Raw genomic sequence first — 57671 nt, 5'->3', positions numbered from 1 at the left:
GTTGTAGCCCAAGCATTCACTATAGGGAGGGAGGACTGTAGCGTGACGGATCTAACGAAGGGACTGCGCTTTGACGTATATGAGCGTATACATTTGCCTGATGAAGTTGCTGCCATTGACGAGCTTGAAGAGATTGAGCTTGTTCCCCGCATACAAGTCATCGAGCAAGGAGATCATGCTGTTCTTAAAGGACAGCTGCTCCTGAGCGGCGTATATCGCGCCCAGAATGATGCTGCTGTGCAGCAGACGCTGGAGCATTGGATTCCAGTAGAGATTACGTTGCCGCTGAATCGAATTTCACGACTGGACGATATCTCGGTGGAAATTGATAATTTCGACGTCGATTTGTTATCTTCACGTACACTTAACATCACGGGTGTGCTGTCGCTTAGGGGGATTCTTGTAGAGCCGCTTCCAGAGGCCGAAGAAGCATGGAGAGAAGAGCCGATTACCGCCGTTCATCAGCGGGAGACAGCCATCGAGAGCGATAATAGCGATAACATCGAAGAGCCCAGCGATTTCATCCCTCAGATTAACAGGCTGGCGGAACCGAGCCAGCCTTATTTTGCAGGGCATACAGGACAGCTGCCAAGCTATGAGCAATATGAGGACGAACCGTCGGCAGAGCCTCAGGAAGAAGAACAGCAGGATTCTGAACCAGAGGCAGCAGTGACCATATCGGCATCACCCCGGGACGGAGGATGGTCTGCATCGCAATGGTTTAACGAAAATACGCCTCTGCAGGAGCCTATACGGGAAGCTCCTGCACTTGAGAAGCAGGAGCCAATACGAGAAGCTCCCGCATTGGAGAAACAGGAGCCTGCCTATTTCTCGCAAGAGAGTATCGAGGACAGCTGGCTGCTATCCAAGGAGCAGTATGCGAAGCCTGCTGAGGCTGAGCGATACCCCGAGCCTACCGATGAGGAGATTGAAGCACTGACCTCGGCAGTGTGGCAGGAAGTGGAACAGCAGCGGCAGCAAGAACGTGAGCTGGAACTGGAGCAAGAGGCAGAGTGGCTTCTAGAATCGGAAGCTCAGGCCTCTGAAGTGGAGAAGCCGGAGCTGCGTATTGCACTCGGAAGCAAGCAGCCGGAGCCTGAGGGCACGCCAGCAGCCAATGTAGGCTTGCTCACCTTGCTCCAGACGAGCAAGCGTGAACAGGCAGCCCGTCATGCGGCTGAGCAGATTGCTGCGGAAGAAGCAGAGCAGCTGACGAAAGCCCAAGCTTCCTCAGGTGATGAGATCGAGTGGAGGAATCTATTTCTGGGCAAGCGTTCTGATGAGCAAGAGTTCCGCAAGATCCGGGTCTGCATTGTGCAGAGGGATGAGACGCTGGAGACGATTGCTGTCAGATACAGCTTGAACCCGCGTGAAATCTTGCTGTACAACAGCTTGAACGAATCTTCTGTAGCAGAAGGCCAACTGCTGTACATCCCTTAATAACAGAATAATACCCCGGTTGTCCGTACGCGGAAGCCGGGGTATTTCAATTGATTATGAATGACTGGGTAGGAATAAAGGAGTAATGAAGGTGTTGCAGTAATGATCGGCAATCTGCTCCATACTATAACCAAGCATTTGTTTAATATAAATATAGGACTCCGGCGGGAAACACGATATGAGCATATGTGCGGTAAGCTCCAGGTTAAGCTGAATAATGGCTTGGCACTCTGCAGCTTCGGCTAATAAGGAGTGATAGGTCTGGAATAGGAACTGATACGGAGGAGATTTGAAAAAAGCTGTTTTTTCGATTTCCACTGGTCTCTGCATCTGAATCACACTAATCCATTTGAATTGTTCATCAAGAAAACGGATGACGCTTCTGGCTACAGCAGATAATCTCTCCAGGACTGGCCGCTCATGCAATTCTTCAAGCAGCAGTATGATTTCATTGCTAAATATAGTAAAGCTGTCCTTCATCACATCCATGCATAGATCTGATTTATTCGCATATCGCCTATATAATGTGCCTTGACCGATTTGTGCGGATTTCGCCACCTGATGCATGCTTACTGTCTCAACACCGTGCTCGGCGAATAGTGTTTTTGCTGTTTGCAAGATGATCTTGCTCACCTCTTGCGGATCCTTCTTTTTGCTGCTTGAAGTCATGAGCGATCACTCCATTTCGTATTAAAAATTATTTAATCATTTCATGCTTGTCGGCATATTGACAACCGGACAATTGTCCGGTAATATTCGATCAGCGGACAATTGTCCGGTATGGATCTGGAGAAGCCTGTAACTCAATAGCTACATTGTATATCTGCATGAAATTGAGGTCAAGGCATTCGCCTACAAAGAGAAAGCTTTGCCCTTTCAGGGGCAAGGACAATAGGAGGAGTAGAGACGAATGACTGCAACAAACGCAAACGGAGAGGCTTCGATTAAATCGATTCTTGCGCCGCTTCTAGCTATTATCGTCGGTATGTTCATGGTAATTCTCGATGGTACAGCAATGAATGTCGCACTGCCTAAGCTTAGCGAAGACTTTGGCGGAGCATCCTTTACACTGGTTCAGTGGACGGTCACAGGCTACGCACTGGCTCAATCCGCGGTTATCCCGCTGGCTGGCTGGTTGTCTGACCGCTTCGGCGCCAAGCAAATCTTTCTGTTGTCTGTTATTTTGTTTACGATTGGTTCTGCATTGTGCGCGCTTGCCACAACGGCTGAGCAGCTCATCGTGTACCGTATCATCCAAGGACTTGGCGGCGGTATGGTAGCACCGATTGCAATGGCCTTTACTTACAAGCTTAGCCCTCCGGGCAAGCAGGGCGCTGTGATGGGTATGATCGGCATACCGATGCTGCTTGCTCCTGCACTTGGACCTGTTCTATCCGGTTGGTTAGTTGAATATGTCAGCTGGCACTGGATCTTCTTGATCAATCTGCCGATTGGCGTTATCGCCGTTATTATTGGTATTCGCACACTTCCCGTTATTAAGCGTCAATCCGTACCTCAGCTTGATATTCTGGGCATGATTTTTGCGCCTCTTGCTTTTGCCGGCCTAGCCTATGGGGTAAGTGAAGGCGGTACAGACTGGGGCTCTGCTAAGACTATTACTGGCCTCGTTGTCGGTGGCATCTCCTTAATCATTTTCATTATTGTTGAACTTAATCGCAAGCAGCCGCTGCTGGAGCTTCGTGTATTCAAGTCGTCGAACTTCACACGTGGGGTTATCGTACAATGGATTTCTCAAATCGCTCTATTCGGCACACTGTTCTTGTTCCCGCTGTTCTTGCAGACAGCTAAGGGATACTCGGCTCTTGAGACAGGTTTAATCCTTCTGCCACAGGCGCTTGCAGCAGGTATATTTATGCCGATTGGCGGTAAGCTCTTCGATAAGATTGGTGCGAGGCCACTCGTTATTACGGGTCTTGCTTTTGTAACAGTCGGAGCATTCCTGCTGTCTTCGATTTCGGCGGAAGCTGGAATTGGATCCTATATGGTGCCACTCATTCTTCTGGGTGCAGGTATGGGTCTCTCGATGATGCCGCTCAACACCCATATTATTCAGTCCGCACCAGTTGAGCTCGTTAGCCGTGTAACTTCACTTACAAGTGCAGCACAGCAGGTCATGACTTCATTCGCTGTTGCCGGTCTAGCAACGATTCTGGCTAGACGTACGGAGCATCATCTGTCCACGAGCACCAACCCAGTAGAAGCGATCTCAGCTTCCTATGGAGACACTTTCCTAATCCTGACCTGCATCGGAGTTGCAGGCGTGCTTGTTGGCTTCCTGTTAACGAAACCGAAACGCCAGGAAGGCGAAGGGGCAGATAAGCCGGAAGTACAAATGATGATGGGTGGACATTAACCAATAGCCGCCTGAGAAAGAAGAGGCAGAATCGACGTGAATGGTGAGCGAAGCCAAGCGTTGTTTCTGCCTTTTTTTGTGGCTAAAAGTTGACTTTCTTCGACATGTTGGATAATATATTTTATATCTGTGTTTAGATGTTAGGATGGATGTATAAGCTGTATTGTACAAGGCTTATTCCTTCATAGGAGACGATTGTTTCTATTTCTTACAAGTCAACTATGAGTTGTTACTGCTGTAAATAATGACGTTGAAGGGGAAGAGTACGCAGCCAAGCCTTCAGAGAGTGGAGCCGTTACGCTGAGAGGTTCCGCAGGAAATTACTGCTACAAGTCGCCCTGGAGTTGCTTGAATGAATCGGGATGCTCCCGATAATTTGAGCCGGCCACAGCCGTTATCTGTTTGAGTGCCGTGCCTATTTGTGCGCGGAACAAAGGTGGTACCACGGAAGCTAACCTTTCGTCCTTTGCTATAAGGGCGGAAGGTTTTTTTGTATGGACTAGAAGGCTTATGAAGTAGTCAAAAAGATGCTTGCGTGAGCTAGTGCAAAAATTTAAAGCGGATGCTTACGAAGTTATTTTTGCTAGCGCAAAAATTTGAGGAGGATGTACAATGTCTGATAATCAATCGACGACCGCAATGCCGACGACTTATGATCCAAGTGCCGCCGAGCAGAAGTGGTATGACTTCTGGACGAAGGGGCAGTTTTTCGAAGCGGGCAAACGCGCAGACGCACCAGCCTATACCATCGTTATTCCCCCTCCGAACGTAACAGGAATGCTGCATATCGGCCATGCGCTTGATTTTACATTGCAGGATATTCTGATTCGTACGAAACGGATGCAGGGCTATGATGCGCTATGGCTGCCAGGTACGGACCATGCTGGTATTGCTACGCAAACCAAAGTCGAGCAAAAGCTGCGTGAGCAAGGAATCTCGAGATATGATCTGGGAAGAGAAGCGTTTCTCGAGAAAGTATGGAAATGGAAGGATCAATATGCGAGTACGATTCACGACCAATGGGCCAAAATGGGCTTGTCCCTCGATTACTCGCGCGAGCGGTTTACACTCGACGAAGGCCTGTCTCAAGCTGTCCGTGAAGTATTCGTTCGTCTCTATGAAAAGGGACTGATCTATCGCGGCAAAAAAATCATTAACTGGGACCCTGCTGCCCGTACAGCGCTGTCTGATATAGAAGTAGAATACAAAGAGCTGAACGGCCATTTGTACCATCTGCAATATCCGCTCAAAGACGGCAGTGGCTTCATTACGGTTGCAACTACACGTCCAGAGACGATGCTGGGTGATTCGGCTGTTGCTGTACATCCAGAAGATGATCGCTACAAGCATCTGATTGGACAGTCGATTATTCTTCCAATTGTTGGGCGCGAAATTCCGATTATTGCTGATGAATATGTAGAGAAGGATTTCGGTTCTGGCGCTGTGAAGATTACGCCTGCGCATGATCCGAATGACTTCGAGGTTGGTCTGCGTCATGATCTGCCACAGATTATCGTGATGGATGAGACTGGCACGATGAATGACAGCGCAGGACCCTATGAAGGCTTGGACCGTGCGGAATGCCGCAAGCAGCTTGTGAAAGACTTGCAGGAGCAGGGCGTATGCATCAACATTGAGGATCACGTTCATCAAGTTGGCCATAGCGAGCGAAGCGGCGCTGTAGTTGAGCCTTATTTGTCTACACAATGGTTCGTAGATATGAAGCCGCTCGCTGAACGTGCTATTGATGCTCAGAAATCGGGTACAGGCGTCAACTTCGTACCTGATCGTTTCGAGAAGACTTATCTGCATTGGATTGAGAATGTTCGCGATTGGTGTATTTCCCGTCAGCTCTGGTGGGGTCACCGAATTCCAGCGTGGTATTGCGAATCCTGCGGCGAGATGCATGTTGCTCGTGAAGACGTAACAGCATGTCCAGCATGCGGCAGCGCATCACTGAGCCAAGATAATGATGTGCTTGATACGTGGTTCAGCGCGGCACTATGGCCGTTCTCCACACTCGGCTGGCCGGAAGAAACGAATGATTTCAAACGCTATTTCCCTACGGATGTACTCGTAACGGGCTATGACATCATTTATTTCTGGGTAGCGCGGATGATCTTCACGTCTCTTGAATTTACCGATCAAATTCCGTTCAAGGATGTTCTTATGCACGGACTTGTACGTGATTCGGAAGGGCGCAAGATGTCCAAGTCGCTCGGCAACGGTGTTGATCCGCTTGAAGTTATCGAGAAGTATGGCGCTGATGCGATGCGCTACATGATCTCGACAAGCAGCACGCCGGGTCAGGATCTTCGTTTCCGTTGGGAGAAGGTAGAGCAGGCTCGTAATTTCGCGAACAAAATATGGAATGCATCACGGTTCGCCTTGATGAATCTCGAGGGCGTATCTGCCTCTGATATCGATATTAGCGGTAAGCTTGGTACTGCTGATCGCTGGATTCTGCATCGCTTGAATGAAACGGTTCGTGATGTAACGAGACTGATTGACGGATATGAGTTCGGTGAGACGGGCCGCCATTTGTATAACTTCATTTGGGATGATCTGTGTGACTGGTACATTGAATTCGCGAAGCTTAATCTATATGGTACAGATGAGCAAACGAAGCGTTCTACACAGTCGGTAATCGCTTATGTACTCGATCGCACGCAGCGCCTTATCCATCCGTTCATGCCGTTCATTAGTGAAGAAATATGGCAGCATTTGCCGCATGAAGGAGAATCCATCACACTGGCTGCATGGCCGGTTTATGATGAAGCTCTTGAAGCTCCTGACGCAGTTAAGGAAATGGAGCTGCTGATGGACATTATTCGCTCGGTTCGTAACGTTCGTGCCGAAGTGAATGTACCTATGAGCAAGAAGATTGAGCTGATGATCAAGCCTTCCAGTGAAGCGGAGGAAGCGATCCTCACCCGTAACGAAGAATTTGTTAGACGCTTCTGTGGCACTTCTAAGCTTGAGACGGGACTTGGTCTAACAGCCCCTGATAAGGCAATGACGACGATTGTTACCGGTGCTGATCTGTATTTGCCATTAGCGGGTCTCATTGATATTTCGCAGGAAATCGGACGCTTGGAGAAGGAGCTGGCTACACTTAACGGTGAAGTTGAGCGAGTGGAGAAGAAGCTTGGGAATGAAGGCTTCGTAGCTAAGGCACCAGCCAAGGTCATTGATGAAGAACGTGCGAAGATGAAGGATTACGCAGACAAAAGAGATAAAGTGCTGGCAAGAATCGCGGAATTACGCGGATAACTCCTATGGAAGAAGGAAGTCTGGCATGAACGATAACTTTATTGAAGCAGAGCAGACTAGCGAGCTCAGCTCGTATGCAGAGGCAGTTGATTGGATTAACGGACTGATTCCATTCGGGATCCGTCCAGGCCTTGCTCGTATTGAACGTTTGCTCGAGCTGTTGAATAATCCACATAGAAGGCTTAAATTCATTCATATTGCTGGCACGAACGGCAAAGGCTCGACCTGCGCCTATCTGACAAGCGTACTGATCAAAAGCGGTTATGATGTCGGGACATTCACGTCTCCATATATTACGAAGTTCACGAACCGCTTCCAATATAATGGTCAAGATATTGAAGAGGAGACCTTGCTCCGTCTATCGAACATTCTTAAGCCTCATGTAGAGGCTATTGCAGCGACTGAGCTTGGTTCACCTACTGTATTTGAGGTATCAACGGCGCTAGCGATTCTCTATTATGCAACAGAAACTTATCCGGACTATGTCGTCTGGGAGACCGGGCTTGGCGGAAGACTTGATGTGACGAATATCGTCACACCTGTTGTCTCCGTGATCACTAATGTTGGCCATGATCATATGGACAGGCTTGGTAACACGCTGACGGATGTTGCTAGAGAAAAAGCTGGCATTATTAAGCCGGGTGTCCCGGTTATTAGTGCCGTTACACAGCCAGAAGTCGTTGAGGTTATTAAGCAGACGGCTGCTGAGAAGAAAAGCTCTCTCTACCTGCTAGGAGAGCAGTTCAATGAAGTGGAGCTGTCAGCCAAAGAGGATGAACAGACTTTCCGTCTGGAAGGCTTGTTCCGCAATATCGAGCCTCTGACGATAACGCTTAATGGCGCTCATCAGCGCAAGAATGCAGCTGTTGCCGTTATGACGCTTGAAGTTCTGCGTCAATATTATGCATTAATCGTGGAGGACGACGCTCTGCTTGAAGGTCTGCGGCTTACCGCTTGGCCTGGTCGCCTTGAGATGGTGTCTCATTCCCCTCGCATTCTCTTAGATGGGGCTCATAATCCGGAAGGCGCGGAGACACTCGCGGCTTCCTTGCAAACGACATACCGTTATGATCGAATACATCTCATGATGGGTATGCTGGAGAATAAGAATCATCAGGATGTCCTTAAGCATATACTACCAATAGTGGATACGCTTATCGTGACCGAGCCTGACTTCCGCAATAAACTGGAGGCAGAAGCATTAGCCGAAATCGTTCGCAGAGAGAAGTCAGAGGAGCAATCCTTCGAACTCATTGTTGAGCCTGATTGGCAGGCGGCTCTCCGCAAATTACAGCAAATTACCGGGGAAACAGACCTTGGGGTTGTGACTGGAACGCTTTATTTAATAGCTGACGTTCGCTCCCGCTTATTGTACAACTCGGATTCTGAAAAAGGTTGGTGAACCGTCTTTGAATACGGCAGAACACGTTCATTTCATCGGAATCGGCGGTTACGGGATGAGTGCTATTGCCCGCGTCATGCTGGAAATGGGATACACAGTAACCGGCTCCGATGTAGCCCGTCAGGAATTGACGGAGAAGCTCGCAGCAAAAGGAGCACAAATATTTATCGGGCATGAGCCTGAGCATGTTAAGGGAGCCGATCTTGTTGTATACTCGACGGCCTTGTCCCTAGACAATGTAGAACGCAAAGCAGCTGAAGCACTCAATATTCCGGTATTGCACCGTGCGCAGATGCTGGCAAGATTGATGAATGCAGGTAAGGGTGTGGCTGTAGCTGGAGCCCATGGCAAGACGACAACGTCTTCTATGATTGCACTGGTTATGGAGTTGTGCGATGCTGACCCGACTTATATTATCGGTGGTGAAATCGTCAACGTAGGAACCAATGCCAAGGCTGGCAAAGGGGAGTACGTCGTGGCTGAAGCCGATGAGAGCGACGGCTCATTCCTTCAATACCATCCTACACTTGCAGTAGTGACGAATATCGAACCGGATCATCTTGAGAATTATGATGGTGATTTCGGCAAGCTGAAGAATGCTTATGTTCAATTCCTGTCTCAGGTGAAGTCAGATGGCAAAGCGATCGTGTGTGCAGATGACGAAACGATTAATGAGCTTATTCCACGTCTGGACAGTGAGTCTGCAGCTAAGCTGATCACTTACGGAATCGATCAGCCTGCGGATTATACGGCAAGCAACATTGAGCTCGGAGACCGCAAGTTATCGTTCCAGATGAAGCATGGGGATAAGCTGCTTGGTACGGTGCATTTGTCCGTTCCTGGCAAGCATAATCTGTATAATGCGATGGCGACGGTCATCACATGTCTGGAATCTGGATTGTCCTTCGATGCCATAGCCAAGGCGATACAAGAATTCAGGGGTGCTAAGCGCCGCTTCCAAGTGCTTGGTGAAGTGAATGATATTCTTGTTATTGACGATTATGCGCATCATCCGACTGAGATCCAGGCAACGATCAGTGCAGCCAAAGCAACAGGTAAACGGATTATTGCGGTATTCCAGCCACAGCGATATACGCGTACGTTCTTCCTGCTGGAGCAATTCAGCCGGGCATTCCCGGAGGCGGATGAGGTTATTATTACCGATATTTATTCGCCTGCAGGCGAGCTGCAGATCGAGGGAGTCCATTCCCAGAAGCTTGTAGATATGATTAAAAGCAACAGCAATGCCAACACCGCTTATATTCCTACTAAGGAAGAGGTGCTTGTTCAGCTGACTGAACGGGTTGCACCAGGCGATCTCGTCATCACGATGGGTGCAGGGGATATATGGAAAGTGGCAGATTCACTGGCTAAGACTTTAAAAGCTAGAGGTTAGACAACAGCATGGATCGATAGACGTGGCGGTGCAACAGTTATTGTTGCTCTGCCACGTTTTTTTGTTTGGTTTGTAGGTAACCGATGAATGGTGAAGGTAATAAGGCAGTTTTCCGGCTTATAGGCGCTCGAGAAGCAGCTGAATGGGTGTATAAAGCTGAAAATCGTCTTATTGAGGGATCGTGTAGGGGGGTGAGGGTTAAAAGTGGAGGTTTTAAGGCTGTTTTTCGTCTTATAGGCGGTCGAGGAGCAGCTGAATGGGTGTATAAGGCTGAATTTCAGCTTATAGTGGTTTTTATTTGCGGGGAAGATTTCTGGTTTAGATGCCTGGGTTGTAATCGTCATTCATTGTAGACATATTCTCGTACCATTCATAATTCTCTCAACGGTTTCATAGAGTAATATAGAGATGAATGGGACAAGGAGAGAATACAATGAACTCAAAAAACCGTATCACTTACCGTTTTGACCGTACGGGACAGACTGTGGGCGAAAATATTGACGAAGTGGAGAAGCAGCAGACAGCTCCATCGGTTCTGTCCTCGCAACAATCGGATCAAATGTCTAATAGACAGGCGAAGACAAATATAGTGCCGCTCTTTAATCATAATGACTCTCATGCCCTTAGTGAGTATAGCCCTTGGAACAGTCCGTTCCAAGAGGATATTGGGGCATTGGAGCAGCTTATACGCAATACCGACCCAAAGCCTGCTCCAATGCCGAAAGCTATAGCAGCAGAGGCTTCCCCTGTTACTAAGACAGCTGATAGAAGACAGGAGCAGCCTCTGCCAGTCGAGGCTGAGTCTTCTAAGGAGGAGCAAGAGGAAGAAGGGCTCTATATTATGCCAGAGCTTGAGAGTCAGTGGTCGATGCCAACACGACGGTATACGACTCCTCCGTCATGGATGAAGGTATTCCTCTCAGTGGCCGGTGCACTTGCGACTGGAGCTGTATTCGGCTATTTGCTGCTCTCTCTCTTCACAGGGACAGCAATTTGGCCTAAAGACAGCGATACACCAGTCGATACAACTCCGCAAGGGACGGTGAGTGAAACAAACAACGATCCTGCAGGAGGGAGTACAGGAGAAGACCCTGCTCCAACAACGAAGGATGGGACGGGAGCTTCTATTCCAATGGTTGACCTTGCAATTCCAGCACAATCCTATTACCTGTTGCAATATGGCGTATTCAGCAATATAGAGGGCATGAATGCGGCTATTGCTGAATTGACAGGCAAGGGATTAGCGGCGGCTGGTCTGACAACTGCGGCTGATTATCGGGTATTCGCGGGCATGGCAGGTGAGCGGAGTCAGGCTGTGGCTATAAGTGAGCAATTGTCTGATATGGAAGTATACGTGAAGCAGATCGACATTCAAGTTCCGGCGAAATTCCCATTTGGCGGGGATGCAGATGCTGCGGCTTCCTTTTTCACTCGAACGAGTGCCCTTACTCGCATGCTGGATGAGCTGGCGTTAACCCAGCTGGAGCAGCCAACTCTCTCGCCGCTTGGAAGCGCAGCTGCCAATGCTTGGAGCCTGGAGCATCAGAAGTGGACGGAGAGTGTGAAGGCTATGCAGGCTGGAGTGGAAGATCAAGCAGGAAAGGCCTTTCTCATAAAATTAATCCAGTCCATCAATACAGCTGCGGAGTCGATGACAGAATACGATAAAAACCCGTCACACTCGCATGTATGGGCTGTTCAGAGCGCACTTATGGAATCCATTACCACGCAAAAAGGTTGGTTTGAGTCAATCAGCGCATTGTAAAGGAAAACAATCCTAAGTATAATAGATGCAGGTGTCAATTAATGGCGAGAGGCGTTGAATAATGAAGAAAAACGGCTGGATTTTATTGCTTTTCCTCGTTATTGGCTTATTGGCGGGTGCATTAGTAGCGCACTGGCTCGAGTCGGTTCCCGGAATATCATTCTTGACCAATACGATTAAGACGTCCTGGTCTCCTGCCGTGGATCTATACGTACTCAGCTTTGATTTGTCGGTTAACCTTCAAATCAGTTTGTGCAGCATTATTGGAGTAGTAATTGCACTATGGCTTTACCGCAAAATCTAAGCCGGCTCTGCATGATAGAACGGCGCGGGAATGAAGGAGCGTAATGGATTCATTGATGAATACTGATAGTAATCATGTAAATACAAATCCGATTAGCCAGCTGGTTCTGGCGTCATCGTCACCGCGCCGGAAGGAACTGGTTGCATCTTTGGGCCTTTCCTTGCCGGTTTATATTTTGTCCTCCGATGCTGATGAGAGCGTTCCGGAGGATTGGTCCCCGGCTTATATTGTCGAGCAGCTAAGCCTGCGCAAAGCAAGTGCTACAGCTTTCCTATTGCAGGAGCAGCAGTCGACTCCGTCATCTCTGGTGGTTGGGGCTGACACGATTGTCGTTGTAGATGGCCTTGTGCTGGGCAAGCCGAAGGATCAAGCAGACGCGTTATCCATGCTGCGAAGCCTGCAGGGACGTTCTCATGAGGTATATACAGGAGTTGCTTGTCTGCTGTCAGACAACGGACAAGCTACGGTTGCCCATCGGATGACCAAGGTGCATATGAAGCCGCTGACTGATGAGCAGATCGGTCGATATATCGCTACAGGAGAACCGAATGACAAGGCTGGTGCCTATGGCATACAAGGGTATGGAGCGACAATCGTCGATCGCATTGAGGGCTGTTATTTCAATGTAGTTGGGCTGCCGCTTTCACTTCTGTCAGATATGCTGGCTGAATACGACATTTTTGTTTTTTGAGATATAGGCAAGGATAAAGCTTGTTTTAATGCCTAAGTCTATACCTCACTACAGAGCGTGAGTTCATGCTTGCCAATACTGGCGACAGGTACTTACAGCAGGATTTAACCAATGAAACTATGAAATGTATGATGAAATGCAAGACAATTGGAAATAACACAATAGAATACCATACCAATGTGAAGATAAAGGCAGGGATGGACATGGATACGCAGAGTCAGGCGATGCGGAATGTCCCCCATGAAGAACGTCCAAGAGAACGCATGATGCAATATGGGGCCGAAGCGCTAAGTCATACAGAATTGCTTGCTATTTTACTTCGAACGGGTACACAGCAGGAATCGGCGGTTCTTTTGGCAGCCAAAGTGCTTAAGCAATGCGGCAGCCTGCGCAACTTGATGGATATGAGTATGAGTGAGCTGACCTCAATAAAAGGGATCGGTCCTGCCAAGGCCATTCAATTGCGGGCTGGCATAGAGCTCGGAAGAAGAATTACACGCAGCAAGAATGGTGAGGTCGTAACAGTTCGCAAGCCGCAGGATGCGGCCGAGTTCGTAATGGATGAGCTTCGATATTTGAAGAAGGAACACTTTGTCTGTTTGTTTTTGAATACGAAGAATCACATTATTGCCCGGGAAACATTATCGGTTGGAACCTTGAATGCTTCGCTTGTACACCCTCGCGAAGTATTCCGTGCGGCTATCAAATGCAGCAGTGCATCACTTATCTGCGTTCATAATCATCCTAGTGGCGATCCAATGCCAAGCCCGGAGGACATCACTTTGACGAAGCGATTAGCCGAGGCTGGCGAGTTGGTAGGCATTGAGGTGCTGGATCATCTTATTATCGGAGATGGAAGGTTTATCAGTTTGAAGGAACAAGGTTATTTGTAATATAATAAGAAGGATTGTGGCATTTAGAAGGGAGCATTAACATGTTTGGTGGTTTTTCGAAAGATTTGGGTATTGATCTAGGTACAGCGAATACACTTGTGTTCGTGAAGGGAAAAGGAATTGTTGTAAGGGAGCCGTCAGTGGTTGCCATTCGTACGGATACGAAAACGATTGAAGCGGTCGGTGAGCAGGCGAAAAAAATGATCGGAAGAACGCCTGGTAATATACGTGCTATACGTCCTATGAAGGATGGCGTAATTGCTGATTTCGAGACGACCGCAACAATGATCAAATATTTCATGCGCTCTGCACAAAAGCAAAAATCGTTATTCCCCAAGCATCCCAATGTGATGATCTGCGTTCCTTCGGGTATTACAGCTGTTGAGAAGCGCGCTGTTGAGGATGCTGCTAAGCAAGCTGGAGCACGTGAGGCTTTCACAATTGAAGAGCCGTTCGCAGCAGCCATTGGAGCGGATTTGCCAGTATGGGAGCCAACAGGAAGTATGGTTGTCGATATTGGCGGCGGTACAACTGAGGTTGCTGTAATCTCGCTTGGCGGTATCGTAACAAGCCGTTCGATTCGTGTAGCTGGCGATGAGATGGATGAAGCGATTATTCAATATATCAAACGTTTCTACAATCTGATGATTGGCGAAAGAACAGCAGAACAGCTGAAGATGGAGATCGGTACTGCTCTTCCACTTGAACGTTCGGAATCAATCGAGATTCGTGGTCGTGATCTGGTGTCGGGCTTGCCTAAGACGCTGCCAATTACATCTGAAGAAATTACAGAAGCGTTGATGGATACAGTGAACGCAATTGTTGATGCAGTGAAGATTACGCTCGAGAAATGTCCGCCGGAGCTATCCGCTGACATTATGGACCGTGGTATTGTATTGACTGGCGGCGGAGCATTGCTGCGCAACCTTGATAAATTGCTCGCTCGTGAGACAGGTATGCCTGTTATTGTAGCGGATAATCCATTAGATTGTGTTGCAATCGGAACGGGACGTTCCCTTGATCATATTCATTTATTCAAAAGTAGAGGCAGCTCATCCCGCTCAAAACGATAATTCGTTCTAGAGCGGCAGCGGAATCGGAAATGGAACGGGCAGGTGATTGAACTGTTTAAGCTGTTAAGAAATAAGCGGATGTTCATGCTTATGATTGGGTTTATTCTGTTCATTGCGGTTATCGGTTTTTCACTAAGTGACCGTAAAGAACTGACATGGCCTGAGAAATTTCTAGGGGATACCGTCGGATATGCGCAGCAATGGTTCTACAAGCCCGCTGGTTTAATAGCGGGCTTCTTTGAGGATATTAGCAATCTGCGCACGATTCACGAGGAGAATGAACAGCTCAGGCTAACTGCAGCGGCATATGCGCGAGATAAGATTAAATATAATTTCATTGAGCAGGAGAATAAGCGGTTTAAGGAAGACCTGAAGTTCACGGAACGTCAAGAGCAAATGTATGAATACAAGTACAGAATTGCTCAAGTTATTGCAGTGGGCAATGATACATACAATAGCACATTGGTTATTAACCTTGGATCGAAAGATGGAATAAAGCCCAATATGGCTGTTACGACTATTGACGGATTAGTAGGCTTAGTGAGTGAGGTCAGACCGTTCACGGCGACGGTAATGCCAATTACCGAGCTTGATGAGACGTCGCCGACGTCGAACTCCATTGCAGCTACGATTCTCGGCAGAGAGAATGAATCCTTCGGTATGATCAGCAGCTATAATAAGGAAACCGATCGGCTGCAGATGACCAAGATTGATGAAGACGACAAGATGATCGTTGATGATACAGTCATTACATCAGGGCTCGGTAATGTGTATCCGAGAGGTATCGTCATCGGAACGGTAGAGAATAAGCAGGTAGGCGATTTTGGCCTGACCCTTACAGCATCGGTTAAATTAGCTGCTAAGTTCGACCATTTGACAGAAGTGTTCGTGGTTGAAGTTCAGGAGACGGAGGAAGACGAGCAATGAGCGGAATGAGCATGAATCGCCTCATTCTAGTGATGCTCCTGCTGTTTCTGATCGAAGGCACCATTATGCCTTGGGTTATCCCTAGCGGATTTACGGGGCGGATCGTCCCTCATTTTACATTCGTATTTGTGATGTATGCATCCCTATATAGTGGCCGTCATAAAGCGCTGCTGTTCGGTATTGGCTTCGGCCTGCTGCAGGACGTCGTATTCTTCGGGCACTTGTTAGGTGTGAACGCATTTATTATGGGTCTCATCGGTTATTTCACAGGATTATTGCTGGAGCGCCGTCGGAGCACGCTATTGACTGCATTGTCGGTTATAGGGCTGGGGTGTATCCTCTACGATAGCTTTGTTTATTTCATTTATTCTGTATTTCAGTTTACGAATGAATCTTATGCTTGGGCGCTGCTGGATCACATACTGCCAAGTTTATTCCTGCAATTGGCGTTCGCCCTTGCTAGCTACGTGCCGGCCAGACGTCTATATGAGAACCACGCGAAGCTAAGTCCGGAGCAGGAAGAGGAATAAATAAAAGTCGGAAAGCAGGAATATAGCCGTTGCGACAAGAATCCAATATGTTGGGGAGGGACGAACGTGACCGAGAAGCAGCATATTATGATCAAAGGCGTTAAAGAAGGTCTCGTGTTCCTTCTCGACGATCAGTGTGAGTTCGCTGTACTAATGGATGAACTGCAATATAAGCTGGAGAAAACGCATCAGCAGCTGCTAACAGGCCCACTTGTCCACGTTCATGTGAAGCTCGGGGCAAGGCAGCTCGATGATGATGATAAAGAACGAATCAGAGCTGTCATTCGTACACAGGGCAATCTGATTGTTCAGTCTGTGGAATCAGAGCGGGCGGCTAAGGACACTGTCACAGCCGCACATATTGGCCCCCATGTCATTACGGGTATTATTCGCTCGGGTCAGACAGTGAATCACGATGGTGATATTCTGCTCGCTGGTGACGTGAATCCCGGTGGAACGATATCCTGTACGGGAGATATTTATGTCATGGGCGCCCTACGAGGTGCTGCACATGCCGGGGTAGCTGGACGAACGGATGTCATCATTGCAGCATCGCTGATGCGGCCGACGCAGCTTCGAATCGCAGATGTAATTAGCCGCCCTCCTGAGGAATGGATAGCAGGGGATGCAGCGATGGAATTCGCTTTTTTGAATGAGGGAAGCATGCAAATGGATAAAATCACACAATTATACCGTTTACGCAATAATCCGATTATGTTAAAAGGGGTGTAAATCATGGGAGAAGCGATTGTTGTAACATCTGGCAAAGGCGGGGTCGGTAAGACGACTACTTCTGCTAATTTAGGTACTGCACTTGCTTTACTAGGCAAAAAAGTATGTATGGTTGACACCGACATCGGACTGCGTAATTTGGACGTTGTAATGGGACTTGAGAATCGTATCATTTATGATCTGATCGACGTGGCTGATGGACGCTGCCGTCTCAATCAGGCGCTTATTAAGGATAAAAGGTTCGATGAACTGTATATGCTTCCTGCCGCGCAAACGAAGGACAAGAACGATGTAACGCCTGAGCAGATCCGTGATATGATTCTGGAGCTCAAGAAGGATTTCGATTATGTAATCATCGATTGCCCTGCTGGCATCGAGCATGGCTTCCGCAATGCGATAGCCGGTGCAGATCGTGCAATCGTCGTGACCACGCCTGAGAATGCCGCTGTTCGTGATGCGGACCGAGTGATCGGTCTACTTGAGAAAGAGAACATTCCGGCCAAAATTCTAATTAACCGCATTCGCCAAAACATGGTGAAGAGTGGAGAGATGCTTGATATTGATGAGATATGCCAAGTATTGGCTGTAGACTTGATTGGCATCGTGCCTGATGATGAGAAAGTAATTAAGGCTGCCAACACAGGCGAGCCGACCGTTATGGACCCTTCATCGCGCGCAGCTATAGCTTATCGGAATATTGCACGTCGTATTCTTGGTGATATGGTACCTCTGATGCTGCTGGATGAGAAGGCAGGAGCCTTCAAACGCTTCCGTAAGTTTCTTGGAATAGGATGATTGCCTTGTGCTCAATAAACTAAAAAAAATCGACTGGGGTATCATAGCTATTCTCATTTGTCTAATGGTGATTAGTACGATCCTAGTTAGAAGTGCTACCTATGGCAACACTGGCGCATACCAGAATTATGATGTGAAGACGCTGATCTTCTATGCTCTAGGCTTTGTGGTCGTGTTCGTATGTACCTTGTTCGATTATCGAATATTGCTCAAAGGCTGGTATATTCTATACGGCATTGGGGTTTTGCTGCTTATTCTTGTGTATTTCTTCGGGGAAAATATTAACGGTGCCTCGGGTTGGTTCAAGCTTCCTGGTGGCTTGTTATCATTCCAGCCGGCCGAGATAATGAAGATTTTCCTCATCATTGGTATTGCTTATATTATGGGCAGGCGCCAAGGAGAACGGCTAACCTTTTCACAGGATTTGTTGCCTATTGGAGCGTTTGCGTTCCTGCCGTTCATTCTTGTTATGATACAGCCAGACCTTGGTAATGCCATTATTTATTTGGTCATCGTGCTCGGCATGCTGTGGATTGGTAATGTGAAATATACGCATGTGCTCGTTGGCCTCGGAACGGTTATTGCCGGTATTATGCTGTTCATGACGCTGTTCAATACCTTTAATACGGAAATCAAGGATTATTTGTCTGATCAGAATAAAGAGCATTGGTACAAAAGGATTAACACCTTCGTGAATCCGGAAACAGCCTCGAGCGATGACAAGCATCAATCCGAGAATGCCAAGATTGCCATCGGTTCGGGTGGACTCAGCGGTGATGGTTATTTGCAGGGAGACATGCTGAAGGGCAAGTTCATTCCTTATCCGTATTCCGATTCCATCTTCGTAGTCGTTGGCGAGGAATTCGGGTTCCAGGGCTCAGCGATACTGCTGCTCCTATATTTCTTACTCATCTATAGGATGATTATAATCGCCTTTAAGTGCTACGACCTTCGGGCGTCCTTTATCGTCATCGGGATTGCCTCGATGTATGTGTTCCAGATCTTCCAGAACATCGGCATGATGATTGGTCTGATGCCTATTACCGGCATCACCCTGCCTTTCATCAGCTATGGCGGTACGTCTCTGCTGCTGAATATGATCTGTATTGGAGTCATATTCAGTATCAAAGCGCATCAAGAGAAATACGAGCTTGCTGACAATGCTTAATAGGAGAGCGCTTGTCCCTAGACCTTGGGATAAGCGCTCTTTTTGCACCCTGCCCGCATACTTGTCTCCCCTATCACATAATTATGATAGAGAAGGAACAAGCTCTCGTGTGCGGTTGAGCTGGCTGTATGCTCGCATGCCAGGGAGGGGGAGGGATCGAGATGAACGCGAAGGATGGTATTCGCAGGCGGCAGCAGGAGAAGATCAAGAGGCTGATGGAGCAGCAGGCTTCACCTCGCGCGCCGCAGCGCTGGACACCGGAGCCAAGCCATATGGAACCAGTAGTATCGCATAGGCATGAGCTTCTATCGGACGAGCCTGATCCGGAGAAGCAGTGGAAGACGAATCCTAACCCCTGGTTAGGCTGGGAGTCGAAGGAGCTGCCAGTTATCAGGAATAGATGGGATGCTGAGGATGAGCCGAATTATCCGATGAACCCTAACGAAGGCGGGAGGTGGCATGGATTCCGCAGGGAGCTGAAATGGAAGCTTACAGCGGCTGTGCTGATGTTCGGGGCAATATGGGGCATGTTCCAATATGAATCAAGCTGGTCAATAGAGGGCCGTGCATTAGTGAAGAACGTATTAACAGAGGATATGGATTTCGCTGCTGCCGCTGCTTGGTACAAAGAGACTTTTGCAGGGGCGCCTTCCTTCATCCCAATCTTTGATCATAATGTGGAGAAGGATGCTGAGCTTGCGGATGGTTCAGTGAAGCTTCCAGTTGTCTCTCCATTGCCTGGAGGTGCCATAGTTCGCACTTTTGCAGAGCTGCTGAGTGGTATTGAGCTGGCTGGGACATCTCTTGAGCAGGTTGCCGCTGTAGAGACCGGCCGCGTTCTGCTCGTATCCGAGCCGAGTGATACAGGCATTACGATAGTGATCGAGCATGCAGACCAGCGGACGACGGTGTATGGCAGGCTGGGCAAGGCCTTGGTTAACGTCAATGATTGGGTGGAGGCAGGAGAAGGGATTGGAACTCTGCTGGAGGCCAAGGCTGATGAGCCCAGCTTGCTCTACTTTGGCGTGAAGCAGAATGATCGCTTCATCGACCCTGTGAGCGTGATACCGCTTGATTAAATGGAAAGGCATCCGCTGGTCTGCGCACCCTCTATTTGTAATCGTTATGATAGGCTCCGTTATTACCGGTTATTTTGCAGAGCTGCTCACCTTGTTCGTCATCGTGCTAGTGCATGAACTGGGACATGTTGTCGTAATGAGGGCGTTCGAATGGCGCATTCGGGAAGTAAAGCTGCTTCCGTTCGGAGGCGTTGCTGAGGTTGAGGATGCAGGCAGCATCCCAGCTATGGAAGAGGCGCTGGTAGCGATAGCAGGACCGCTGCAGAATCTGTGGATGGGGCTTCTAGCCTGGGGGCTGGGACAGCTCGGTTGGTGGGATATGCAGTGGGCGGAATATGTGTGGCAGGCGAATATGATGATCGGACTGTTCAACCTGCTGCCCATTTATCCATTAGACGGAGGGAAGCTGCTGCAGGCAGCATTCAGCTATAGCTTCAATTTCTATACGATGATGAAATGGACGGCCTGGATCAGTCTTGCACTGAGCGCATTAATGATCGTATATTCGCTCTTTACAGCCGTTCTTTCAGATAAAGGTATTCAGCTTAATCTACTGGTCGTAGGATTATTTCTATTGATTACGAATTGGACTTATCAGCGGAATATTCCTTATCTATTCATGCGTTTTCTCATGCACCGGGACCAGGTAGCTGTTCGTAAAATAGCGAAGGGCATCTTGGCTAGCCCCATCATTGTTGGTGAGAAGCAGCCTATTATCTCGGTCGTCAGATTGCTGTGGCGCGAGCAGTATCATTTGATCTACTTGATGGAATCCAGCGGCCGTGTTCTGATGGTTGTGCCAGAGCAGTTCGTCGTGGAGAGATATTTGACGGAGAGGAATCCATATCGTTCCATTATTGAGCTGCTCAGATAAGTCTATTTACTTGCGAACATCCGCTTACGTTGTGTTAAAATAGAAAGAAAAAACGTATAGGCGGTGATGTTCGGGATGAAGCAGATGTTGATGCACGGTCACGGCGGGATGCTGCAGACAGCCGTGCTCAAGGATGGGCGGCTTTTGGAATTTTTTATGGAACGATCGGAAAACAGCGGATTGGTAGGCAATTTATACAAAGGAAAGGTCATCAATGTACTCCCGGGCATGCAGGCCGCCTTTGTCGATATTGGGCTAAGCAAGAATGCGTTCTTATACATAGATGATTTGCTGCATCCGCATCTCGAGAAGCAGCCAGCGCAGAAGCCTCCGATCTCCGAGCTCGTCCGCCCTGGACAAGAACTGATCGTGCAGGTGATGAAGGAGCCCCTGGGAGGCAAGGGAGCAAGGGTCACTACTCACTATTCATTGCCAGGCCGATGGCTGGTCTACATGCCGGAAGCGGGCTATACTGGCGTATCCAAAAAAATCAACAGTGAGAGCGAACGGACGCGGCTGCGTCATATCGGGGAACAGATACGTCATGAGAATGAAGGCGTTATATTGCGTACGGCAGCTTCACAGGAGACGGAGCAGTCGCTGGGAGCAGATGTTGTACAGCTCAGGCAGCTGTGGAACAGCATCGTTGAACGAGCAGTTCATGCGAAGGCGCCTGCCGAGCTGCATCGGGAAGCTGGCCTGCTGCGACGCGTCGTAAGAGATACGTTAACCTCCGATATGGACGAGGTATGGATAGATGATGCTTCCCGCTATGCGGATGCAGCCATTCTAATGCAAGAAATGATCCCCCAGCTCGCAGATCGACTGCGAGTATTTAATCATTCACAGACTCCTCTATTTGATTACTTCGGTGTAACCGATCAAGCGAATGCTGCCTTTCAGAGGCATATCCGGCTCGAGAGCGGAGGCTCGCTTGTCTGGGATGAAGCTGAGGCGCTTACCGTAATTGATGTCAACACAGGGAAATTCACAGGTCAGATCGATCTAGAGGATACGGTATTCAAGACGAATATGGAAGCCGCTGATGAAATTTCGCGTCTGATGCAAATTAGGGATACCGGCGGCATTATTGTCGTTGATTTTATTGATATGGAGAACGAGGCCAATCGGGATCGAGTCTTGGCCCGCATGGTGGAATGGTCGAAGCGCGATCGCACTAAGTGTACAATTCTAGGCTGGACAAGGCTCGGTCTGCTGGAATTGACACGCAAAAAGGCACGTGAGAACGCTGTACAGCAGCTTACTGAAAGATGCAGCATCTGCGGCGGTACAGGGAAGAAGAGCGTCCATATCGGAAATGCTATAGGCAGTAGTTGATCTATTGATCAATATATGATAGAATGTTCTGGTTATGTCTGATATTGCTATTCGGCAACAGACAAGCAGATACCGCTCCGATCGGGTTATAAGCGTAACTGGCGTAAGCCGTTGCCACCTGGGTCAGGCGAGTCTTCGACAATAAGGAGGTGCACCATCTATGTTCGCAATCATTGAAACTGGCGGTAAGCAATACAAAGTTCAGGAAGGCGATGTAATCTACATCGAGAAACTGGACGTTAACGCAGGAGAGAACGTAACGTTCGACCGTGTTTTGGCCGTGTCCAAAGGTGAAGGTCTTGTAACTGGAACCCCGGTTATTTCCGGCGCTACTGTTTCTGGCAAAATCGAGAAACAAGGCAGAGGCCAAAAGATCATCGTTTACAAATACAAAGCCAAAAAGAACTACCGTCGTAAACAAGGTCATCGTCAACCGTATACGAAAGTAACGATTGAGAAAATCCAAGCGTAAGAGGGATTTTCTATGATATCAGTTACAATCACACGGAGAGCCGCTGACAGACGGATTGTAGCTTTCAATGTCCAAGGACATGCGAAATATGCAAAGGCCGGCAAAGACATCGTCTGCGCTGGTGTATCGGCCGTAACGGTTGGTACCGTCAATGCTATTGAAGCGTTAGCAAGCCTCGAATTGCCGTATTCCATGAAGAATGGCTGGTTATCCTCGGATATTCCAGAGCAGGACAACAAGGAAGCGGATGAGAAGGTACAGCTTTTACTTGAATCGATGGCGGTTATGCTCGGCACAATCGCATCATCATATGGCAAATATGTCATTATGCAAGAACAACTTCTTTAATGAAGGAGGAAATAACCATGTTGAAATTGAATCTTCAGCTTTTCGCATCGAAGAAAGGTGTAGGTTCCACAAAGAACGGACGTGACAGTCACTCGAAGCGCCTTGGCGCTAAACGTGCTGACGGTCAACTCGTATCTGGTGGCAGCATTTTGTTCCGTCAACGCGGAACAAAAATTCACCCAGGCAACAATGTGGGCATCGGTAAAGACGACACTCTGTACGCGAAAGTGGACGGCGTCGTTAAGTTTGAACGTTGGGGACGCGATCGCAAAAAAGTGAGCGTATATCCAGTTGATCTGGCTCCGGTAGCCGCAGCAGTAGAAGCCTAATAGCAGCAAGAGCCCCGGCCTGAATGATAGGCCGGGTTTTTTTGCTTCTTCAAGACCTTTCAGCAGATTATACTTGCATGCTATACTGGATAAGCTAGGAAACAAGCAGAAAGTGGGATCAAATGATGGATCGCATAAGAACGGCAAAAAGGGCAGCTGCAGCCTCAATTGTGCTGCCGTGTGCTGCTGTGCTCATCTGGCCTTCTTCAGTATGGTTACTTGCACTTTTTCTCGTTTGGCTGACGACAGCAGCGGCAATATGGATATGGGCTGAACGTAGCGAGCATACACAGCGGCTGGAACGTACAGTACATACGCTGCAGGCCGCAGGAATAAGGACGCTTAATCATCATCGACATGATTGGATGAATGATTTGCAGGTTCTGTATGGCTATATTCGGATGAAAAAGCCGGATAGAGCGGTGGAATACGTGGACAAAATAAGAGATCGTATGATGCTAGAAAGTCAGATTGCGAAGCTTGGAGTACCTTCACTAGTTAGTTATATTCAATCCTTCCGCACACTAACGAATTCTTTGCAGCTTCATGTGAAGATTGATCAGGATATAAATATAAGTGAGCTGCCAATTGACGGCCAAGAGGTTGCAGAAACGTTGATGCAGCTCATTAATGCTTATCGGTTCGCAGTTAAGCCCGGTTTTGGCGATTCGTCAACTCTAACATTAGAGCTGTCGACGGATGGTCAGACGTTGTTTGCGGCATTTTATTATCAAGGCGAGCTGACTGGTGAAGAGCAGTTGACTAACCAAATAAAACAGCAGTTGGAAGGCGCGCCCCTGCAGTTGATTGAACTAGAGCATCTGCAGGATAAAATTCTGCTGAAGTCAAAATTGCGCGCTTGAACGGGGGCACATCATGTTTGTCGATAAAGCGAAGATATTTGTAAAAGGCGGCAATGGGGGCAATGGAATCGTCTCCTACCGTCGAGAGAAATACGTGCCGGAGGGCGGACCAGCTGGCGGAGACGGAGGCCGAGGCGGAGATATTATTTTCCGAGTGGATGAAGGCCTTCGGACGCTGATGGATTTCCGTTATCAGAAGCACTTTAAAGGTCCAGCTGGCGAGCGGGGCAAAGTGAAGAACATGCATGGAGCAGGTGCAGACGATATGATCGTACGCATTCCTCCGGGCACGGTTATTATCGATGATGATTCACAAGAAATCATCGCCGATCTGACTCGTCATGGACAAGAGGTAGTCGTTGCCAAAGGCGGACGAGGCGGACGAGGCAATACTCGCTTCGCTACCCAGAACAACCCGGCTCCAGATATTGCGGAGAACGGTGAAGAAGGTCAGGAGCGCTGGATTACACTTGAGCTTAAGGTTATGGCCGATGTTGGTCTAGTTGGATTCCCAAGTGTAGGCAAGTCCACGCTGTTGTCAGTCGTATCAGGAGCGAAGCCGAAGATAGGCGCGTATCATTTTACAACGATTACACCTAACCTAGGGGTTGTTGATGTAGGTGAAGGACGCAGCTTCGTTATGGCGGATCTGCCTGGACTTATTGAGGGCGCTCACGAAGGCGTGGGGCTTGGACATGAATTCCTGCGACATGTAGAGCGGACTCGGGTCATTATACACGTTGTGGATATGGCCGGCTCAGAAGGACGCGATCCATTCGATGATTGGAATAAAATTAACGAAGAGCTGGTCTTGTACAACGAGAAGCTGGCTCATCGTCCACAGATTATTGCAGCCAACAAGATGGACATGCCGGAAGCGGCTGACAACCTGGAGCTGTTCAAGCAGCAGGTAGAGGAAGCGAGCGGCGAGCGGGAATATATGATCGTTCCTATCTCCTCCCTCACGAAGCAAGGTATTCAGGAGCTGCTGTACAAAGCGGCTGACACACTGGACGCTATTCCTGAGGAGCTGGACATTGAGGATGTGAAGGAAATCTCTGAGCGTAAAGTATACACGCTTGAGAAGAAGGATGACACTTCATTCACTGTTCGCAGAGAAGATGAGATCTATGTTGTTGAAGGCGTCAGCATTGAGAATTATTTGAAGCGTATGAATATGAATTCCTACGATGCGATTATGCGCTTCGCTCAAATTATGCGTAAAATGGGTGTAGATGCAGCTCTTCGGAAAAAAGGCGCGAAGGATGGCGATACGGTACGTATTGCAGACTTCACGTTTGAATTTTTTGAAGGCAGAGATTATATCGTTTAGGGAAACCTGTAGAAGGCGGCGCAAGCCGTCTTTTTTTTTGCCTATTGCCGCGACCTGCATATTCCGATATAATGTCCATTATAGAAGTACAATTGTCTTTGTAGGGAGGACGAATAATGGCGCAACGTTATTATGTCGTTCGGGAGGATATGCTGCCGGAAGCGATTATAAAAACCATTCAAGTGAAGGAAATGCTTGGACGGGGAGATGCGGCAACCGTACATGAGGCAGTTGAGCGAGCAGGACTGAGCCGGAGTGCATTCTATAAGTATAAAGATGGTGTATATGCTCTGCAGGAGCTTGAACGCGAGCGTATCGTAACGATATCGATGGATTTGGAGCATCGTTCCGGCGTATTGTCGAAGGTTCTCGCCTTAGTGGCTGGACTTGAAGGAAGCGTACTGACTATGAATCAGAGTATTCCGCTTCAGGGCTATGCCAATGTCGTTCTTTCTGTCGATATTTCACAGCTTACAGGTGAGCTGTCAGCACTTATAGAAGTACTTCGCAGCGAACAAGGTGTACGCAAAGCTTCAGTCATCGGACAAGGTTGAATAATGGTTGATGGAGGGAAATAGATGAAGCCAGTTAAGGTAGGTTTGTTAGGATTAGGTACAGTAGGTACTGGTGTTGTTCGTATCGTAGAGGGGCATCAGGAGGATTTGCAGAGCCAAGTGGGCTCGCCGATCGTTATTGAGAAGATTCTTGTTCAGAATAAATCCAAATCCCGTTCGATTGCGATCGATTCGTCCAAGCTGACGGAGGATCCTTGGGAAATTATAAATAACCCGGACATCGATGTCATTGTTGAGGTTATGGGGGGCACAACATCGACGAAAGAATACATCCTGGAGGCACTGGCTAGCGGCAAGCATATCGTTACAGCTAATAAGGATCTCATGGCGCTTCATGGACAGGAAATTCTGGCCAAAGCGCAGGAGCATAGCTGCGATGTACTGTATGAAGCGAGTGTTGCCGGTGGTATTCCGATTATCCGGACACTTGTAGACGGCTTCTCTTCTGACCGTATCACGAAGATCATGGGGATCGTCAATGGAACGACCAACTATATTCTGACGAAGATGAGCCAAGAGGGCGCATCATACGATGATGTGCTGAAGGAAGCGCAGGATCTTGGCTATGCGGAGGCTGATCCGACTTCTGATGTGGAAGGCCTTGATGCTGCACGCAAAATGACGATTCTTGCATCACTTGGCTTCCGTGCAAAGGTTGAGCTTGAAGATGTATCTGTTCAAGGAATGTCCGGCGTTAGCCGTGAGGACATCCTGTATGCCAAGCGCCTCGGCTATGAAGTGAAGCTGCTGGGCATTGCGGAGCGTCAGGATGATCAATTCAGCATCAGCGTACAGCCCACTATGGTTAAGCAATCACATCCAATTGCATCCGTTAATGGCGTATTCAACGCTGTATATGTATATGGCGAAGCGGTAGGTGAGACGATGTTCTATGGGGCAGGCGCAGGCGAGATGCCTACAGCAACCTCAATCGTATCTGACCTGGTTGCAGTCATTAGGAATCTGAAGCTTGGCGTGAACGGCAAGCAAGGTCTGTTGACTTATAAAGAGAAGAAGCTCAAGACAGATGAGCAGATTTCCTCGAAGTATTTCTTATTGCTGCATGTAGATGACCGTGCGGGAGTACTGGCACGTATTACACAGGTATTCGCTGATTTCGAGGTGAGCCTTGAATCTGTCCTGCAGCAGCCTAATCCTAACAATCCAGTGGCTGAGATTATCGTCATCACACATGACGCCAATAAAGCTGCTATTAATAAGGTGCTTCAAACGTTCGAATCGCTTGAAGTTATTCGTAAGGTGAAGAGTGTTTACCGCGTCGAAGGGTAATCTTCCCCGCACCAACGTTATGCACCATTATATAAGTGGGAAAAGGAGCTTTACCCGTTATGAATAATCGCCGCGTAATTGTGAAAGTGCCGGCTAGCACAGCTAATCTGGGTCCCGGCTTTGATACTCTTGGAATGGCATTATCTCTCTATTCTTGGATCGAGCTGTCGGCGTCGGAGAAGACGACCTTCCAGCTTCACGGAGAACAGATGAAGGGTTTGCCAACAGATAAGTCTAATCTCATCTATAAAGTTGCCCAGCTGGTATTCAAGGAAGCTGGTGTAGCGGTTCCTGAACTGAATATTGCGATGTATAGTGATATTCCGCTCACACGAGGGCTTGGCAGCAGTGCTTCCGCTATTGTAGGGGCACTGGTCGCAGCGAATGCATTAATTGGCAGCCCGTTGGACAATGACAAGCTGTTCCAGCTTGCAACTGCCTTGGAAGGGCATCCTGACAATGTCGGAGCCTCCTTGTTCGGCGGTATCGTCGTATCCGCATGGGATGGCGAGCGGGCCGACCAAGTACGGCTGGAGCCGCATGAACGGCTGGAGACGCTAGTCGCGATTCCAGCCTTCCAGCTGTCGACGGAGAAAGCGCGCCACGCGCTGCCGTCGCAGATCAGTATGGCCGACGCCGTGTTCAACGTCGGCCGCAGCTCTCTGCTCGTCGCGGCGCTGGCTAGCGGCGAGCTTGGACTCATTCGTCATGCCATGAAGGATCGGCTGCACCAGCCCTATCGGGCAGCGCTCATTCCCGGCATGACTGAAATTCTGGAGCGCGCTGTTGAGTTCGGCGCGCTCGGAGCAGCTCTCAGCGGGGCAGGGCCAACGCTGATTGCATTCGTTGATGCGGCTGGCAGCCAGAAGCAGGAACTGGAGAATTTTCTGCTTGCTACACTCAAGAATCAGGGGATAGAAGCAGTGACCATCTGGCTGAAGCCAAGTTCGTCAGGTCCAGAGATTACGATAGAGAATAGCATCGAGACTTCGCTATCTTTCATGGATCGTATTAAAGGAGAAGTTCGCTCATGAAGACAATCGCAGTGCTTCCAGCAGGCTCCGTTTCAGATGAAGCGGCAAGGCAGCTGTTCGCGAGGCAAGAGGTACAATGGGACTATCACCGGCTTATCGCCGATGTCTTCCTGTCTACTGTAAATAAAGTTAGTCAATATAGCGTTATTCCGATCGAGAACACGATTGAAGGCTCTGTGAGTCTTCATATGGACTGGCTGGTGCATGAGGTAGATCTGCCGATCCAGGCAGAATGGGTATATCCATCTATTCAGAATCTCATCGGCAGACAATCCGAAGCAGCTGGGGAAGATGGGACTATTAATTTCAGCAAGATCAAAAAAGTGATCAGCCATCCTGTCGCGATTGCACAATGCTTGCAGTTCTTGCGTACTTATCTGCCGCAGGCAGAAACGGAGACAGTTGGAAGCACATCCGAGGGTGTACGAATCGTTAACGAGAATCCAGGTTCAGGCTGGGCAGCAATCGGGACGAAGACTGCAGCCGGGAACAATGGATTAGATGTCCTAAGAAGTGAAATTACAGACCATAACAATAATTTCACAAGGTTCGTGCTTGTTGGGGAAGAGCCGTTCACTTCCCGTCATTCCGACACAAGAAAAACAAGTATTCTCATTACCTTGCCTGAGGATTATCCAGGTGCTCTTCATCAGGTATTGTCGGCATTCTCATGGCGCAAGATCAATCTCTCGAGAATTGAATCGAGGCCAACGAAGAAGAAGCTCGGCAACTATTATTTTTATATTGATGTAGAGATGGCGCTGGAAACCGTACTGCTTCCTGCGGCAATAGCTGAGATTGAAGCTCTGGGCTGCCAGGTTCGGATTCTGGGAAGCTATCCAAGCTTTAACTATGAGCAATTAATGAAATAGAACGATCTCTTCGCAATAGTGGAGCCACGCAACGGGTTTAAGTTGACGGGTTCCACTATTTTTTTTGCCAAATTGGAGACACCTGCCCATGTTCTGCATAGGATGTAATGATTGATAGCAGGCATTAGCCGTGCCGGTTATACAAAGATCGTGACAGGAGGTTTTGAAGCGGTGAAAATTTATGTTGTGAAGAAAGGCGATACATTGTATTTCATAAGTCAGAAACATAATGTGTCGATAGAAGAGATTCTTAAGCTGAACCCCGCTATAACAAATCCGGATGTTCTTGATGTCGGTATGAAGCTGAAGATTCCTTCCACATCAGGAGGCACTGGCGGGATGGATATTATGCATCAGCATGTGGTGAAGCAGGGGGATACGCTCTGGAAGATGTCCAAGGCTTGGGGGGTGCCTCTGGCGGATATGATTAAGGCCAATCCACAGCTGAAGAATCCCAATGTTCTACTCACGGGAGAAATTGTCAACATACCGAAATCAGGCCATGGAAGCGCCGAGCTGCCTGCAGCTGAGGGCGTAATGAATGAAACAACTTCTGGAGGCGGACTGCATCCGCTCCATCCGATGTCGCTCATGCAGGGCGTGCAGGGGTTAGTAGGGAAGAAGCCAACAGGTCAAATACCAACGCAGACGTCACCGGCTGCAGGTAAGGCGCCAACCGCTCAAATACCGACACAGACCTCGCCAATTGCAGGCAAGACGCCAACAGCGCCTATTACTGAGCCCAAACCGACTGCCCCTATTGAGAAGCCAGTGGCGCCGGTTGCTGAGACGCCAATGCCTAAACCGACAGTGAAGCCGAATGTACCAGCTCCTGCACCTGCACCTAAATCAGTTGCTGTAAAGCCATCCACGAAGACGCTGCCGATTGAGAAGCCTGCGGAGAAGAAAGTGCTTCCGATTCATGCAGAGAACAAACCGAATATGGATTTATTCCAGCAATTCAACATTCCAGCAACAGAAGCTTCTTCGCCAATCCAACAGCAACCGATATACAACGGCTATGGATACAGTAATCCAAGTGTATCGCCAGCTCAAGGAGGAACAGGCTACGGAGGCTGGGCACAGCCTATGCCATTCGGTGCTAATGTCAGTCCGGCCAGTGAGAACGGACCAGGCCACTTCATCTGTCCTCCTGGAACGATTCCAATAGCTGATGCTCATGCATACGGCTATGGCTACGGACATGGCTATGGTCATGGTCATGGACATGAGGCAGTATCGCCAGTGAATGCCGGTCCTGAAACATATGGCTACAGCTACGGACATGGCATTGTGTCACCAATTAATGAAGGTCCTGAAACATATGGCTACGGCTACGGTCATGGCGCAGTATCGCCAGTGAATAGCGGCCCTGATTGTGACAACGGAGGAGTCTCACCAGCAGGCTGGGGCCCAGACACATATGATCATGGCTATGGTTATGGGCATGGCCATCATCATGGGATGGTGTCACCAGCTAATGTAGGTCCTGGGCATGGTCACGGCTATGGCTATAGCTATAGCTCAAATCAAATGTCTCCAGCAGAGATGGGTCCGAATAACGTAATGCCGGCGCAGATGGGTCCGAACGCATGGCCGCAGAACATCATGCCAGCAGAGATGGGTCCGAATAACGTAATGCCGGCGCAGATGGGTCCGAACGCATGGCCGCAGAACATCATGCCGACAGAGATGGGTCCGAATAACGTAATGCCGGCACAGATGGGCCCGAACGCATGGCCGCAGAACATCATGCCGACAGAGATGGGTTCGAACGCATGGCCGCAGAACATCATGCCAGCAGAGATGGGTCCGAATAGCGTATTGCCAGCGGAGATAGGTCCGAACGCAGGATGGCCTGGTCAAGTTAGTCCGGAGTCACAAGGCTATGGCTATGGCCACGGTCATGTGTCTCCCGCAGGTACCGGCCCTCATGGGTATGGTTACGGGTATCCAGCTTGGGGCTTCCCTCCTTTCCCCCCCTATTCCACATCGCCCACTCAGACAGCTGGAGTAGCAGAGAAGCCATGCGGCTGTAAGGATAAGCGTGAGGATGAGGCAATAGCCAAGGTGGATGCACAAGAAGAGACTAAGAGCAAAACAGTGATTCAGCGCAAAGGTGGCAAAAAAGCGGTTATTCGCACAGTAGCTGCGCGCTCCCGTCAATCCAAGAGAAATAGCCGGCCGTGGATTAACCGTTAGATTAACATTCCAACTAGAATCAAGCGCTTCTCACTCTTAGGGGTGGGGGGCGTTTTTTTTAGGTATAGAAGGCATTCGGAGATAGCTTGTGATGATCCATTATGCTTCGGGCAGCCGTGCATATATATGGAAGTTTGGAGTTAAACTATGTCAAAAAGAAAGAAGGGGCATTAATATGTTGGAATTCAGCCTATGGAAACATATAAAGAAGCATCTCCGCCGTCGTCGAGGTTCATCTTGGATGCTTGGTGCAATACTCGCCTTGATGACCTCGCTGCTGTTAGCTGCATGGAGTTCAACTGCCGATGCTGCAGCTCATGTCGATCAGCGTACACCTGAAGCGAGTCATTCAAGCATTATAGAGCTGCTCAAGGAGCATAAGGGACCTCTGACGGTTACGCTTCATCGGGAGTACATCTGCGGAGAAGAGACGCGTCCACTAGGACGTATGGATGCGGCCCAGATTATTCGCCTGCTGATGTCCCATCCGGAATGGAAGGCCGTGCTTGCTCCGGATGGCCAGACCGTTCTGCTCGAGCAGCAAATCGATGAATTCTCGGATGAATGCCGTTCGAACGCTTATATAGGAATGGACAGGAATGGGAATCTGACTCTATTCGACGGGTTGCCGAAGAAAGAGAAGGTTGTGCGGACCTTTTTTCAATTAGATGTTCAATATATGGAGAGCAGCCTGCCTCAGGAGAAAGTGGATCAGCTCTCTCAAGGTATCAAAATCTCCGATGTTGATGAATATAACAGTGTGCTTTCTACCTTCAGTGATTTTGCTGTACAGGATCATGAAAGAGTCATGAATCCGACCTATTAAAGGTCGACTATGATGTCATAATAGGACAAGCTGCCAAGGGTCATTAGCAATAATGATTAAGGCAGCTTATTTTTTTGTGCGGCAGCTCGGTGGGGGAGTTGTCAGGTATCGTCAAACGCGTGTTCTCATATGCACCATCTTTTGCTATAATGGACGGAGTGAAGTGGTTTTGCATGGCAAAACCTGAGGGAGTTGGCGTATTGCGCATTTTAGGAATTGACCCGGGTATCGCTATAGCGGGTTTCGGATTCATTGATAAGAACGGACATAAGCTTACCCCTGTCCAATATGGCTCGATTGAGACGGCTGCCCATACGCCGCCAGAAGAGCGCCTTGTACAAATCTATGATTCAGCCGTTGCGTTGATGGATAAATACAAGCCTGATGCTGTTGCTGTAGAGAAGCTGTTTTTCAACAAAAACGTAACGACGGCCTTCGCGGTAGGACAAGCGAGAGGTGTGATCATATTAGCAGCTGCCCAGCGCGGCTTACCCGTTGCAGAATACACGCCGCTACAGGTGAAGCAGGCGGTCGTTGGATATGGAAGAGCAGAGAAGCGTCAAGTGCAGGAAATGGTCAAAATGTTCCTTAAGCTGTCTGCTGTACCGAAGCCAGATGATGTAGCGGATGCACTTGCGGTGGCGATTTGCCATGCACATTCAGCTGTATTATCGCAAAAAATAAATGAGGTGCTTCGATGATTGATTTTTTACGAGGCTTAATTGCCCATGTGGATTCTGAATATGTTGTTCTAGACGTAAGAGATGTCGGTTATCGTGTATTTACGCCTAATCCATACGCCTTTATGAACAAAGAAGAAGCTGTGACCGTCTACATACATCATCACGTCCGCGAGGATGCTATATTGCTGTACGGATTCCAGTCTAGAGATGAGCAGACGCTGTTCCGCAAGCTGCTCGAAGTGTCTGGCATTGGACCAAGGGTTGCGCTTGGCATATTAGCAGGCGGTAAGCCGGAAGCAGTTATTCATGCCATTCAACAGGAGAATTTAACATTCCTTACGAAGCTGCCGGGTATCGGCAAGAAGACTGCGCAGCGCATGGTGCTTGATCTGAAGGATAAGCTGTCAAGCTTCATAGCGGATGAAGGCTTGTTTGCGACTAATCTTGGAGCAGACACTGTTCAATCCGAGCAAGCAGAAGAAAAGGCATGGGAAGAAGCACGCGAGGCGCTGGCTGCTCTTGGCTATACACAGGCAGAGCTGGACCGTGCTTGGGCTGCGCTGCAGCCAACGGTTACGGCTGGGGATACGGTAGATTCCTTAATTAAACGAGCTTTGCAGCAGCTGTTCAAAGGGTAACGGAAAGGAGCTGAACACAGTTGGATGATAGAATAATTTCCGCGAACCTGATGATGGAAGAGCAAGCGATGGAGCTAAGTCTTCGTCCTCGTTATTTAGCTGAATATATCGGGCAATCCAAAGCCAAGGAGAATCTGAAAATATATATCGACGCGGCCAAGATGCGCAAGGAAGCGCTGGATCATGTGCTTCTATACGGACCTCCTGGGCTTGGCAAAACAACACTGTCTAACATTATCGCCAATGAGCTTGGCGTGAACTTGCGGACGACCTCTGGTCCTGCCATTGAACGCCCCGGCGATCTGGCTGCGCTGCTGACGAATTTGCAGGAAGGCGATGTATTGTTCATTGATGAGATCCACCGGCTTAACCGTACGGTAGAGGAAGTATTGTATCCGGCTATGGAGGACTTTGCTCTAGATATCATGATAGGGAAAGGACCAAGCGCCCGCTCGGTTAGACTCGATCTCCCGCCATTCACATTAATAGGGGCAACGACAAGGGCTGGCCTGCTGTCAGCGCCGCTGCGAGACCGATTCGGGGTCATTAGCCGACTGGAGTTCTACACCATGGAAGAGCTCGCGTATATCGTGTCTCGTTCCTCGGAAATATTCGATATTGCTATTATTGGGGAAGCTGCGCAGGAGATTGCCATGCGCTCAAGGGGAACGCCGCGTATTGCTAACCGTCTACTGAAGCGGGTGCGAGATTTCGCGCAGGTTCGGGGAGACGGCATTATTACGCATGAGATTGCTCAAGCGGCCTTGGAGCTGCAGCAAGTCGACCAAGTTGGACTCGACAGTATCGATCACAAGATGCTTCTTGCGATGATGACTACCTTCGCTGGCAGACCAGTAGGTCTGGATACGATTGCAGCTTCTATTGGTGAAGAGAGTCAAACGATTGAAGATGTGTATGAGCCTTACTTGATGCAAATTGGTTTTCTGCAGCGGACTCCTCGCGGCCGGATTGCAACGGATCAGGCGTATCGGCATCTCGGTATGCCTATACCAGAGAGATGACATTAAGCCTTGTCTGATAAGGAAAAGCTTTATGTTGTCTATGATGGAGAATGCAGGCTCTGCATAGCAACCATTACGAGGCTGCAGGAGCTTCGTACGAAGGCGAATATTCAATACATGACGCTGCAGAAGCTTCGTCTGAGCAATGAGTCTCAGCTTGTTCCTGGGATGGAGCAGATATCTGATGAGACACTTCGCGAGAAGCTTCATGTTGCGGACGAGCAGGGACATATTTATGCAGGTGCAGACGGAGTCATACGAATTATGAGGACGCTAGCGGGTCTTGGACCGCTAACAGCTATATATGCCATACCTGGCATGAAGCCGATCGGAGATGCAATATATCGCTACGTGGCGAAACATAGGTATGATTGGTTCGGCAAAGTGGAGCAGAGCTGCTCTACAGAAAGTTGCCATCTACCCAACCAATGGGGAAAGGGGAACGATTAAATGAAAACAACTTGGTCTTATAAAAGAATGACATTAGTTACGCTGATCGGTCTGCTGCTGGTATCAACTTGGACCGTTAAGCCTTCACAAGGCGCTGTTCCTCAGCTCGATTCAATAAGGGTCGCTATTTTCTTGCAGTTTCCGAATAAATATCAGGTGAACACCTCAGCTGCAACGCTCTCATCACCAGGAGGCCTATCAATTGGTATGCGCCAGCCAGCAGGAACAGAGGAATGGATGAAGGTGGGCGCCTCCGCACAAGCACGGTTTGCCAAGGACGATTACAAGGTGAAAGTAGCGGAGACGGCAAGCTTCGATACGGCTCTATCTGTATATAAAAGATTGCAGGCTTTATCTGGCAGTGCCTTCATTACTTCCTTGAACAAAAAAGGCAAGAAAGTGTATCAAGTAACGGAAGGAACTTATGATACAGCTGCTCTGGCTACGACGGCTATGACCAAATGGACGGCAGACAGCGAGATTAAGAAGCTTACGGCCAGCGTCAAGCAAGAGCTGCAGGGTCCGCTCCATCTGGAGATGGGCAGTTACTCGACACAAGCGGAGGCAGTCAAGGCCTCAGCTGTATTCGAAGCAGCAGGAGTAGATACGTTTGTAGCCATCCGCAAGACCGAAGGAGCTGCGGCTCGCTATTCAGTGATGGTAGGGGCCGTGGCTACTACAGCGGAGCTTGACTTGGTGAAACTAGCAGCGGGTGCTGATGGCAGCAGCTTGAAGCCAGCCGGCAGCAGCTCCTATATGCTGCTGCGGAACGATCATACAGTGACAGCTGCAGCTTCGAGCTCACTTACGATGTATACATTCCCGGTGAATGACTCCAAAGTATGGGTTGCCCCGGCATCCTCGGATCCGATTAAGCTAACGGAGCGGTATAACCGGACTTACCGCGGAGCATTCGAGATTAGTGAGTTTAATGGCAAGCTGGCTGTAGTGAATGAGCTGCCGTTCGAGCAGTATCTCTATTCTGTCGTCGGTGGAGAAATGAGTGCGTCTTGGCCTATAGAAGCGTTGAAGGCACAGGCGGTATCCGCTCGTACTTATGCTCTCTATCAAGGCTTCGGGTATCAAATCGCTCATGTCGTAGACAGCGTCAACAGTCAGGTATACGGCGGTACAGGAGCGGAGAAGCCTTCTACAATTGAGGCAGTAGACGCGACAGCTGGTGAGGTCATCCTCTATAATGGCAAATTAATTGAAGCACTATTCTCCTCCAGCACAGGTGGGGTGTCGGCAGATGCAACAGAGATATGGGGCAATGCAGTAGCCTATCTCAAAAGCGTGTCCAGCCCCGACAGCTCATCCGAGAAAGGGCTCTATTCTTGGTATAGAGTAGTGCTAGCGAGCGGCTCAACTGGCTATGTTCGTGAGGATCTGCTCGACGATACTGGCAGTAAGAATGAAGCTGGATTAGCGATTATGCAAGTGAATACAGATGGCTCGAAGGTTCGTAAGATGCCAATTATTGACGACACTGCAGCCTTAATCGGGCAATTGGATAAAGGTACAAAGGTTGCTATATTAGAAAAAGTCGTGCAAAATAATCAAATGTCATGGGTAAGAGGTCCATATACGTCGGCTGAGCTTGTTGCTTCGATGAAGGGGCAGACAACATCTGCCGTTGCAGGACCGATTACGACGCTCGAGGTTAGCAAGCAAGGACCGTCTGGGCGGGTAATCGAGATGCAGGTGAACGGGAAGGTGCTTCCTGTGAGATATCCTGTTAATCTCCGCCCGGCACTCGGCGGATTGCCCAGCACCTTGTTCAAGGTAGATGAGACAGCGAAGGTATCGATACTTGGTGGGGGCAATGCATCAAGGACGAAACCGAATGATACAGGGGCCGTATATGTCATTGGTGCTGGAGGCAGTGTCAAGCAGGCTGATTCCAATCTGTTCATTATGAATGGGGATGGGAAGGTTCGGGCCTCTACGAAAGAAATCACCTATCGGTTTACGGGAACAGGGAATGGACACGGTGTCGGTCTATCTCAATATGGTGCACTCTCGCTTGCACAGTCGGGGTATGACTATTCCTATATCTTGCAATACTACTATAAAGATGTAACCATCGCTAAGGAATGATTGAATCAGATGAATGTAGATTGGTTTGACTTTGAATTGCCTGAGCATTTGATAGCTCAGACTCCACTGGCGCAGCGAAGCGCTTCAAGGCTGTTGACGCTAGATCGCAGCACTGGCGATATTCAGCATCGCATATTTACGGACCTGGCTGAATATTTGCAGGAGGGCGATGTTGTCGTATTGAATGATACGAGAGTAATCCCCGCTCGGCTAATGGGTATCAAAGGCGATACTGGTGCCAAAGTAGAGCTATTGCTGCTTAAGCAGCTGGAAGGCGACCGCTGGGAAGCATTGGCCAAGCCTGCCAAACGGATTAAGATTGGCACTGAGCTGTGGTTCGGAGATGATGGCAGTGGAGGTCCGCTGCTTCGTGCAGTCATAGAAGATGAAGGTGAGATGGGCGGCCGAACCCTTCGATTCGAATATACAGGCATATTCCAGGAGCTGCTTGATCGTCTTGGCGAGATGCCCCTGCCTCCGTATATTAAGGAGAGATTGGAGGAGCGGGAGCGTTATCAGACGGTCTATGCGAAGCATGAAGGATCGGCGGCTGCTCCAACAGCAGGCTTACATTTCACGGAACAGTTTCTACAGCAGTTGACAGACAAAGGAGTTAAGCTGGCGTATGTGACGCTTCATGTCGGCTTAGGCACTTTCCGTCCGATGTCGGTCGAGACGATCGAAGAGCATACGATGCATTCGGAGTATTATGAGCTGGATGAACAGAACGCCATTCTAATTAATGAAGCTAAGGCAAGAGGCTCAAGAGTGATCGCAGTAGGTACAACTTCAGCTAGAACGCTGGAGACAGTAGCCGGACGTTTCGCAGATAAGCCTATCGAGGCATGCAGCGGGTGGACGGACATCTTTATCTTCCCTGGATATACATTCCGGATGGTAGACGCCTTATTGACGAATTTCCATCTGCCGAAGTCTACGCTCGTTATGCTTGTCAGCGCGCTTGCAGGACGGGATGCGGTAATGAAAGCCTATGAAGAAGCTGTGCGTGAGCAGTATCGTTTCTTCAGCTTCGGCGACGCTATGTTTATCTATTAATAGCAATCCAGTATTTGAATTTAACGAGAACAGGAAGCGTGAATTGTGGCTGTAAAATATGAATTCATCAAACAATGTAAGCAATCGGGGGCGCGCCTTGGCCGCGTTCATACCCCTCACGGCATTATCGAGACACCAACCTTCATGCCGGTTGGCACACAAGCTACCGTTAAGACGATGAGCCCAGAAGAGCTCAAAGCGATGGATGCCCAGATTATACTAAGCAATACGTATCATCTGTTCTTGCGCCCTGGTCATGATATTGTGAAGCGCGCAGGCGGATTGCATAAGTTCATGAATTGGGATCGTCCGATACTGACCGATAGCGGCGGATTTCAGGTGTTCAGCTTATCCGAAATGCGTAAAATTACGGAAGAAGGCGTTCATTTCCGCTCCCATCTGAATGGCGATAAGCTGTTCCTATCCCCGGAGAAGGCAATGGAAATTCAGAATGCACTAGGGTCCGATATAATGATGGCTTTCGATGAATGTCCTCCTTATCCTGCGGACTACGATTATGTGAAGCAGTCGCTGGAGCGTACGACCCGCTGGGCAGAAAGATGTCTGAACTCGCATGCAAGGCCCCATGATCAAGGCCTATTCGCAATCGTGCAAGGCGGTATGCATAAAGATTTGCGTATTCAGAGCGCAAGGGATTTGACTTCCATGGATTTCCCGGGGTATGCTATTGGTGGATTGAGTGTTGGAGAGCCTAAGCATCTGATGTATGATGTGCTGGATTATACCGTTCCCGAGCTTCCAGCAGACAAACCAAGATATTTGATGGGTGTTGGATCACCCGACGCGTTAATCGAAGGCTCGATTCGCGGCATTGATATGTTCGATTGTGTTCTGCCTACGCGAATTGCGCGCAACGGGACAACAATGACAAGCCAAGGCCGATTAGTCGTTCGCAACGCGAAATATGCGGAGGATTTCAGTCCGCTTGACCCGGAATGCTCCTGCTACACATGCAAGAATTATTCGCGGGCCTACATACGCCATTTATTGAAAGCGGATGAAACGTTCGGAATGCGGCTTACCACTTACCACAATCTTCATTTTTTAGTTCAGCTCATGCGGGACGTTCGTCAGGCGATTATGGAAGACCGGCTGCTTGACTTCCGGGATTCTTTCTTCACCTCGTACGGTCTGTTTGATAATGACAAAGGGTTTTGAGAGGGGGGAATACAATGTCTACCTTATTAGCAGATGGAGCATCAGGCACACAAAGCATCTGGGCGATGATCTGGCCGTTTATTCTTATGTTCGCGGTATTTTATTTCCTGCTTATTCGTCCGCAGCAGAAGAAGCAGAAGCAGCGCAACAACTTGCTTAGCCAACTGAAAAAAGGCGATAAAATTTCGACAGTTGGTGGCTTGCACGGCACGATCGTTGAATTGTCGGATGACGTAGTAGTACTTCGCGTCAACGATACGACGAAGATGACGTTTGATCGCAGCGCGATCAGCACAGTTATCAACAGCGCTCCAGCAGCAACGGAGTAATGAATAGTCAATAATGGAATGGTGAAAGCCTGCACTCTGGAGGGAATCCTTCAGGTTGCAGGCTTTCTTTTTGCATAGAGCTGCATCTCACTTAGTCTAAGTCCCATCGTACTAGCTAACAATCCAAGAATGACCCCGCCAACCATGTCAGTAATCCAGTGGATGCCTAGATAGAAGATGGAGAACAGTATGACAGCAGAACAGCTGCATACGACATAAGCCCAGCGTAGATTAGAGGAGCGGCAGGCTAGAATGGCAAGCGTAACAGACATAGAGCTATGAAGACTAGGGAAGCAGTTATCGAGCCCCGACAGCAGCCGGTATTCCGATTCGAAGGCTGGGAAGACGTCGAGCATGAGGAAGCTTACGCCGCTCTCTTGATACGACCATACCTCCTGTACAGGGAAAAACAAAAAGAATGGGATAGCGATACAGTAGTTCAGCATAACGGCGTAGCAAGTTGCGTAATAGAGCTGCTTGCGTTCACTCCGGAACGTATAAACCGCAATAGATGAGAGCATAAGTGCCTGAAAAACGACAATGTACATAAAGGCGACAATCGGTGTCAGCCATTTGTGCTGAAACAGTTGTTGAATCGTATGTACGACATTACCTTCCAGAGAGTGGAAGAGTGTAGTGAACTCGGTGTTAATCATCCAATCACGTTCTATCCTTAGCTCCATCTTATTGAAGATTAATATAACGATAAGCGCAATGAAATGGAAAAAATATCGTTTGGAGCCGAGCATATGTTTCACGAATAAGGCGGATGCGGTAAAAGGATTAAGTCCTGCTCCGATCCAGATCAGTACGAACGCAGCTGCTGCGGTATAGAAAGCTACCGACCACATGGAATGGAAGAGAACCATTGAAAAAAACCTCCTAGCAGAATACGAATGACAGTTGTATAAGTCAAGCTGTCACTAGTATGCCGCTTAGAAGCTTTTTCATTACGATATAGCTATTTTTTCATATTCACGCCAATCATTCCGCCGAAGGCTCCAGCAAGCAGTGCTGCTCCAAGCAGTAGGGCGGTATGTGTGGAGAGGCTGGCATTCGCGGCTAGAAAGCCAATGATGACGATCGTTATTCCATATAACAGGCCAAGTCCACCGCCATAATACCAGCCCTTCCTGCCAGAACGTTTGCCAGCTACGAAGCCGCCTGCGGCCGAAGAGCATCCATGAACGATCATGGCGTACAGCGGGAGGCTGGACTCCTTCATATTGCTGAAGTGAAGCAGCATAGACAGCAGCAGCGCACCTAGAGCAAGCCAGATAATAGCGAACAGTAGACCTGCCAGCAAAGGCGAGGCCAGCGACGCCTTAGTCGGAATATTTTTAACTGGATTCATTTTAATCCCCCTTAGTTTCAGCTATTAGTACACCTTATGGCCAAGCTGGCGGGATTAGTACAAGAGAGAGCAAGACTGGACGATAATTAGAACATTTTTGTATAATGTGTAAAGTTTACTTGCAAGAGAAGCTGCATAAGAGAAGAAAGGGTGTTAAGGGATTTGGAATTAGATGTTTCGCACCAATGGTATCATTCAAGCACATGGCAAATTGCAGCTGCTGCTGTTATTTTTTTGGTGACGTATGCGTTTCTGATTACGGAGAAATGGAATCGGGCCATTGTCGCGCTGCTTGGCGCTATTATGATGATTATATTAGGGATATTGGATATGAAGCGGGCTATCACCATTCATGTAGAGTGGGGAACGATAAGCTTGCTTATCGGTATGATGCTATTGGTTGGGATGATGAACAAGACGGGCATATTTCAATATATCGCCGTTGCCCTCATCAAGAAAACCAAAGGCAATCCCGTGCGTATGCTTGTCATTGTAACGGCTTTTACAGGGGCAGCTTCCGCATTCCTCGATCAAATGACGACGGTGCTGATTATCGTACCGATAACCCTTGCGGTAACACGAATACTAAAAGTAACTCCGGTTCCGTTTCTCATCTCGGAGCTTATGGCCTGCAATATTGGGAGTGCCGCTACATTATTTGGAAGCTCATCCAATATGATGATTGGAATGGCGAATCGGCATTTGACCTTCAATGACTTTATTGTGCATCTTGCTCCTGTTACGGTTATTATCATGCTGCTAACGATTGCTTTCCTCGTTGTCGTATTCCGCAAGCAATTGACCGTTACGAGCAAAGCTAAGGCTGAGCTGATGAAGCTATCCACAGATGACTATATGAAGGATCGCAGGCTTGTCATCAAGTCAATCGTTATAGCTGTGCTAACCATGGTTGGGTTTGCCCTGCATGCTGTACTCGGTATTGAACCAGCAGTAATTGCTTTAGTGGGGGCATTGCTGCTTATGATTGTTGGGCTGCGGCGTCAGGAGCCAAGGTCAGCTGCCCAGCTGGTAGAGTGGAAAAAGCTCGTATTCTTCATCGGTTTATATATGCTCGTTGGAGGACTGGTGGAGACGAATATTGTGAATAAGCTCGCTTATTATACAATGGTCGTTACTTCTGGAGATATGACCCAATTATCCATTCTCGTATTATGGATGTCAGGTATGGCCTCAGCTACGATGGATCATCTTCCGTTTGTTGCGGCAGCTATCCCCATGATCCAGCAGATTGGGGTCGAGATGGGCATAACGAATCCGGAGCAGCTTAATCCACTCTGGTGGTCACTAGCGCTGGGGGCGAATCTAGGAGGCAATGGGACACTCCTTGGAGCTTCGGCGAACGTGGTTGCAGTGGGACTTGCTATGCGTGAAGGGAAGAGCTTCAGCTTCCTCGATTTTTTGAAAATAGGCGTACCTGTTACCCTCATGTCTCTGGTTGTTTCAATGCTGTATGTTACTTTTGCCATTATCCCATAAAGGACATTAAATTTACTAACACTGCCATATATTCGTGTAAGGACTCGTCGTATGATGTCGGATGCCGCAGGTCAGAATAGCTGTACAGGCTGCTCAGACAGAAACTGCTTAGGGCATGACCAAGTCGAGGAGGCGAGTTCCTTTGGAATTTTGGGACATGTTAATAAGAACGGTCTTCATTTATTTTGTCGTTTTTCTTATTATGCGGTTTATGGGCAAAAGAGAGATTGGCAAGCTGTCGGTATTCGATCTTGTTATTTCGGTTATGATTGCCGAGATCGCTGTTCTTGTTATTGAAGATATGGATAGGCCAATATGGGATGGTGTCCTGCCAATGATTGTACTGCTCGTCATTCAGGTTGGAATTGCGTTCATTGGGCTGAAGAATCGCAAGCTGCGTCTGCTCTTCGACGGCAAGCCGAGTGTCATAATGGCTAGAGGCAAGCTGAATCGTGAGGTGATGCGCAAGCAGCGATACAACCTGGATGATCTGATGCAGCAGCTAAGAGAGAATCAAATCAGTAAAATTTCGGATGTGGAGTTCGCGATACTGGAGACGACAGGCAAGCTGTCTGTCTTCCCGAAGGAGAACGACTCCGTGTCGTCGTCCCAATCATCAGCTGGTCTGCGTGAAGCTCAGCCTCAGTCTCATTCTCAAGACGAAGATAAACCAGTGACTGAGGATAAGAAGGAAGAGGGAACGTCGGCCAAAGTAATTCCACCGAAATTTCGCTTTGAGATTCTGCCTATTCCATTAATTATGGATGGCAAGGTTCAGGATGAGAATTTGGAGAAACTGGAAAAAACACGTTTTTGGTTAAAAAACGTGCTTCAAGAAAAAGGCGTCAATGACTTCAAGGACGTCTTCTTATGTACACTAGACCACAAAGGCAAGCTATTCGTCGATACTGATCGTAAGCCGCGCAGATAAACGCGGCTTTTTGATTTATTTGAACCATTGTCCGAATAGAGGAATTCGCGCCATGTCGTAGCGATTAATAATTTTCATCCACACCATCAGCAGCAAATAAACGATAACACTTGCTGAGCAGGCGATAATGAGATTGATCCACTCAGCGGACAATAGCTGCCTATTCATCGTCCAGCTTGCCGCACCGCCCATAATGACCATAGCTGCTCCAACCTTCAAGAAATCCAGCATATTCATGCGGAAGCCGATGAATCTAAGCACACTAATAGCGTGAAGAACAGTGACGAGGACGATATTGACATTGATTGCAATTAGTGCGCCGTAGATGCCGTAATCAGGATCAGAGGCGAGCTGGACGATCAGTAAGAGCTTCACGACTGCACCGATGAACGTATTCATAAGCGCAGTCCCGGGCTTATCTAAGGCTTGGAGCGCAGCTTGGAGCGGAGCTTGCAAGTAAATGAATAATCCGACAGGTGCCATCAGCTGCAGCATTGGAGCAATATCAGCGTGATTATATAGGATTCTACATATTGGCTCAGCGAATAGCCCCATTATGACTACGAACGGTGCTCCAGCAACAAGAGCAAGACGCATCGATTGATGCATTCTTTTATTAATAGTAGCCCGGTCACCACGAGCGGCAGCCTCTGACAACGAAGGAACAAGTGATGAAGCGAGAGAGAAGGTTAATGCTGTCGGCAGCAGGAGCAGTGGGATAATCATGCCTTGAAGCGCACCATATTGCGCGGTAGCTGCTCCTGTCGCGATGCCCGCGAGAGCGAGGCTCCGGGCTGTGAAGATCGATTCCAGCAAGTAGGACAGTGAGCCGACCATACGGCTGGCTGTTACGGGTATAGACAAGCTTAACAGCCTTCGGAGCACAGGTGTTCGGTGTTCCGGAGCTTCTTGCAGCCCGGAGCTTGCTGTTGATGGGGTGGAAGCTGGTTTCTGATTACGGTCTTTGGTGTATCTCCAGAGGAGCACGGCAAGTCCGCCAAGCTCACCAACGACAGTCCCCATCATAGCTCCTGCTGCTGCCCATTCGACTCCTCTGGGAAGAAGCAAGGATGCGAAGGTAAGGGAGCAGATAATACGAAGTATGGTCTCTGTAATTTGAGAGGCAGCGGAAGGGATCATATTTTGTTTGCCTTGGAAATAGCCTCGATAAATCGAAGATACCCCAATAATGAGCAGTAGGGGTGTCATGATCTGGAACGTGTGATATACCCGTGCATCAGGGAGCACATGAGAAGTGATCCAAGGCGCGAATAAGAGCAGGGCTGCTGTCATGACCAGCCCAAGAAACACGGTTAAGCCCATAGCCGCTCGGAATATATGTTTCACTCGTGCATGATCGCCTCTTGACTCCGCCTCTGCAATCCATTTGGCTACAGCAAGCGGGATGCCGCCCGTTATTATCGTAATTAAGACGGCTAGAAAAGGGTAGCTAAGCTGGTATATACCGACGCCTTCGGCACCAATAATACGGGGAAGGGCTATGCGCGGCACGAAGCCGAGCAGTCGATTAATGATACCGGCAGCAAGCAGAATCATAGCTCCCTTAATAAACGTTTGTTTCGTCATCGTCGCCCCTCATCTCTTTTACCAGAATGCATATGTCTTTCTCTTACTGAGAAGAGAAGACAGGCTTGCAGTATCATTTTTATGCGCGGCATGTCCGATTCATGTATCATCCAAATTTATCAACCTCAATTAATCGGCAGGAGAATGAAGAGGGCACAGCGAATAGATAACGCATAGGACACAAGGAGGACATGACGTGGGAGATGAAGAACTGAGGGAAGCGATCGAGCAGTTATGCGTCAGCAAGGCAGAGGAGTTTCATCTCATTGGATACGAGCATGTAACAGGGCATGAGGTTTGGGAATGTGTGAGTGCCAAATACAATAAAACCGGTCAGCCTGAACTGCATCAAATTGTAAATGATATTTTGTCGCTGAAAGTGATAAAGTTTATGAATTTCATGACAGTCAACGCTTATCGGGGAAACCATTTCTAATGGAAAGGTTTCTTTTTTTTGACTCGTATTTTACTCACAAGTATAATAGGAATATTGAGATCATAAGGGGGACTATGGACGTATGAACGGGAAGAGATTAGCAGCCTTCCTTGCGATCGTTATCGTTATGTTTAGCGTTATCGCATGGACAAGCCCGGCACTGTTTAAAGATATGCGGCTGGGACTTGATTTGAAAGGCGGATTCGAAGTATTGTACGAGGCTGAACCGCTTGAGGGCGGAGATCAGGTAACACCGGAATCATTGAAGGAAACAGCGAAAAGCTTGGAGAGCCGGATTGATGCCTTCGGTATCGCTGAGCCTGAGATTACACGTGAGGGCACGAACCGTATCCGCGTGAAGATTGCAGGCGTTACGGATGAAGATGAAGTCAGAGAAATGATTAAGAAGCCTGTTAATCTGACCTTCCGCGGTCCGGATGGCAAGATCGAGCTGCAAGGCGATGACTTTGTTCAGAATGCTGCTAAGGTCGAATATGACCAAATGGGCAAGCCGCTCGTTACGATTCAGCTGAAGGATGCGAAGAAATTCGAGGAAGTAACGACTCGTCTGACGGGGCAATCCCTCGCCATCTATTTGGATGAAGAGCAGCTGTCTAATCCTCGTATTGACTACCCTATTAGTGGGGGCTCCGCGCAGATCAGTGGCGACTTCACTCTAGAAGAGGCTAATGAATTGAAGGATACGATCAACTTGGGGGCGCTGCCGCTTAAGCTGGTTGAGAAATATACACAGAGCGTTGGCGCTAAGCTGGGTCAGCAATCGCTTGAAGAAACAGTAAGAGCCGGCGCTATCGGAACGGCTATTATTCTTGTTTTCCTCGTTATTTTGTTCCGGATTCCAGGTATCGTAGCGGGTATTACGGTTATTACTTACACATGGCTGCTGGTGCTCGTGTTCGAGCTGATGAATGCAACCTTAACGCTGCCAGGTATAGCGGCATTCGTGCTTGGTATAGGGATGGCGGTCGACGCTAACATCATTATGTATGCAAGGATTAAGGAAGAGATTCGAAGCGGAAAAAGCTTGCTGTCCTCCCTCAAAGCAGGCTCGAAAAACTCGTTCCGTACCATTATGGATGCGAACATTACGAATATTATCGCAAGCGTAGTGCTGTACTATATCGGTAATGGTGCGATTCGCGGCTTCGCATTAACGATGATATTCAGTATTCTGGTTAGTATCATTACGAATATATTCCTAGCGCGTCTGCTTATTTCCCTGCTGATTCGCAGCAACCTGTTTACTAAACCTAGCTACTTCGGCGTGAAGGAGGCGGAAATCCGTGAACTTTGATACAAGGGTGCGGTTTGACTTCGTCAAGCACCGCAATAAGTTTTTTATATTTTCCATTTCATTGACCGTACTGGGCATTCTGTCACTCCTTATCTTTAATATGAACTTCGGGGTCGACTTCAAAGCTGGTACGAATATGGATATATCTGTCGGGAAGAGCATTACCCAAGCTGAAGCGAAGGAAATCTTCACTTCAGCAGGAGTGGATGTTACGCCTACGGTCGGCGGCGCAGCTGGAGACCGGGTGTCTGCACGATTCGATGAAGTGCTCGAGCAGCCTGCACTCAAAACAATTCAAGATGCATTCAAAGCGAAATATGGGGATCAAGTATCCGCAGAGGTTAACGTTGTTTCACCAGATATGGCTCAAGAGCTGGGCTTCAAGGCGATCTATGGTATTCTAATCGCGAGCTTGGCCATTATGCTGTACGTTATTATTCGGTTCGAATGGCGCTTCGCGCTGGCAGCCAACATTGCGATTTTGTATGATGCGTTCGTGGTAGTGGCTATGTTCTCGATCTTCCGTCTTGAGGTCGATCTTCCCTTTATCGCAGCTGTGCTGACGACAATCGGATATTCGATCAATGATAAGATCGTTATCTTTGACCGTATTCGTGAGAATCTTCGTTTTGGCAAATTCAAGACGCAAGAGCAGCTTGGCGACATGGTCAACCAGAGCTTGTGGCAGACGATGTCGCGTAATATTTATACGGTTCTCGCCGTATTAATAATTGCAGTATGCTTGTTCATCTTCGGCAGTGAATCGATCAAGCTGTTCGCACTTGCGAAGATTATTGGTCTGGCAAGCGGCGCATACTCTTCTATTTGTATTGCAGCACCACTCTGGCTACTGCTCAAAGGCAAACAAAAGCCAAAAACGAAGCAGCCGGCAAAATCTGCCGTTTAATCGTGGGGTTCCAAGGTTAATACTCCTTCACGATAGGTGCTAGATTTGAAGTAAATTATTTCAATAAGTGGAATGGGAGCGTTATTCCAGCGAATCATTCCACGCTGGAGGCATGTATGTCAATCAAACAACGATATGCTACAGCAAAGCCTGCTCCTACTGCAGGTTTATGGGGAAATGCAGCGCTGGCGTTGTTTAAAGGAATAGTCGGCGTGGTATCAGGCAGTAAAGCGCTGCTTGCAGACGCTTTTCATTCGGCGGCACAATGTGCTGTGTATTGGGGGAAGCAGGGACGTGGGCAGCAGGCGCTTAACCAATCAAGAACAGAATCAGCGGTAAGTGTAATTGTAGCTGTTGTGCTTCTTATCTTTGGACTAGAGCTTGGCATCTCTGCTGTGCGAGACTTGATCGAGGGTGTGGACCAGCCCCCACACTGGGGTGCGCTTGCTGCCGTTATTATCGGCATTATTGTCAAGGAGCTATTCCTGTCATCCAAGGAGCGCAGCTTAAGCTTGTATAGTTCGCTGGCAGCTGTCATTGGGGTAGGCGGCGCACTTGTCGGGCAAGCGGTATCGCTGCCCGTCCTGTATTATTTTGATCCTGCGGCAGCAGTTATTATTGCGATAATTGTTATGTATAACGGCTACCACATCATAACATCAACAACACGCAGTGAAGTGCCTGCCATTAGCCGTAATGAGGAAGAGAAGGAGCTTAATCAGCTCATTCAACGGGTCGAAGGTGTTGTAACCGTCGAATCTCTTAAGGCGAAGGAGCAAGGGCATTATGTTGTTGCGGAAATTGTCATCAGTGTAAACCCGCGCATATCTGTGCTGGAGGGTCATGAAATTGCGAAGCGTGTGAAGCAGCTGCTGCTTAAGCGATTCGGTCATGTAACGGAAGTAACGATTCATGTGGAGCCGTATGATCCTGGCTACCCATATAAATCCAATCATGATCCGAATCAGGAGCATATGCCTACGCTGCTGCAATAAGCTTGGATGAGAGGAGTTGAAATCGGCGTGATAGAAGCAAAGACACGCTGGACTTTAGCACCTTGGAGCAATGAGGATGATGGGCGAGCGAAGGAATTGTCTGATGAGCTCAGCGTTCCGCCGCTGGTAGCCAAGCTGCTCGTGCAGCGCGGATACAAGGATGTCGAAGCGGCAGGCCTGTTTCTGCGAGGAGGTACGGAGCATCTGCATGATCCTTATCTATTGAAAGGGATGGCTGAGGCTGTTGCCCGGATCAAGGATGCTGCGAAGCAGGGTGAGAAGATGAGGATCTATGGTGATTATGATGCGGATGGCGTGTCAAGCACTTCACTTCTTGTTCATGTGTTCCGTGAGCTGGGCTATCAGTTCGATTACTATATTCCGCATCGCGCGCTTGAGGGTTATGGCCTTAATAAAGGGGCCATTGACCTTGCTGCTGCTGAGGGTGTGCGGCTGCTAGTTACCGTTGATACGGGGATTAGCGCTTACGAAGAGGTTGAATACGCGAAGCAATTGGGTATCGATATCGTTGTAACGGACCATCACGAGCCGCCGGAGCGAATTCCGGCGGCTTGTGCGGTCGTTAACCCGAAGCAAGTGGACTGCAATTATCCCTTCGAAGGTCTTGCAGGCGTTGGTGTAGCTTTCAAATTAGCGCATGCGTTAATGGAGCGGCCGCCGATGGAATGGACCGACATTGTTTGTCTTGGCACAATAGCTGATCTGATGCCGTTAACCGGCGAGAATCGCATATTGGTACGCAGCGGCTTGCAGCGGCTGAGGAATACTAACAATACGGGCTTCCGAGCACTTGCTGAGGCAGCGGGCTTCGAGCTGGATCAAGTAACAGCCTCGACGGTAGCCTTCAGTATGGCGCCGCGTATTAATGCAGCAGGAAGACTGGAGCATGCGAAGCGTGCTGTGGAGCTGCTGACGAATGAGAACTATGATGATGCTATACTTGCTGCTTCCTCATTGGATGTGCTTAACCGCGAGCGGCAGCGTATCGTAGAGAGCATAGTGAAGGAAGCGGAGCAGCAGTGGCTTGCCAAGCGTGAAGCGGCAGAGGCTGCTTCGCTGCCTGCTCCTCCAGTCATTGTGCTGGCTGCTGAGGGCTGGAATGTAGGTGTCATTGGTATTGTGGCTTCCAAAATAGTAGAGCGTTATTATAAACCGGTTATCGTTCTAGGTATTGATGTGGAGACCGGTATGTGCAAAGGCTCAGCTCGTTCTATTGACGGCTACGATCTGCATGCTGCCCTTACGGAGTGTGATCATCTGCTTGATCATTACGGTGGTCATCAAGCAGCGGCCGGAATGAGTCTGCATCGCAGCCAGCTGCCTGAGTTCGAGGAGAAGCTTGGACAATTGGCGATGGCCTGGCTATCCGAGCAGGATTGGATACCGAAGACGGCGATCGATCTCGTATGCACGATTGATGAAGCTAATGTGAATACCATTAGCCAGCTTGCACAGCTTGAGCCCTTCGGAGCGGGGAACCGCTCACCTAGACTGCTCTTCCAAGCGGCTGAGCTCGCAGATCGCCGGACGATGGGTAAGGAATCGAAGCACTTGAAGCTGTCGCTGCGCAGTGGACGTCAGATGCTGGAGGCCGTAGGCTTCAGTATGGGCGAGCTATCGGCAAGGTTGCACAATGGTTCTCCGGTTGATATAGTCGGAGAGCTGTCTATTAATGAATGGAATGGTCAGCGCAAGCCTCAGCTGCAGATTCATGATTTATATAGCGGAGGTGTATTGGCTAAATTCCCTGAGCGTGAGCATTTTGGACAGGTCTATCAGCTGCTGCGTCAATTGCGCCGCGCACCGAATAAGGGTCTTCCTGAGCTCCTCTCGGAAAAATGCGGCTGGCCAGCGGATATGGTTGCTGTTATGCTTAGTGTGTTTCGTGAGCTGGGCTTTATCGAGGATGACGGGACACATGCTGTCGTTGTAGAATCGCCTGAGAAGCGGGACTTAACCACGTCTGAGCATTATAAGGCAGCGAAGTTAAGAGCGGAGCAGCTTCAGGCTCCGAATGTTGTATATGGTGAAATGGCATAATTGAATGGTACGCATAGAAAGGATTGAATGTAAAATGAGTGAACAACAATTGAATTTCAAAGACTATATCCGGGTGATCCCTGATTTCCCACAGGAAGGTATTCGCTTCAAAGACATTACAACTTTGCTTAGTAATGGTCCAGCTTATCGTGCTGCAATTGAAGCTATGCGCAAAGCGGTTGAACATATGGAGATTGATGTTATCGCAGGTCCAGAAGCACGCGGTTTCGTCATTGGAGCTCCTCTAGCTCTGGCGCTTGGCGTTGGTTTTGTTCCTATTCGTAAGAGTGGCAAGCTGCCAGGAGAGACGATTCAAGCGAGCTACGACCTGGAATATGGCAATGACAGTCTAGCGATGCATAAGGATGCGATAACACCTGGACAACGAGTGCTGATTGCAGATGATCTGCTAGCAACGGGAGGCACAATTGCAACTTCGATGGATCTCGTTCGCCAGCTTGGCGGAGAGGTTACTGGTGCAGCATTCTTAATCGAGCTGTCATACTTGACTGGCCGCGAGAAGCTTGATGGCATTGAAGTTGTATCACTTGTAACGTACTAAGCTCATCCTATCGACATTGAGAACAGCGCTCGCCATGTGCGAGCGCTGTTTTTTGTACTGTCACTCTAGTGCAAATTCAAGGAAGGTTCATGTTAGAATATGCGAATCTATTTGTTCCATACCGAACGCGTAGAGTTAATTGGAAACGGATACAACTTCACTATTTATTTTTGTAAACGAATACATAATTTAATAATCATGAAAAACCAGTTTTATTGCGATACAAATGTTATGAATAATAACATCATTAGATTGAAAAGTATCATTTTTCGTTGGTTAGGCAAATAGAATCGACAAGCATATCCCCTTACAATTACAGATGAGGGGGGAATAAGATGGCAGAGCTTGCTGCAGTTGCCGAAAGACATCAAGCGCCAGAGAAACGATCCAAATCGAAGATTGTTCGTTTGCTCAAACAATGGGATTTACAGCTTATGGTCGTCCCGGCGCTTCTACTTATTTTCGTATTCAGCTACTTACCGATGTATGGTGTACTGATGGCATTCCAGGACTATAACATTTTCAAAGGATTTTTGGGGAGTCCTTGGGCAGGAATTAAGCATTTCGAAATGTTCTTTCATGCGCCTGAGTTCTGGAAGGTCATGCGCAACACAATCGTGATCAGCGTTCTGAAGCTGGCTGTCGGATTTCCGGCACCGGTCATCTTGGCACTGATGCTGAACGAAGTGAAAAATATGTATTTCAAAAGGGTTGTTCAGACATTAAGCTATTTGCCACATTTTCTATCTTGGGTCATTGTTGCAGGCTTCGCCATGTCGATCCTATCGATGGAGAATGGCAGCTTGAACATGCTATTGCAAGCAGTCAATCTTATTGATGAGCCTATTGGCTTTCTATCGATCTCTGAGTATTTCTGGACCATACTCGTCTCGACCGGTGTGTGGAAGGAAATTGGCTTTGGCTCGATTGTCTATTTGGCTGCCATAGCAGGCATTGATCCAAGCATGTACGAAGCGGCTTCGATCGATGGAGCAAGCCGATTCCGACAAATCTTTGTCATTACGATTCCGACCATTATGCCTGTCGTCATTATTTTCATGGTGCTCGCGATCGGCAACCTGCTCAGTGCAGGCTTCGAGGATATTTTGCTGCTCGGCGTCAATCCGGTTGTGCGGAATGTGTCTGATGTGCTCGATACGTATGTATATCGAACTGGTATAAGCGGACAGCGATTCTCCTACGCGACTGCAGTCGGACTGTTCAAAGCGATCATTAGCGTCGGCTTACTAACCTTCGCGAACCTGCTGGCCCGGAGGACGGGGAACAGCCTATGGTAAAAGACGCTTGCAGCAGGATCATGTTGAAGGAGGCTTACCGATTGTGAGAATTAAGGCAAGCTTAGGCGATCGGAGTTTATCTGGATTTATTTATATATGCTTGACACTCCTGGCATTCACTACCTTTTATCCATTCTGGAATGCAGCAGTTATCTCTCTCAACAGTGGGATGGATACTTCTCTTGGAGGCATAACATTCTGGCCGCGCGTCTTCACTCTGGAGAATTATGAGATTGTGTTCCAGGATGATCGGATCATTAATGGCTTCTACATCTCCATTCTACGTACAGCTATCGGAACGTTTGCCTCTATATTATGTACCGCAATATTCGCTTACGGAATGACGAAGCGCGAGCTGATGGGACGCAAGTTCTATATGATCGCCTGCATCATCACGATGTATTTCAGCGGGGGCTTAATTCCTTCGTTCTTAGTGATTAGAAGCTTAGGTCTCATGGATTCCTTCTGGGTGTTCATCATTCCCGGACTAGTCAGCGTATGGAATATGATTATATTCCGTACCTTCTTCCAAGGGCTGCCCGCAGGACTTGAGGAATCTGCTAGAATAGACGGCTGCGGCTATTGGTCAACGTTCTTCCGAATTGTTGTTCCACTGTCCGGACCCGTAATCGCAACACTGGCGCTGTTCACGGCAGTCTATCATTGGAATGACTGGTTCTATCCGAGTATCTATATAACGAATGAGAAGCTGGTGCCTATACAGACGATGCTTCAGCAAATATTGAATTCCAACATTATGAGCGAGCAGATGTCTCAGCTGGATTCTGCTTCACAGAGTCGTCTCTCTTCCATGAAGAGCGTGACAAGCAAATCGCTGTCGATGGCGACAATGATGGTTGCAACCATTCCGATCATTCTCGTATATCCTTTTGTACAAAAGTTTTTTGTTAAGGGTGTGCTGGTAGGCTCACTGAAGGAATAATCACAGCTTCAAGGCGACCGACGGCAGCTGCATAGAGATGGTCTGCTCGGGGAACCCGTTAATCGCTTGAATATAAATGATTGCGAGGAAGAGAGGGGTTAACAGGAATGAAGAGATGGAGAAAATCAGTATTTGTAGGGTTGGCTTTGACGCTGGTGGCGGTAACGGCATTGACGGGCTGTGCGAAGAATAACGGAGGTACGGCTAGTGGCGGCAACAAGCCTGCTGAGACAGCAGCGCCAGCCGGTCAAACAGAAGAAGCGCCCTCAGTCTTCGAGCTTGGCAGTGAACAGCTTGGGTTCTCCTTCTATGGACATTATGATTGGTACACGATGCCTGCTTGGGGCGGAGATGAGTCGACTAAGTGGATTAAAGAAAATAAAAAGGTGGACATCACCCCAATTCAGTCAGGCGGCAACGCGGCGCAGAAGCTCAATACGATGATCGCTTCCGGTACGCTTCCAGATGTGATCTGGATGGATCGCGGAGCTGATGTTGAGCGCCTGCGGGCTGCAGATATGCTGGTGCCGTTCGACGACTACTTAGACAAATATCCGAACTTCAAAGAGTGGGTCGGTGAAGAAGCAATCAATATGCTGCGCTCGAGCGACGGCAAGATCTATCAGTTCCCTAACTGGTATACCTCTCAGCCGATTGGCAATGCCGGTTATCTGGTCAATAAAGAAATTTATGAAGGCCTAGGCTCGCCAGCTCTTGAGACGACGGATGACTTCTATACTTACTTGAAGCAAGTAAAAGAGAAATACCCGAATGTGATCCCGTTCAATCCGGATCTCGCAATCGATGGTCAGGGCCTTGACGTTCTGTTCGGCGGCTTCGGTGAGGACTACTCACCAGCATTCGTGGCGAACCGTGCAGTTCCGCAAGGAGACAAATTGACTTCACTCTTCACAGATCCTGTATTCCGCGAATCGATGCAGTATGCGAGCAAGCTGTTCCGCGAGAAGCTGATGTCGCAGGATGCTCTTACCCAAACAAAGGATCAAGTGAAGGAGCAGGCTTATAACGGAACAGCAGCTGTATTCGCAGGTGCCAGCCCTACCGAGTACGGAGCCGTCGGTGATTCAGAGCTGAAGAAGAAAAACCCCGATTCCGGTTACCTGATGATCTGGCCTGTTCATAAGCCGGGTCTCGACAAAAATAAAATATGGACCGGTACGTATACACAGCTGGGCTGGAACGTTAACGTTATTACGAAATCCTCGAAGGATCCAGAGAAAATATTCGCATTCCTTGATTACTTAACTGGACCGGAAGGGACACGGACATTGTTCTGGGGACCTGAGGGCAAGTACTGGGAAGGTACAGACGAAGAAGGCTCACCGATCTTCACAGAGGCTTACCTGACGGACGTAGAAGGCCGTACGAAGATGATGGACGCTACAGTTAACTTCCAATGGAACGGTAACAGCGTATTTATCGACAAATCCAAAATGAAATTCGAACTGACGCTGCCAGAGGAGCAGCAAAGCTGGGAATCACGTTATCAGAATGCAATCACTTGGAAAACGCAGAGCAATGCGACAGAGTTCATTAACCTTGCTCCAACGCCGGATTCCGAGGAAGGCATCATTGCCCAGAGCTTTGAGGATTTGTACACAGAGGCAAGAGCGAAGGCTCTCTATGCGAAGAGTGATGAAGAAGTGCTAGCTATCCTTGATCAAGCAGAAAAAGATGCGCAAGCAATTGGCTACGACAAGCTATTGGCTTATAAAACAATCAAATGGCAGGAAAACTTAAAAAATATGAAAGGCAATTAACAATGGAACTGTGCTAGGTTATAATTTGGGTTGAACGAATGCCGTCCTTGCGAGGACGGCTATGCCGTTATACACATGTCAATCAATAGCAGCCTATCAATCAGCCAAACCGGAGATGATTCCATGTATAAAGTGCTAATTGCCGATGATGAAGTGCTCGACTTAGAAGGCATGAGGACGTTCATTCCATGGACCGAGCTAGGTCTGGAGGTCATCGCAGCTGTTAATAACGGCTTCGATGCATATGACGTATTGAAGGGGAGCAAGGTGGATATTCTCGTTACAGATGTCCATATGCCGAGCATGTCTGGACTTGAGCTTGCCCGTAAAGCGCTCGAGACGGAAGGCTGCAGCGATCTGCGCATTATATTCGTAAGTGGTTATCAGGATTTCAACTACGTGAAGCAGGCTCTTGCGTTGAAGGCGTACAGCTACGTGCTTAAGCCTATGGATGATGCTGAGCTGATCGAGGCGTTAATCAGAGTTAAGGAAGAGCTCGACGGACAGATGCAGCGTGAGCAGGTGGAGCAGGCGCTTAGAGAGTCTTACAGGCAAGCGATACAGCAGCAGAGAGTCGTTCCTAACGAAGAGCTGCTAGCAGCTGATGGGTTAACAGCTGAACCGAAGAAGAATACGAAGCTCATTCATGAGATGATTCAATATATGAAGCAGAATATGGACCGTAATCTTTCCTTGAAGGAAGCGGCCGACAAGTTCGCCTTCTCCCCCAACTATTTGGGCTTGATGTTCAAGGAGGAGACAGGCATGAATTTCAGTGAATATGCGATCAAGCTTCGCATGGCGAAGGCAGGGGAGCTGCTCAAGGACCCGAAGGTGAAAATCTATGAGGTCGCCGATCGAGTGGGATATCGGTATATGCCTTACTTCAGCAGGCAATTCAAGGAAACATTCGGGATGACGCCGATTGACTTCAGGAGAAGAATGTAACGATGAATCATGCAGAGCATCCGGGAAGACAGCGCAGATTCATTCCTTTTGGCGTCAAATTGCTTATCTCCTATATTGTCCTTATTATCATTCCGATTTTTGTGTTTGGCTATATCGCCAATACGATTATGGTGGATTCGATCCGAGCCCAGGCTAGAAATGCGATTAATGGAACACTTAAGCAGATGGAGGACAATGTCCTGTACAAAATTGATGATACCTACCGATTGTCCGATCTTATCTATTATGATTCGACTTTGTCCAAGCAGCTGCTGCACTACGAAGAAGGCTGGGTCAGCTATGAGGCGACGACGAAGGAGCTGCTTCCCAGGTTCCGGCAGACGGTGGACTCAACGAACAGAAGCATTTGGCTAACGGTCTATCTGCGCAATGAGACGCTTCCAGAGGTGTATTACGACAGTACGAATATGGATCCGCTTCAGACGAAGGGGAAGTTTTTCGATATGCTGCATTTGAATCGGATTACGAGCAAGGAATGGTATACAGCACACCCGGCAGAGAAATATGGGGAAACTGTGCAGTGGAAACAGATTGAGGATGATGGTCTATATGACCGTATTTCACTGCTAAGACGGATTGTAGATACGACAGACCCAACCAAGCTGAGTGAAATTGGATTTATGCGGATTAGCATTTATTTGAATGATCTATTCCAAAGTGTCGATAATGAAAAGATAGGAAGCGGCAGCACCTTATTTATTGCGGATGACAACGATCGCATTCTGTACGCTTCCGGAGCGGGAGAGCAGACAGATGAGCAGCTCATGCTTCAGGCGAGGGGAGACAATCATCTCGTACTGCGGCAGCAGCTGCCTGGCTTGAACTGGAGCCTAGTTGCTCTGGTTCCCTCAACGGTGCTTCAGGAGGACACGAGCAAGGTTAATCAATTGACCATCGTAATCTGTCTATTATGCTTCATCGTTATTTCACTTGTAGCCTTCCTCGTATCCCGTGCCTTCTCCAGAAGGGTGCTTAAGGTGATGTCCATGCTGCAATCCTTCAGACAAGGGGATTTCGGACGCCGGATTCACTACAGCGGTAATGATGAGTTCACTACGATTGCAGGCTCATTGAACGAGCTTGGGAAGAAGACGCAGAATTTAATTGAAGAAGTCTATGTGACGCATTTGAAAAAGAAAGAGGCAGAGCTAGATACGCTTCAGGCACAGATTAATCCGCATTTTTTATACAACACACTATCCTCTATCAGCCGCTTAGCCAAGTTCGGACAGGTCGAGAAGCAGCATCAGATGATTATGAATCTGGCGAAGTTCTACCGATTATCGCTTAATGAAGGGCAGACAATCATCCCGATCTACAAAGAGCTTGAGCAGGTGCAGGCTTATGTAGATATTCAACAGGTAAAGTATGGTGACCGCG

At 48.5% G+C, this 57671-nt stretch carries 54 protein-coding genes and 1 other annotated feature (1 of these 55 only partly in view); of the genes, 50 read left to right on the top strand and 4 right to left on the bottom strand.

Annotated elements, in window-relative coordinates; translation table 11 throughout:
• Positions 1–42: 42 nt before the first annotated feature.
• On the top strand, positions 43–1440 hold the full coding sequence (locus AC6ESP_RS07045) for a LysM peptidoglycan-binding domain-containing protein (protein WP_497095987.1): 1398 nt from the start codon (positions 43–45) through the stop codon (positions 1438–1440).
• A 54-nt stretch (positions 1441–1494) separates the two neighbouring features.
• On the opposite strand, the gene AC6ESP_RS07040 is transcribed toward AC6ESP_RS07045, so the two are convergent.
• A complete protein-coding gene (locus AC6ESP_RS07040; RefSeq protein ID WP_497095986.1) occupies positions 1495–2109 on the bottom strand; it encodes a TetR/AcrR family transcriptional regulator in 615 nt (204 codons plus the stop codon).
• 241 nt (positions 2110–2350) lie between these two features.
• On the opposite strand from AC6ESP_RS07040, the gene AC6ESP_RS07035 reads away from it, so the two are divergent.
• The 36 genes from AC6ESP_RS07035 (at position 2351) to yajC (ending at position 39655) form a co-directional block, all read left to right on the top strand.
• Positions 2351–3814, top strand: coding sequence for an MDR family MFS transporter (locus tag AC6ESP_RS07035; protein ID WP_497095985.1), 1464 nt, complete (start codon positions 2351–2353; stop codon positions 3812–3814).
• A gap of 241 nt (positions 3815–4055) precedes the next feature.
• Positions 4056–4284: a binding site (T-box leader), on the top strand.
• A 142-nt stretch (positions 4285–4426) separates the two neighbouring features.
• The gene (locus AC6ESP_RS07030; RefSeq protein WP_497095984.1) at positions 4427–7087 is read left to right on the top strand and encodes a valine--tRNA ligase; all 2661 of its coding nucleotides are present in this window, start codon (positions 4427–4429) and stop codon (positions 7085–7087) included.
• 25 nt (positions 7088–7112) lie between these two features.
• Positions 7113–8489 carry a bifunctional folylpolyglutamate synthase/dihydrofolate synthase gene (locus tag AC6ESP_RS07025; RefSeq protein ID WP_497095983.1) on the top strand — a complete coding sequence of 459 codons (1377 nt, stop codon included), beginning with the start codon at positions 7113–7115 and terminating at the stop codon, positions 8487–8489.
• A 7-nt stretch (positions 8490–8496) separates the two neighbouring features.
• The gene (gene murC, locus AC6ESP_RS07020; RefSeq protein WP_497095982.1) at positions 8497–9885 is read left to right on the top strand and encodes a UDP-N-acetylmuramate--L-alanine ligase; all 1389 of its coding nucleotides are present in this window, start codon (positions 8497–8499) and stop codon (positions 9883–9885) included.
• A 433-nt stretch (positions 9886–10318) separates the two neighbouring features.
• Positions 10319–11650, top strand: coding sequence for an SPOR domain-containing protein (locus AC6ESP_RS07015; RefSeq protein WP_497095981.1), 1332 nt, complete (start codon positions 10319–10321; stop codon positions 11648–11650).
• A gap of 61 nt (positions 11651–11711) precedes the next feature.
• Positions 11712–11954 carry a DUF4321 domain-containing protein gene (locus AC6ESP_RS07010; RefSeq protein ID WP_497095980.1) on the top strand — a complete coding sequence of 81 codons (243 nt, stop codon included), beginning with the start codon at positions 11712–11714 and terminating at the stop codon, positions 11952–11954.
• Between the two features lie 55 nt (positions 11955–12009).
• Entirely contained in the window at positions 12010–12645 is a 636-nt protein-coding gene (locus tag AC6ESP_RS07005) for a Maf family protein (RefSeq protein ID WP_497095979.1), read from the top strand.
• A 203-nt stretch (positions 12646–12848) separates the two neighbouring features.
• Positions 12849–13538 (top strand): RadC family protein, encoded by a 690-nt coding sequence (gene radC / locus AC6ESP_RS07000; RefSeq protein WP_497096104.1) that lies wholly within the window; start codon positions 12849–12851, stop codon positions 13536–13538.
• A 41-nt stretch (positions 13539–13579) separates the two neighbouring features.
• Positions 13580–14611 carry a rod shape-determining protein gene (locus AC6ESP_RS06995; protein ID WP_497095978.1) on the top strand — a complete coding sequence of 344 codons (1032 nt, stop codon included), beginning with the start codon at positions 13580–13582 and terminating at the stop codon, positions 14609–14611.
• A gap of 42 nt (positions 14612–14653) precedes the next feature.
• Entirely contained in the window at positions 14654–15538 is an 885-nt protein-coding gene (gene mreC, locus AC6ESP_RS06990; protein WP_497095977.1) for a rod shape-determining protein MreC, read from the top strand.
• Between the two features lie 5 nt (positions 15539–15543).
• The gene (gene mreD, locus AC6ESP_RS06985) at positions 15544–16068 is read left to right on the top strand and encodes a rod shape-determining protein MreD (RefSeq protein WP_497095976.1); all 525 of its coding nucleotides are present in this window, start codon (positions 15544–15546) and stop codon (positions 16066–16068) included.
• A gap of 66 nt (positions 16069–16134) precedes the next feature.
• Positions 16135–16800 carry a septum site-determining protein MinC gene (locus AC6ESP_RS06980; protein ID WP_497095975.1) on the top strand — a complete coding sequence of 222 codons (666 nt, stop codon included), beginning with the start codon at positions 16135–16137 and terminating at the stop codon, positions 16798–16800.
• A gap of 3 nt (positions 16801–16803) precedes the next feature.
• Positions 16804–17595, top strand: coding sequence for a septum site-determining protein MinD (gene minD, locus AC6ESP_RS06975; RefSeq protein WP_497095974.1), 792 nt, complete (start codon positions 16804–16806; stop codon positions 17593–17595).
• A 7-nt stretch (positions 17596–17602) separates the two neighbouring features.
• Positions 17603–18763 (top strand): FtsW/RodA/SpoVE family cell cycle protein, encoded by a 1161-nt coding sequence (locus AC6ESP_RS06970; protein ID WP_497095973.1) that lies wholly within the window; start codon positions 17603–17605, stop codon positions 18761–18763.
• A 161-nt stretch (positions 18764–18924) separates the two neighbouring features.
• Complete coding sequence (locus AC6ESP_RS06965) at positions 18925–19842, top strand: peptidoglycan DD-metalloendopeptidase family protein (RefSeq protein WP_497095972.1); 918 nt, start codon at positions 18925–18927, stop codon at positions 19840–19842.
• Positions 19835–20716, top strand: a complete 882-nt coding sequence (locus AC6ESP_RS06960; protein ID WP_497095971.1) for a M50 family metallopeptidase — start codon at positions 19835–19837, stop codon at positions 20714–20716. Before AC6ESP_RS06965 ends, AC6ESP_RS06960 begins: the two co-directional genes overlap by 8 nt.
• Before the next feature lie 75 nt (positions 20717–20791).
• Positions 20792–22054 carry an Rne/Rng family ribonuclease gene (locus AC6ESP_RS06955; protein WP_497095970.1) on the top strand — a complete coding sequence of 421 codons (1263 nt, stop codon included), beginning with the start codon at positions 20792–20794 and terminating at the stop codon, positions 22052–22054.
• A 160-nt stretch (positions 22055–22214) separates the two neighbouring features.
• Positions 22215–22526: a 50S ribosomal protein L21 gene (gene rplU, locus AC6ESP_RS06950; protein WP_497095969.1), complete on the top strand. Its 312-nt coding sequence runs from the start codon at positions 22215–22217 to the stop codon at positions 22524–22526.
• A 12-nt stretch (positions 22527–22538) separates the two neighbouring features.
• A complete protein-coding gene (locus AC6ESP_RS06945; protein ID WP_497095968.1) occupies positions 22539–22874 on the top strand; it encodes a ribosomal-processing cysteine protease Prp in 336 nt (111 codons plus the stop codon).
• 17 nt (positions 22875–22891) lie between these two features.
• Positions 22892–23203, top strand: coding sequence for a 50S ribosomal protein L27 (gene rpmA, locus AC6ESP_RS06940; RefSeq protein ID WP_497095967.1), 312 nt, complete (start codon positions 22892–22894; stop codon positions 23201–23203).
• Positions 23204–23325: 122 nt separating this feature from the next.
• Positions 23326–24066, top strand: a complete 741-nt coding sequence (locus AC6ESP_RS06935) for a Spo0B domain-containing protein (protein WP_497095966.1) — start codon at positions 23326–23328, stop codon at positions 24064–24066.
• A 13-nt stretch (positions 24067–24079) separates the two neighbouring features.
• Positions 24080–25399 (top strand): GTPase ObgE, encoded by a 1320-nt coding sequence (obgE, locus tag AC6ESP_RS06930; protein ID WP_497095965.1) that lies wholly within the window; start codon positions 24080–24082, stop codon positions 25397–25399.
• Positions 25400–25515: 116 nt separating this feature from the next.
• A complete protein-coding gene (locus AC6ESP_RS06925; RefSeq protein WP_497095964.1) occupies positions 25516–25953 on the top strand; it encodes an ACT domain-containing protein in 438 nt (145 codons plus the stop codon).
• Between the two features lie 24 nt (positions 25954–25977).
• The gene (locus AC6ESP_RS06920; RefSeq protein WP_497095963.1) at positions 25978–27264 is read left to right on the top strand and encodes a homoserine dehydrogenase; all 1287 of its coding nucleotides are present in this window, start codon (positions 25978–25980) and stop codon (positions 27262–27264) included.
• Positions 27265–27323: 59 nt separating this feature from the next.
• A complete protein-coding gene (gene thrB, locus AC6ESP_RS06915) occupies positions 27324–28298 on the top strand; it encodes a homoserine kinase (protein WP_497095962.1) in 975 nt (324 codons plus the stop codon).
• On the top strand, positions 28295–29170 hold the full coding sequence (pheA, locus tag AC6ESP_RS06910; protein WP_497095961.1) for a prephenate dehydratase: 876 nt from the start codon (positions 28295–28297) through the stop codon (positions 29168–29170). Before thrB ends, pheA begins: the two co-directional genes overlap by 4 nt.
• Before the next feature lie 171 nt (positions 29171–29341).
• A complete protein-coding gene (locus AC6ESP_RS06905) occupies positions 29342–31372 on the top strand; it encodes a LysM peptidoglycan-binding domain-containing protein (RefSeq protein ID WP_497095960.1) in 2031 nt (676 codons plus the stop codon).
• 241 nt (positions 31373–31613) lie between these two features.
• On the top strand, positions 31614–32198 hold the full coding sequence (locus AC6ESP_RS06900; RefSeq protein ID WP_497095959.1) for a BofC C-terminal domain-containing protein: 585 nt from the start codon (positions 31614–31616) through the stop codon (positions 32196–32198).
• A gap of 200 nt (positions 32199–32398) precedes the next feature.
• Complete coding sequence (gene ruvC / locus AC6ESP_RS06895; protein WP_497096103.1) at positions 32399–32899, top strand: crossover junction endodeoxyribonuclease RuvC; 501 nt, start codon at positions 32399–32401, stop codon at positions 32897–32899.
• Complete coding sequence (gene ruvA, locus AC6ESP_RS06890) at positions 32896–33519, top strand: Holliday junction branch migration protein RuvA (RefSeq protein ID WP_497095958.1); 624 nt, start codon at positions 32896–32898, stop codon at positions 33517–33519. The genes ruvC and ruvA overlap by 4 nt, the downstream gene beginning before the upstream one ends.
• A gap of 20 nt (positions 33520–33539) precedes the next feature.
• Positions 33540–34541 carry a Holliday junction branch migration DNA helicase RuvB gene (ruvB, locus tag AC6ESP_RS06885; RefSeq protein ID WP_497095957.1) on the top strand — a complete coding sequence of 334 codons (1002 nt, stop codon included), beginning with the start codon at positions 33540–33542 and terminating at the stop codon, positions 34539–34541.
• Positions 34542–34550: 9 nt separating this feature from the next.
• Positions 34551–34991: a thiol-disulfide oxidoreductase DCC family protein gene (locus AC6ESP_RS06880; RefSeq protein WP_497095956.1), complete on the top strand. Its 441-nt coding sequence runs from the start codon at positions 34551–34553 to the stop codon at positions 34989–34991.
• Positions 34992–37091, top strand: coding sequence for a SpoIID/LytB domain-containing protein (locus AC6ESP_RS06875; protein ID WP_497095955.1), 2100 nt, complete (start codon positions 34992–34994; stop codon positions 37089–37091).
• A 9-nt stretch (positions 37092–37100) separates the two neighbouring features.
• A complete protein-coding gene (queA, locus tag AC6ESP_RS06870) occupies positions 37101–38147 on the top strand; it encodes a tRNA preQ1(34) S-adenosylmethionine ribosyltransferase-isomerase QueA (RefSeq protein WP_497096102.1) in 1047 nt (348 codons plus the stop codon).
• A gap of 45 nt (positions 38148–38192) precedes the next feature.
• Entirely contained in the window at positions 38193–39326 is a 1134-nt protein-coding gene (tgt, locus tag AC6ESP_RS06865) for a tRNA guanosine(34) transglycosylase Tgt (RefSeq protein ID WP_497095954.1), read from the top strand.
• A gap of 14 nt (positions 39327–39340) precedes the next feature.
• Entirely contained in the window at positions 39341–39655 is a 315-nt protein-coding gene (gene yajC / locus AC6ESP_RS06860; protein ID WP_497095953.1) for a preprotein translocase subunit YajC, read from the top strand.
• A gap of 50 nt (positions 39656–39705) precedes the next feature.
• Here yajC and AC6ESP_RS06855 read toward each other — a convergent pair whose 3' ends face one another.
• Entirely contained in the window at positions 39706–40524 is an 819-nt protein-coding gene (locus AC6ESP_RS06855; protein ID WP_497095952.1) for a phosphatase PAP2 family protein, read from the bottom strand.
• A gap of 92 nt (positions 40525–40616) precedes the next feature.
• Positions 40617–41009: a TIGR04086 family membrane protein gene (locus tag AC6ESP_RS06850; RefSeq protein ID WP_497095951.1), complete on the bottom strand. Its 393-nt coding sequence runs from the start codon at positions 41007–41009 to the stop codon at positions 40617–40619.
• A 162-nt stretch (positions 41010–41171) separates the two neighbouring features.
• On the opposite strand from AC6ESP_RS06850, the gene AC6ESP_RS06845 reads away from it, so the two are divergent.
• Positions 41172–42506 carry an ArsB/NhaD family transporter gene (locus AC6ESP_RS06845; protein ID WP_497095950.1) on the top strand — a complete coding sequence of 445 codons (1335 nt, stop codon included), beginning with the start codon at positions 41172–41174 and terminating at the stop codon, positions 42504–42506.
• Positions 42507–42663: 157 nt separating this feature from the next.
• The gene (locus tag AC6ESP_RS06840; protein WP_497096101.1) at positions 42664–43437 is read left to right on the top strand and encodes a YetF domain-containing protein; all 774 of its coding nucleotides are present in this window, start codon (positions 42664–42666) and stop codon (positions 43435–43437) included.
• A 15-nt stretch (positions 43438–43452) separates the two neighbouring features.
• Here AC6ESP_RS06840 and spoVB read toward each other — a convergent pair whose 3' ends face one another.
• On the bottom strand, positions 43453–45024 hold the full coding sequence (gene spoVB / locus AC6ESP_RS06835) for a stage V sporulation protein B (RefSeq protein ID WP_497095949.1): 1572 nt from the start codon (positions 45022–45024) through the stop codon (positions 43453–43455).
• Positions 45025–45220: 196 nt separating this feature from the next.
• On the opposite strand from spoVB, the gene AC6ESP_RS06830 reads away from it, so the two are divergent.
• From AC6ESP_RS06830 to AC6ESP_RS06780, 11 genes are all read left to right on the top strand, one after another.
• Positions 45221–45460, top strand: coding sequence for a post-transcriptional regulator (locus AC6ESP_RS06830; RefSeq protein ID WP_497095948.1), 240 nt, complete (start codon positions 45221–45223; stop codon positions 45458–45460).
• Between the two features lie 82 nt (positions 45461–45542).
• On the top strand, positions 45543–46775 hold the full coding sequence (secD, locus tag AC6ESP_RS06825; protein ID WP_497095947.1) for a protein translocase subunit SecD: 1233 nt from the start codon (positions 45543–45545) through the stop codon (positions 46773–46775).
• On the top strand, positions 46765–47682 hold the full coding sequence (gene secF, locus AC6ESP_RS06820; protein ID WP_497095946.1) for a protein translocase subunit SecF: 918 nt from the start codon (positions 46765–46767) through the stop codon (positions 47680–47682). Before secD ends, secF begins: the two co-directional genes overlap by 11 nt.
• Before the next feature lie 116 nt (positions 47683–47798).
• Positions 47799–48677 (top strand): cation diffusion facilitator family transporter, encoded by an 879-nt coding sequence (locus AC6ESP_RS06815; RefSeq protein ID WP_497095945.1) that lies wholly within the window; start codon positions 47799–47801, stop codon positions 48675–48677.
• A gap of 6 nt (positions 48678–48683) precedes the next feature.
• Entirely contained in the window at positions 48684–50738 is a 2055-nt protein-coding gene (recJ, locus tag AC6ESP_RS06810) for a single-stranded-DNA-specific exonuclease RecJ (protein WP_497095944.1), read from the top strand.
• A gap of 49 nt (positions 50739–50787) precedes the next feature.
• Positions 50788–51300 carry an adenine phosphoribosyltransferase gene (locus tag AC6ESP_RS06805; RefSeq protein WP_497096100.1) on the top strand — a complete coding sequence of 171 codons (513 nt, stop codon included), beginning with the start codon at positions 50788–50790 and terminating at the stop codon, positions 51298–51300.
• A gap of 335 nt (positions 51301–51635) precedes the next feature.
• Positions 51636–52598 (top strand): ABC transporter permease, encoded by a 963-nt coding sequence (locus tag AC6ESP_RS06800; RefSeq protein ID WP_497095943.1) that lies wholly within the window; start codon positions 51636–51638, stop codon positions 52596–52598.
• 49 nt (positions 52599–52647) lie between these two features.
• The gene (locus AC6ESP_RS06795; protein WP_497096099.1) at positions 52648–53541 is read left to right on the top strand and encodes a carbohydrate ABC transporter permease; all 894 of its coding nucleotides are present in this window, start codon (positions 52648–52650) and stop codon (positions 53539–53541) included.
• A 107-nt stretch (positions 53542–53648) separates the two neighbouring features.
• Complete coding sequence (locus tag AC6ESP_RS06790) at positions 53649–55322, top strand: extracellular solute-binding protein (protein ID WP_497095942.1); 1674 nt, start codon at positions 53649–53651, stop codon at positions 55320–55322.
• 123 nt (positions 55323–55445) lie between these two features.
• Entirely contained in the window at positions 55446–56270 is an 825-nt protein-coding gene (locus AC6ESP_RS06785; RefSeq protein WP_497095941.1) for a response regulator transcription factor, read from the top strand.
• A 2-nt stretch (positions 56271–56272) separates the two neighbouring features.
• Positions 56273–57671, top strand: the 5' portion of a protein-coding gene (locus AC6ESP_RS06780) for a sensor histidine kinase (protein ID WP_497095940.1). It continues 383 nt past the right edge of the window; 1399 of the gene's 1782 nt are visible here — the first part of the coding sequence; the start codon lies at positions 56273–56275; its stop codon lies beyond the right edge, outside the window.

The organism is Paenibacillus xinjiangensis (assembly GCF_059686975.1).
The sequence above is the reverse complement of the archived record's forward strand: the minus strand, read 5'-3'. Positions and strand labels throughout refer to the sequence as shown.

Excerpts from the sequence above, each read along its gene's own strand:
- AC6ESP_RS06790 (WP_497095942.1), top strand. The coding sequence starts at position 53,649 with ATGAAGAGATGGAGAAAATCAGTATTTGTAGGGTTGGCTTTGACGCTG.
- rplU (WP_497095969.1), top strand. The coding sequence starts at position 22,215 with ATGTTCGCAATCATTGAAACTGGCGGTAAGCAATACAAAGTTCAGGAA.
- radC (WP_497096104.1), top strand. The coding sequence starts at position 12,849 with ATGGATACGCAGAGTCAGGCGATGCGGAATGTCCCCCATGAAGAACGT.
- AC6ESP_RS07010 (WP_497095980.1), top strand. The coding sequence starts at position 11,712 with ATGAAGAAAAACGGCTGGATTTTATTGCTTTTCCTCGTTATTGGCTTA.
- AC6ESP_RS06925 (WP_497095964.1), top strand. The coding sequence starts at position 25,516 with ATGGCGCAACGTTATTATGTCGTTCGGGAGGATATGCTGCCGGAAGCG.
- AC6ESP_RS06815 (WP_497095945.1), top strand. The coding sequence starts at position 47,799 with ATGTCAATCAAACAACGATATGCTACAGCAAAGCCTGCTCCTACTGCA.
- AC6ESP_RS06945 (WP_497095968.1), top strand. The coding sequence starts at position 22,539 with ATGATATCAGTTACAATCACACGGAGAGCCGCTGACAGACGGATTGTA.
- AC6ESP_RS07040 (WP_497095986.1), bottom strand. The coding sequence starts at position 2,109 with ATGACTTCAAGCAGCAAAAAGAAGGATCCGCAAGAGGTGAGCAAGATC.
- secD (WP_497095947.1), top strand. The coding sequence starts at position 45,543 with ATGAACGGGAAGAGATTAGCAGCCTTCCTTGCGATCGTTATCGTTATG.
- spoVB (WP_497095949.1), bottom strand. The coding sequence starts at position 45,024 with ATGACGAAACAAACGTTTATTAAGGGAGCTATGATTCTGCTTGCTGCC.
- rpmA (WP_497095967.1), top strand. The coding sequence starts at position 22,892 with ATGTTGAAATTGAATCTTCAGCTTTTCGCATCGAAGAAAGGTGTAGGT.
- ruvA (WP_497095958.1), top strand. The coding sequence starts at position 32,896 with ATGATTGATTTTTTACGAGGCTTAATTGCCCATGTGGATTCTGAATAT.
- AC6ESP_RS06840 (WP_497096101.1), top strand. The coding sequence starts at position 42,664 with ATGTTAATAAGAACGGTCTTCATTTATTTTGTCGTTTTTCTTATTATG.
- thrB (WP_497095962.1), top strand. The coding sequence starts at position 27,324 with ATGAATAATCGCCGCGTAATTGTGAAAGTGCCGGCTAGCACAGCTAAT.
- AC6ESP_RS06955 (WP_497095970.1), top strand. The coding sequence starts at position 20,792 with ATGAAGCAGATGTTGATGCACGGTCACGGCGGGATGCTGCAGACAGCC.
- AC6ESP_RS06800 (WP_497095943.1), top strand. The coding sequence starts at position 51,636 with ATGGCAGAGCTTGCTGCAGTTGCCGAAAGACATCAAGCGCCAGAGAAA.
- AC6ESP_RS07005 (WP_497095979.1), top strand. The coding sequence starts at position 12,010 with ATGAATACTGATAGTAATCATGTAAATACAAATCCGATTAGCCAGCTG.
- recJ (WP_497095944.1), top strand. The coding sequence starts at position 48,684 with ATGAGAGGAGTTGAAATCGGCGTGATAGAAGCAAAGACACGCTGGACT.
- queA (WP_497096102.1), top strand. The coding sequence starts at position 37,101 with ATGAATGTAGATTGGTTTGACTTTGAATTGCCTGAGCATTTGATAGCT.
- mreD (WP_497095976.1), top strand. The coding sequence starts at position 15,544 with ATGAGCATGAATCGCCTCATTCTAGTGATGCTCCTGCTGTTTCTGATC.
- AC6ESP_RS07025 (WP_497095983.1), top strand. The coding sequence starts at position 7,113 with ATGAACGATAACTTTATTGAAGCAGAGCAGACTAGCGAGCTCAGCTCG.
- AC6ESP_RS06965 (WP_497095972.1), top strand. The coding sequence starts at position 18,925 with ATGAACGCGAAGGATGGTATTCGCAGGCGGCAGCAGGAGAAGATCAAG.
- AC6ESP_RS06995 (WP_497095978.1), top strand. The coding sequence starts at position 13,580 with ATGTTTGGTGGTTTTTCGAAAGATTTGGGTATTGATCTAGGTACAGCG.
- AC6ESP_RS06855 (WP_497095952.1), bottom strand. The coding sequence starts at position 40,524 with ATGGTTCTCTTCCATTCCATGTGGTCGGTAGCTTTCTATACCGCAGCA.
- AC6ESP_RS07035 (WP_497095985.1), top strand. The coding sequence starts at position 2,351 with ATGACTGCAACAAACGCAAACGGAGAGGCTTCGATTAAATCGATTCTT.
- minD (WP_497095974.1), top strand. The coding sequence starts at position 16,804 with ATGGGAGAAGCGATTGTTGTAACATCTGGCAAAGGCGGGGTCGGTAAG.
- AC6ESP_RS07030 (WP_497095984.1), top strand. The coding sequence starts at position 4,427 with ATGTCTGATAATCAATCGACGACCGCAATGCCGACGACTTATGATCCA.
- yajC (WP_497095953.1), top strand. The coding sequence starts at position 39,341 with ATGTCTACCTTATTAGCAGATGGAGCATCAGGCACACAAAGCATCTGG.
- obgE (WP_497095965.1), top strand. The coding sequence starts at position 24,080 with ATGTTTGTCGATAAAGCGAAGATATTTGTAAAAGGCGGCAATGGGGGC.
- AC6ESP_RS06900 (WP_497095959.1), top strand. The coding sequence starts at position 31,614 with ATGCTTGGTGCAATACTCGCCTTGATGACCTCGCTGCTGTTAGCTGCA.
- pheA (WP_497095961.1), top strand. The coding sequence starts at position 28,295 with ATGAAGACAATCGCAGTGCTTCCAGCAGGCTCCGTTTCAGATGAAGCG.
- AC6ESP_RS06850 (WP_497095951.1), bottom strand. The coding sequence starts at position 41,009 with ATGAATCCAGTTAAAAATATTCCGACTAAGGCGTCGCTGGCCTCGCCT.
- AC6ESP_RS06920 (WP_497095963.1), top strand. The coding sequence starts at position 25,978 with ATGAAGCCAGTTAAGGTAGGTTTGTTAGGATTAGGTACAGTAGGTACT.
- AC6ESP_RS06935 (WP_497095966.1), top strand. The coding sequence starts at position 23,326 with ATGATGGATCGCATAAGAACGGCAAAAAGGGCAGCTGCAGCCTCAATT.
- AC6ESP_RS06875 (WP_497095955.1), top strand. The coding sequence starts at position 34,992 with ATGAAAACAACTTGGTCTTATAAAAGAATGACATTAGTTACGCTGATC.
- AC6ESP_RS06785 (WP_497095941.1), top strand. The coding sequence starts at position 55,446 with ATGTATAAAGTGCTAATTGCCGATGATGAAGTGCTCGACTTAGAAGGC.
- AC6ESP_RS07015 (WP_497095981.1), top strand. The coding sequence starts at position 10,319 with ATGAACTCAAAAAACCGTATCACTTACCGTTTTGACCGTACGGGACAG.